This window comes from Litorisediminivivens sp. KMU-197, from assembly GCF_056858395.1.
In genome coordinates this window covers 1-56,351 of record NZ_JBXEQG010000012.1, presented here as the reverse complement: position 1 = coordinate 56,351, position 56,351 = coordinate 1, and the positions used below count along the sequence as shown (strand labels likewise).

The following is a 56,351-nucleotide window of genomic DNA, read 5'->3' as shown; positions in this document are numbered from 1 at the left end:
GACCATAGGGCGCCAGCCCTTCCGGCAGGTCCGACACCGGGTCCTGCAATTCGATCTCCAGCGTCTTCTGCCCCATCCGCGCCATCAGGTCCGTCTTGTCCTCGACCAACAGCAACTCGCCCTTGGCGATCACCCCGACGCGGTCGGCGATGGCCTCGGCTTCCTCGATGTAATGGGTGGTCAGGATAATGGTGACGCCCGAGGCCTTCAGCCCCTCGACCACCTTCCACATGTCCTTGCGCAGTTCGACATCGACCCCGGCGGTAGGCTCGTCGAGAAACAGCACCTTCGGCTCGTGGCTGAGCGCCTTCGCAATCAGCACCCGCCGTTTCATGCCGCCCGACAGCTCCATGGTCTTGGAATTGCGCTTGTCCCAGAGCGACAGCTGCCGCAGCACCTTCTCGATATGCGCATCGTCCCGCTTGCAGCCGAACAGCCCGCGCGAGAAGCGGACCACGCTCAGAACGGTCTCGAAAGGCTCGAGGTGGATTTCCTGCGGCACCAGCCCGATCATCGATCGCGCGGCGCGGAACTCGCTTGAGATGTCATGCCCGCCCACGGACACGCTGCCGCCCGAGGGCGACACGATCCCGCAGACCGCCGAAATCAGCGTCGTCTTGCCCGCGCCGTTGGGCCCCAGCAGTGCGAGGATCTCGCCCTCTTCGATCTGCAGGGAAACCCCTTTGAGCGCCTCGAACCCGCCGTCATAGACCTTTTTCAGGTCGCGTATATCGACAATCGCCGTCATCGGCCCCTCCCGCATCGTAAAGGGTCAAACTAAACCGGTCCGTTCGGATTGCAACGCCGAAGTTGGGTGTAGGATGGGTGCTCAGCACCCATCCTACCGTCACTCGCCGCGCACCGCGTCGATCATCCGTTGCACGTTGTCGGGATCGGCGTCCGGCGTGATGCCGTGACCGAGGTTGAAGATATGCGGACCGTTCCGGAATGCCTCGACGATAGCCCGGGTCTCATCCACCAGCGCCTGCCCGCCTGTTACCATATGCCTTGATGCCAGATTGCCCTGCACGCAGCCGTCCACCTGCACATGCTTTGCCGCCCAGGCTGCATCCACCGAATTGTCGAGCGCTACGCAGTCGGCGCCGGTGGCCTTGTGAAAGCCCACGTATTTCTCGCCCGCCTCGCGCGGGAAGGCGATGACCGGGATGCCGGGGTGCTTGTCCTTCAGCGCCGCGATGATCTGTTTGGCCGGTTCCAAAGCGTAACGGTCGAAGTCCTTGCCCTTCAGCGATCCGGCCCAGCTGTCGAACAGCTTCACCACCTCTGCCCCGGCATCGATCTGCGCCGAGAGATAGAGGATCGTGGCCTCGGTGATCCGGTCCAAGAGCGCCTCAAAGACCGCGCGGTCGCCGTCCTTCAATGCATGCGCAGGCCCCTGGTCGGGCGTGCCCTTGCCCGCGATCATGTAGGTCGCCACCGTCCAGGGTGCGCCGGCGAAGCCGATCAGCGTGGTCTCGGACGGCAGTTCCCGCGACAGGATGCGCACCGTCTCATAGATCGGCGACAGGGTTTCGTGCACCTCGGAGGCGGGCCGCAGCCTGTCGAAATCCGCCTGCGAGGTGATCGTCGACAACCGCGGGCCTTCGCCGGTGACGAACCACAGGTCGGCCCCAAGTGCCTGTGGCACCAGCAGGATATCGGCAAACAGGATGGCCGCGTCGAAGCCGTAGCGGCGGATCGGCTGCAGGGTCACTTCCGCCGCAAGTTCGGGGTTGTAGCACAGCGACAGGAAATCCCCGGCCTTGGCCCGCGTCGCGCGGTATTCCGGCAGGTAGCGGCCCGCCTGACGCATCATCCAGATCGGCGGGGTGTCCAGCACCTCGCCCGCCAATGCGCGCAGGATGGTCTTGGTGGGCTTGGTCATGTCGGGCTCCCTCGTGGCTCACGGTTGGTCTCCCGCACGGGCGGGGATGTCAAGGCGGGCGCTTGTCACCCCCTCGGACCACCGCTAGACAAACGCCCATGACACGCCCCCTTCCCTCCCCCGAGACGCCGCTCAAGATCGGCACCCGCGGCTCGCCGCTGGCGCTGGCGCAGGCGCACGAGACCCGCGACCGCATCGCTTCGGCATTCGACCTGCCCGAGGCGGCCTTTGCCATCGTGGTGATCAAGACCACCGGCGACGACCGCGCGCTGATCGCCACCGATACGCCGCTGAAGGAGTTGGGCGGCAAGGGGCTGTTCACCAAGGAAATCGAAGAGGCGCTGCTGTCGGGCACCATCGACATCGCGGTACATTCGATGAAGGACATGCCGGTGGCGCAGCCCGCCGGGCTCGTACTTGACTGCTACCTGCCGCGCGAGGACGTGCGCGATGCCTTCATCTCGCCCACCTTGGGCGGGATCATCGATCTGCCCGAGGGCGCGGTGGTGGGCACCTCGTCGCTGCGGCGGCGGGCGCAACTGCTCAATCGGCGGCCGGACCTCGAGGTGGTGCAGTTTCGCGGCAACGTGCAGACGCGGCTCAGGAAACTGTCAGACGGGGTGGCGCAGGCGACCTTCCTCGCGATGGCGGGGCTGACCCGGCTGGGGATGCTGCAAGAAGTGCCGGCACGGCCGATCGCTGCCGAAGACATGCTGCCTGCGGTGGCGCAGGGAGCCATCGGAATCGAGCGGCGGACCGAGGATTCCGACACCGCGGCGCTGCTGCAGCCGCTCCACCACATCGAGACGGCGCAGCGGCTGGCCGCTGAACGGGCCTTCCTTGCCGCGCTGGACGGATCCTGCGAGACGCCGATTGCCGGGCTGGCGGAGTTGAACGGCGGCACCCTGCGCCTGCGGGGCGAGATCCTGCGCCCGGACGGTTCGGAGGTGCTGCGCGCAGAAGAGAGCGCCCCGGTCGAGGACGGTGCCGCACTGGGCACCGAGATGGGCAGACGGCTGCTGGCGCAAGCGGGGCCGGGATTTTTCGACTGGCGCGGTTGAGACGATAGCGCTTTGGCCGAAAAACGCGGCGTTCTTTAGCGCTAGCGTGACGATTTTGACCTGTTGCCCCCGGATTTCAGCCTTTATCAACAGCCGCAAGACAATTCAGAGTCGCGCCCGAAAGGGGGCGAGAACCAAGGGAGAGATGCGCAGATGAAGGTCATTGTACCCGTCAAACGCGTGATCGACTACAACGTGAAAGTCCGCGTCAAGGCGGATGGCAGCGGTGTCGATCTGGCGAACGTCAAGATGTCGATGAACCCGTTCGACGAAATTGCGGTGGAAGAGGCGATCCGCCTCAAGGAAGCCGGCAAGGCGGACGAGATCGTCGCCGTCTCGGTCGGCGTCAAGCAGGCGCAGGAAACCCTGCGCACGGCGCTGGCCATGGGTGCGGACCGTGCGATCCTGGTGGTCGCGGCGGACGACGTGCACACCGACATCGAGCCTCTGGCCGTGGCCAAGATCCTCAAGGGGATCGTCGACGAAGAGCAGCCGGGGCTGGTGATCTGCGGCAAGCAGGCCATCGACAACGACATGAACGCCACCGGGCAGATGCTTTCGGCGCTGCTGGGCTGGTCGCAGGCGACCTTTGCCTCGGAACTCGATATCGAGGGCGACAGCGCCAAGGTCACGCGCGAGGTCGACGGCGGTCTTCAGACGATCAACGTCAAGATGCCCGCGGTCGTCACCGTGGACCTGCGCCTGAACGAGCCGCGCTATGCCTCGCTGCCCAACATCATGAAGGCCAAGAAGAAGCCGCTCGACGAGAAGACGCCGGGCGATTACGGCGTCGACGTCTCGCCGCGGCTCGAAGTGGTCAAGACCGAGGAACCGGCGGCCCGGGCGGCCGGTGAAATGGTCGGCTCGGTCGATGAGCTGGTCGAGAAACTCAAAGCTGCGGGGGCTGTGTGATGGCTGTACTTCTTCTTGCCGAAGTCAACGATGGCGAACTGTCGCTTGATGCCACCGCCAAATCCGTGAACGCCGTGACCTCGCTGGGTGACGTGACCGTGCTTTGCGCGGGCGGCTCTGCAGCGGCTGCGGGCGAACAGGCCGCGAAGATCGCCGGCGTGTCCAAGGTGCTGGTCGCCGAGGATGCCTCGCTGGGGCACCGGCTGGCGGAATCCACGGCGGCGTTGATCGTGTCGCTGGCTGGCGACTACGACCACATCGTCGCCCCCGCCACCACCGACGCCAAGAACGTGCTGCCGCGCGTGGCGGCGCTGCTTGACGTGATGGTGATCTCGGACGTTTCGGGCGTCGTGGATGCCGACACCTTCGAGCGCCCGATCTATGCCGGCAACGCGGTGCAGACGGTGAAATCCCGGGACGCCAAGAAGGTGGTCTCGATCCGGACCTCGACCTTCGACGCGGCGGGCGAACAGGGTGCGGCGCCGATCGAGACCGTGGGTGCGGCCGAGAACCCCGGTCTGTCGGAATGGGTCGAGGACAAGCTGGCCGAGAGCGACCGGCCGGAACTGACCTCGGCGAAGGTCGTCGTCTCCGGCGGCCGTGGTCTGGGCTCGGAAGAGAACTTCGCGCTGATCGAGAAGCTGGCGGACAAGCTGGGCGCGGCTGTGGGCGCCTCGCGCGCGGCCGTCGATTCGGGCTTTGCGCCGAACGATTGGCAGGTCGGTCAGACCGGCAAGGTGGTGGCCCCGGATCTCTACATTGCCGTTGGCATCTCGGGCGCGATTCAGCACCTCGCGGGGATGAAGGACTCCAAGGTCATCGTCGCCATCAACAAGGACGAGGAAGCGCCGATCTTCCAAGTGGCCGACTTTGGCCTCGTGGCGGACCTCTTCGAAGCGGTGCCGGACCTGGCCGAAAAGCTCTGAACCACGACGACGGGTGCAAAGCACCCATCCACTGAGACAAGGCCCGGGGACGCGATCCCGGGCCTTTTTCAATGGCGCAGGCGCAGCAGGCCGCTCAGCGCGCTGCCCAGCGTATCCGCCGCTTCCTCGTGCGCGGCGGGTCCCAGGAGTTCACGCGCCGCGGCCTCTTCCGTCGGACCGAAAAGCATACCCTCGGTGCCGCGCCGCCGCGCCTCTTCGCTTGCGGCGACCTCGACGATGTCAGCCACCTTGCCGCGCAACTGCTCAAGCATGTCACGGGTCACGAACAGCGGGTCCGCGAGGGTGCCGTCATCCTCGGGCGGCGCGTGGTCGGCCATCCAGAGCAGCACGACGGGGCTGTGCACCCGGCTCAGCAACATGACCATGCGCGCCAGCCACGCCGATTGCAGTTCCTGACGCACCATCCGAAAACGCTCTTGGCTGAGGCCCTCAAGCACGCGCAAGAGGTGCCGCGTGAAATGGAACTCGGTGAAATCGACCTCGCGGTAGATCGCCTTGAGCATGGCCGAGGCATTGAGGAACCTGTCGTTGCGACGGGGATGCACGGAATACAACCGGTTCGACATGTTGTGCGCGCCCATGACCTGAACGACGGTGGCAGCAGCCCCCCCGGCGGCCTCCAGCAGCGCGGTATCGTTGACGAAGGCGTCCACACCGGCGTTGACGCAGCCGAAGTTGACGCACGGCAGGCCCAGCGCCGCTTCGGTCATCGCCGGATAGGGCATCTCGATGAATTTTCCGAAGGTTTCGGTACTTCCGAACACCGCGATATAATCGCCATCGAGGCGGCGGCGCGGACCACGAAAAGTCAGCCGCGACGTGCCGTATCGACACGGATAATACTCGGGGGACGCACCCCCCGGCAATTCATAGGTCATCTCACCCACCTGAAATTTACTCACCCATGGTCAACTTGCGCCGATTCCGTTTCGAAAAGGCTAAACCGCCAATTTTAGGGAATGATGACCGGTTGGCACGCGGTCGCCTGCCCTTGCCCTTGTCGCGCCAAGCTGCCTATTGTCTGGCGAGCAGAACGAGAGGCTGGGCATGGAAATCAACTCGATCGGTGTGATCGGCGCGGGCCAGATGGGCAACGGAATTGCCCACGTGATGGCGTTGGCGGGATATGACGTGGTGATGACGGATATCTCGGCCGAGGCGCTCGAGGCGGCGGTCGCGCGGATCGACAAGAACATGGGCCGGCAGGCGGGGCGCGGGCTGATCACGGAGGAAGACAAGGCCGCGGCGATGGCGCGGATCTCGACCTCGATGGAGCAGGCCGAGATCGGCCAGACCGATCTGGTGATCGAAGCCGCGACCGAGCGCGAGGCGGTGAAGCAGAAGATTTTCGACGATCTGCTGCCGCACCTGAAGCCCGAGACGATCCTGACCTCGAACACCTCGTCGATCTCGATCACCCGGCTGGCCAGCCGCACCGACCGGCCGGAAAAGTTCATGGGCTTCCACTTCATGAATCCGGTGCCGCTGATGCAGCTGGTCGAGCTGATCCGCGGCATCGCGACCGACAAGGACACCTTCGACACCTGTCTCGCGGTGGTCGACCGGCTGGGCAAGACCGCCGCCAGCGCCGAGGATTTCCCCGCCTTCATCGTCAACCGCATCCTGATGCCGATGATCAACGAGGCGGTCTATACGCTTTATGAAGGCGTCGGCAACGTGACCTCGATCGACCGCGCGATGAAGCTGGGCACCAATCACCCGATGGGGCCGCTGGAGCTTGCGGATTTCATCGGGCTTGACACCTGTTTGGCCATCATGAACGTGCTGCATGACGGGCTGGCGGACACCAAGTACCGGCCCTGCCCGCTGCTCACGAAATACGTCGAGGCCGGCTGGCTGGGCCGCAAGACCAAGCGCGGTTTCTATGACTACCGGGGCGACACGCCGGTGCCGACGCGCTAGCCGGAGATTTCTTGAAAAGAAATCTCGAAATTCCTGTTTAAGGAATTTTTTCGTCCTGCCGAAGACTTAGCGTGTGCTCGCGCAACCAGGCCATCATCCGGCGCGGCTTGCCCTCCCATTCGCGCAGCCGCTCGGGCGGGATCGGCGCGCCGATGATCGGCGCCTGTGGCTGGTTGCAGGCCTGCACGACCTCGTGGATCAGAAGACCCTGCCGCAAGGTCGCCGATAGTTGGTTGGCGATCTGGTAGGCGCGCGAGTTCTGTCCCGGAAACCGGATCGGCACCACCGTCGCGCGCGAACGGATGATCATCTTGGCGGTGAACGGGTTCCAGACCGCCTCGACCGCGTCGCCGAACATAGTCTCGGACGAGGCCACCACGCCCGAGGGAAACAGCACGATTACGCCGCCCGCCTTGAGGTGATCCATCGCCTGCCGGCGCATCTCGAGGTTCTCGGTCCGAGCATTTTCCTCGTGCGGGAACGGCACCGGGATCATGAAATCCTCGATCTCCTCGACACCGCTCAGCAGGTTGCGGGTAAGGATCTTGTAATCGGTGCGCACCCGGCCGATCAGCTCGGCCAGCACCATCCCGTCGACCAGCCCGTGCGGGTGATTGGCCACGACGATGACCGGGCCCGAGGCCGGGATGCGGGCAATCTGCTCCGGTGGAGTCTCCAGTTCGATCCCCATCAGCGCCAGCGCCTGACCAAAGAAACCGTGGCCTTGGATCGGGCCCTGCCGCTCGAACCGGCGCACGAGGCGCAGCAGCGGCAGCTTGCCGGTCATCCACTCCATGGCGCGGATGGTGCCCGACTTCCACGGGTTGGTGAAGGTGTTGGCATAGGACAGCTTGCGCTTGTCATACGGCACATCCGGCCCCGCCGTCGGCGTCTTGCGCCCGGCTGCGGTTTGCGCAGTGTCCTCCATCTTGCCGATTTGCGTCCTTCCCCGGGGCCGTGCTCGGACCCTAGCAGTCCTCTCCGAACCGGTCGGCCACCAGCGCCGAAACCGCGTCGGCCAGCGCCTCGGCATCCGGGCCGGAGGTCTGAACCTCAATAGTGCTTCCCTTGGAAGCTGCCAACATCAAAAGGCCCATGATCGAATCGCCCGACGCGCTCATTCCGTCGCGCGACACCTCGGCGCTGGCGTCGAAGCCTTCGACCACCTCGACCAGCTTGGCCGATGCGCGGGCGTGAAGACCCTTTTCGTTGACGATCTCCAGATGGCGGGTGACGGCGTCTGTCATGTGATCTGATCCGATGAAATGTTCTGGCTGTCTATATACTTGCGTCCCGCCTCTGTCGCCTGCCGTACGGCATCGGCGACCCCGAGGTCGCGGCTTTTCGCCAGTTTGATCAGCATGGGAAGGTTGGCGCCGTAAAGTATCCGGCGGTTGTCGGGCTGGCAGGCGCGCAGCGACAGGTTCGACGGCGATCCGCCGAACATGTCGGTGACGATCACGACACCGCCGCCCTGGTCGACGGAATCGGCGGCGGCGCAGATCTCGTCCTGCTTGTCGTTGCGCGAATGGTTGGCTTCGATGGCGATGGCGCGGATGCCGGGTTGTTCACCCACGACATGTTCGATGGCCGAAAGGTATTCCCTGGCCAATCCGCCATGTGCCACGATCACGATACCGATCAAGTTAGCCGGTCTCCCGTTCATTGCCCCTGCCGTGCGTCGGGCGGGGCGGGCGCCACTGCGCGCCGCTCAAGTTCTCGGTGCCTAATTGACACCCGCCAGCCCTCATGTGCAAGCCCGCGGGCGATGCTTTCCGTCAAGGCAACCGAGCGGTGCTTTCCCCCGGTACAGCCAAAGGCGGCGGCAAAATGCGCCTTGCCCTCCTCGCGTGCGGCCGGCAGTTGAAACAGCAGCAGGTCGAGCACCTTTTCGCGGAACGGCGCGAAGCGCGGATCGCTGGCGATATGATCCGCGACGCGGGCGTCGGTGCCGGTCAGGGGCCGCAATTCGGGCTGCCAATGCGGGTTGGTCAGGAAGCGGCAGTCGAAGACCACATCGGCGGCACGCGGCAAACCCCGCTTGTAGGAAAACGACTGGATCGAGACCGCGAGGTCGTGCCCCCCCTTGATGCCATAGATACGGTGCATCTCGGCGCGCAACTCATGTGGCGAAAGGCTCGAGGTCTCGATCAGCACCGTCGCCTGATCGCGCACCGGGCCCAGAAGATCGAATTCTCGGGCGATGCCGGCCTCGGGCGTGCCGTCGGGTGCCATCGGGTGGCGGCGGCGGGTTTCGGAATAGCGCCTTGCCAGCACCTGTGCATCGGCGTCGAGGAACACCAGATCGGCCGCCTGCCCGGTCAGCGTCGCCACATCCGCCAGCAGTGCCATCAAGGCGGCGGGCGAAAAGTCGCGGGTGCGCACGTCGATGCCCAGCGCCATGTCGCGCGTCAGCCCGCCCTCAAGCAGGCGCGGCGCCAAGGTCAACGGCAGGTTGTCGATGGTCTCGAACCCCAGATCCTCCAACGCATTCAGCGCGGTTGACCGCCCGGCGCCCGAAGGCCCGGTAAGTAGCGCGATGCGCGGCAACAAGTCGGTCATGGGGTCCTGAGTTCCTTCAGTGGTGGCGGCCGTGCAATAGATACTGACGAATGGCAGCGGGAAAATGCCGCTGCGCGCAATTGTGAAGCAGCGGGAGGCGAACGCCAGCCACCTCGCGGCTTCGTGACGGCGGCAGACGCTGGTTTTCGTCGCGGTCGAGGTCGACGATCAGCGCCAGCGGGGCGGGGCCATGGGCCGGGGCGTTCAGAATGCCCACCCAGCGCGCTTCGATGCGGCCGCGGATGGTGTCGGGGCACGAGGCGATCAATCGACCGTCCCGCGGTGTCACGATGGTGCGGTCGTCGGCCACGAGACCAGCTCCCAGTGCCATCAGCTCCAGCGCCAGCGCTGATTTCCCGCTGCCGGAAGCGCCGCAAATGAGAACACCGTGTCCCGCAAGGGCCACGGTGCTGGCGTGCAAGGTGACGGCGTCGGATCCGTCTGCCATTGGGTCAGACCGGCAGACCCACGACGAAGCGGGCGCCCAGCGGCTCGGAGGTGATGTCGGCCTCGGTCGGGCGGATGTTCTCGGCCCAGATGACGCCGTCATGCGCCTCAACGATCTGTTTCGAAATCGCGAGGCCCAGCCCGGAGTTGTTGCCGAAATCATGCTCGGGCCGGTGCGAGTAGAACCGCTTGAAGATCTTGGTCAAGGCTTCCTCGGGGATGCCGGGGCCGGTGTCTTCGACCACGATCAGCACGCGGTTCTGACGCTGACGCGACCAGACGCGGATCGCGTCGCCCTCTTCGCAGAAGCTGATCGCGTTGGTGATGAGGTTGACGAAGACCTGTGCCAGGCGCGCCTCGAGCCCGTGCACCATGATCTGCTCTTTCGGCAGATCGGTGATGAACTCCACCCCCTTGGCCTGCGCGTCGCGGCCCAGGTGTTCGCCGAGATTGCCCAGCAGGTCCAGCAGGTTGAACTGCGCCTGCTCTTCCTTGACCAGCTCGCTGTCGAGCCGCGAAGCATCGGAAATGTCGCTGACCAGCCGGTCGAGCCGGCGCACATCGTGATCGATCACATCGAGCAGCTTGGCACGGTGATCCTCGCGCTTGACCATTCGCAGGCTGCCCACGGCAGACCGCAGCGAGGCAAGCGGGTTCTTGATTTCATGCGCCACGTCGGCGGCGAATTGTTCGTTGGCGTCGATCCGGTCATAGAGTGCGGTGACCATGCCGCGCAACGCGCCCGACAGGCGGCCGATCTCGTCCGGCCGGGCTGTCAGGTCGGGAATCCGGATGCGGCCCTTGGCGTCCTTGCGGCGGTCGCGGTCGCGGCCCAGTTCGGCAGCCTCGGCCAGATCGGAGATCGGATGCGAGATGGTCGAAGCCAGAACCAGCGACAGCCCGATCGACACGAAGGTGGCGACAAGGAACATCTGCAACACGCGTTCACGCTCGGTCCGGACCAGACGATCGATCTCGCCCGAGGCCGAGACCATGACGACCGCGCCGACGGGGCGGCCGTTCTGCACGATGGGCGTGCCCACGGTGAACACTGTCGCGCCATCGGCGGCGGAGGTTGTCCGCACCGTGGTCTCGCCCTCCAGCGCCGGGCCCGCCAGATCGACAAGCTGTTCCTCGAAAGCCGCGATCCGGTCCTGTTCGGTGCCGGTCACGACGCTTTCGACCGCGGTCCAGATCGTCGCCAGCAGATCGGTAATCAGGGTGCGCCCCTCGTCCTCGGCCTCGGCCCTGGCCGTCTCTTCCGAGGCCGAACGCGCGATCATTGCCTGCGCCGGATCGAACACGAAGATCTCGGCCCCGCGGTGCAGGTCGATCCCGTCCAGCGTGCCTTCGACGTCCAGCCCGTCGCCGGTGGCCAGATTGACCGGCGCGCTGCCCGGCAGTTGTGCTTCGAAGATGTCGGCAATCAGTTCGGCTTCGCTGACCAGCCCAGAGGCACGCTGCGCCGCCAGCCCGTCGCGCGAGGAATTGAGGTAGAGAATGCCCCCGACCAGCACATTTAACGCCACGAGGTTGAACATGATGATCTTGCGGGTCAGCGGCGAGGTGCGCAGCGAAAAGAACCCGCGACGGGCGCGACGATCCTGAAGCTCCTGTTCGACGGTGCCGTCGGGCGCGACCCAGTCGTCGCCCAGCACCACGTCACCGCGACGTTTCGACCCCACGTCGGGCACCCCCATTTCCCCGATCAGTGCCATTACTCTTCGTTGTACCGGTAGCCGATACCATAGAGCGTTTCGATTGCGGAGAAGTCGGAATCGACGCTGCGCATCTTCTTGCGAAGCCGCTTGATGTGGCTGTCGATGGTGCGATCGTCGACATAGACCTGATCGTCATAGGCCACGTCCATGAGCTGATCGCGTGATTTCACGAAGCCCGGGCGTTGCGCCAGGGCTTGCAGAAGCAGGAATTCGGTCACGGTCAGCGACACGTCCTGGCCTTTCCAGGCCACCGCGTGACGCAGCGGGTCCATCCGCAGATCGCCGCGTTCGATTACCTTGGTTTCCTCGGTATCGCCGACGGCGCCGGTTTCGACCGCATCCTGCCGGCGCAGGAGCGCGCGAATGCGCTCGACCAGCAGGCGCTGCGAGAAGGGCTTTTTGACGTAATCGTCAGCGCCCATGCGCAGGCCCAGGACCTCGTCGATCTCATCGTCCTTGGAGGTCAGGAAGATCACCGGCATGGTGGTCTTCTGGCGCAGCCGCTGCAACAGGTCCATGCCGTCCATGCGCGGCATCTTGATATCCAGCACCGCCATGTCGGGCATGCGCTTGTTGAAAGCGTCGAGCGCCGTCTGGCCATCGTTATAGGTTTCAACCTCGAAGCCTTCGGCCTCGAGCGTCATGGAGACGGATGTCAGAATGTTCCTGTCATCGTCCACAAGGGCGATCTTCGACATGGGTGTCTGTCCTTATACTGCTCGGCTGCCATTATTTTTCCGCCATTATGCCTTGATTTGCAGAGCGCAATCAATCCCAAACAGCGAATCATACCGCCGGACCCGATCATCAAAGCGCAAAAGTACGAAGGAATGGCTAAATTGTCTCACCCCCGGACCGTAGCACCGGGGGCGCGAAAGATGATTGCGCTAAACCCAAGGCTGGTGGCGCTAAACGTTCGTCTACCTCCTGTTCAGCGTCCGGAAGCGCATGTTACACCGGCCTGACCGGACCCTCGTTGACGCGGGGTCCGGGGGCGGCGTATCGGGTCGCCGGTGACAGGATCTCCGCAGGACTGACGCGGATACATGGAGAACGAAGATGACATTTGGACGGGTAAACCCGCAGTTCCGGCTTGAAGATCAAGGGATCGAAGGCTTGGGCAATGTCTATTACAACCTCATGGAACCGGCGCTGATCGAAGAGGCCCTGCGCCGCGAAGAGGGCACGCTCGGCCAAGGCGGCGCATTCCTCGTCTCTACCGGCAAGTTCACCGGGCGTTCGCCCAAGGACAAGCACGTGGTCAAGACCGACAGCGTGGCCGACACCATCTGGTGGGACAACAACAGGGCGATGTCCTCCGAGGGCTTCGACGCGCTCTATGACGACATGATCGCCCACATGAAGGGCCGCGACTACTTCGTGCAGGACCTTGTCGGTGGTGCTGACCCGGCCCATTCCATCGATGTGCGCATGGTGACCGAACTGGCATGGCACGGGCTTTTCATCCGCCACATGCTGCGCCGTCCCGAGTTGGACGAGGTCGACGAATTCACTGCCGATTTCACGGTCATCAACTGCCCCAGCTTCAAGGCCGACCCGGCCAAGCATGACTGCCGGTCCGATACCGTGATCGCGATGAACTTCGACCGCAAGCTGATCCTGATCGGCGGCACCGAATACGCGGGCGAGAACAAGAAGTCGGTGTTCACCCTGCTCAACTACCTGCTGCCCGAGAAAGGCATCATGCCGATGCACTGTTCGGCCAACCACGCAGTCGGCAACCCGGTGGACACGGCGATCTTCTTCGGTCTGTCCGGCACCGGCAAGACCACGCTTTCGGCCGATCCGGGCCGGGTGCTGATCGGCGACGACGAACACGGCTGGTCGGACCGCGGCACCTTCAACTTCGAGGGCGGGTGCTACGCCAAGACAATCAATCTGTCGCCCACCGCCGAGCCCGAGATCTTTGCCACAACCACCAAGTTCGGCACCGTGATCGAAAACATGGTCTTCGACACCGAGACCAAGGAGCTCGACTTCGAGGACGACAGCCTGACTGCAAACATGCGCTGCGCCTACCCGCTGGAGTACATTTCGAACGCATCGCCCACAGCGCTTGGCGGCCACCCCAAGAACGTGATCATGCTGACCTGCGATGCCTTCGGCGTGCTGCCGCCCATCGCGCGGCTGACCCCGGCGCAGGCGATGTACCACTTCCTCTCGGGCTTCACCTCGAAGGTGGCCGGGACCGAGCGCGGCGTGACCGAGCCGGAGCCGACCTTCTCGACCTGTTTCGGCGCGCCTTTCATGCCGCGGCGTCCCGAGGTCTACGGCAATCTGCTGCGTGACAAGATCGCCAAGCACGGCGCCACCTGCTGGCTGGTCAACACCGGCTGGACCGGCGGCGCCTATGGCACCGGCAGCCGGATGCCGATCAAGGCGACCCGGGCGCTGCTGACCGCGGCGCTGGACGGCTCACTGGCCGACGCGCAGTTCCGCAAGGATCCGAACTTCGGCTTTGACGTGCCGATCGACGTGCCGGGCGTGCCGGAGGTGCTGCTTGATCCGCGCCGGACATGGGGCGCGCGCGATGCCTATGACGAACAGGCCGCCAAGCTGGTGCAAATGTTCGCCGACAATTTCGAGCAATACGTGCCGTTCATCGACGAAGACGTGAAGGCCGCTGCGATCGGCTGATTGCCCGGCCTTCCATTGCAAATAGAAAACCCCCAGGAGCCGATGGGCACCGGGGGTTTTTTTCTGACCGGCCGTGCACAGACATTCCGTTGCGGGATCGTAATTGCGACCCGCCACAGATCGGTCAGGAGATCAGCATCTCCTCAGGCGAAACGCCACGCTCCAAGGCATCCACGAACCATCCCGGTTTCCGGCCACGACCGGTCCAGGTTTGGCTTGCATCGTCCGGATTGCGATACTTGGGAGCCGAAATCTTCCCGCCTTTTCCATTGGTAAGATCGGACAGGCTGAACCCCATTTCAGCCGCCTGGGCTTCCAGTTTCGCAAGCGCTTCTTTCTTCTTCCGATCCTCGAAAGTTCCGATCGCTTTCGTCACATCTTTCTGCAACTGTTTGAGTTCTTTTAAGGACAGACCGTCCAAGTCCATATTCGCCATGCAATCCCCGAGTTCCTGTTGTGAGTGTATATAGATTCGTTAGATCATCGGGTTTATTCCGTCAATTCTATAAATTGTGGAAAAGAGCTAATATTTACAACCATTTCCTAGGGTCAGCGAATAATTGCTCTCTTCATGGCTGCAAATTGAGACAATTGACGCCATTCAGTATCAGCAATCGGACTAATAACGATTTTTTGCCACACAACCCGATTTTCTGAATCGAAACCACGAATAGGGGCTCAACACACTTCTTATCTACTACTTGGTATATATCAATCGTCAATCCCCAGTTGATAGAGTGAAAGCCATTGCGGAGGTCGGTAAACTGGCACACTCTCGCGCCAAAGACCTTATTCACGAACACAGTATGGGAGTCGGACATGAATATCGCCATGTGGTCAGGGCCGCGCAATCTGTCGACGGCGATGATGTATGCATTCGGCGCCAGGTCCGATTGCGATGTCTGGGACGAACCCTTCTATGCGGCTTATCTGGATCGCACCGGGCTGGACCATCCGATGCGGGACGACATCATTGCCGACGGCGAAAGCGATCCCGGAAAGGTCGCCATGCACTGTGCGGGCCCGGCACCGAACGGTGCAGCGCATTTCTATCAGAAGCACATGAGCCAGCACATGGTTCCGGGTGTCCCGCGCGACTGGTTCAGCGCGGTCACGCATGTCTTCCTGATCCGCCATCCTGCCCGCGTGCTGGCCAGCTATGACCGCAAGCGCGAAAGCCCGACGCTGGACGACATCGGCTTTCGCCAGCAGGCCGAGATTTTCGACGAGGTGCGCGCACAAGGCGGTGCTGCTGTCGTGATCGACAGTCACGATATACGCGAGGCCCCCGCGGCAATGCTGCGCGAACTATGCGATGCGATCGGCCTCGCGTTCGACCCGGCGATGTTGCACTGGCCGGCGGGCGGTCACCCCCGCGATGGCGTCTGGGCCGCGCATTGGTATGACGCCGTCCACCGTTCGACGGGTTTCGCCGGGGCCGAGGGCCCGTTGCCGGAACTGTCGGGGGCGCTGCAGACGGTCTGCGACGCCGCCCTGCCGTACTACCGCCATCTGGCAGCACATGCGATCGCCAGCAAGAAAGAGACCACATGACCGAAGCGGAACGAACCACCCATGATGCCGAGGCCGATGCCCGCAACGACGACCTGCTGATCTATGTCGATGGCGATCTGGTGCCCAAGGACGAGGCCAAGGTCTCGGTCTACGACAGCGGCTTCATGCTGGGCGACGGCATGTGGGAGGGGCTGCGGCTTTACGACGGGCAATGGGCCTTCTTCGACGAACACATGGACCGGCTGTTCAATTCGCTGAAGGCGGTGTCGCTCGACCCCGGCCTGACGCCCGAGGACATCCGCGCCATCCTCGACCGCACGGCCAAGGCCAATGGCATGACCGGCGACGCGCACTGCCGGTTGATGATCACCCGGGGGCGCAAGGCCAAGCCGTTCCAGCACCCCTCGCTCAGCCGCTGGGGGCCGACGGTGGTGGCGATCTGCGAACATTCCAAGCCGCGCGCGGCGGTGCAGACCGGCGGCATCCGTCTGGCGAGTGTGCCGCAGGTGCGCGGGCTGCCGCACAGTCAGGATCCGAAATTCAACAGCCACTCCAAGTTGAACTGCGTCATCGCCTGCCTTCAGGCCGAACAGGCCGGCGCGGACGAGGCGCTGATGCTCGATCCCAATGGTTTCGTGAACACCACCAATGCCTGCAACTTCTTCATCGTGCGGCGGGGCGAGGTTTGGACCTCGACCGGCGATTACTGCATGAACGGTGTCACCCGTCAGAAGGTGATCGACCTGTGCCAAGCCAACGGCATCCCGATCTTCGAAAAGAACTTTTCGCTTTATGAGGTCTATGGCGCCGACGAGGCCTTCCTGACCGGCACCTTCGGGGCGCAGACCCCGGTGGCCGAGGTCGACGGCAAGCCGATCCGGGACGGCGCAGGCCCGGTGACCCTGCGGATACGCCAGCTTTACAAGGATCTGGTGTCCCGAAATGTCGCCGAACAGGCTGCGGCGCGTGGCGGGCAAATGGTCTGACGCCACTCATTTCGTAATCGCCATCACAACCTTTTGGCGCACAGGCTTGCGCGACTCGCCCGAACATGACAACCTTTGGGTGAGTTCTTTCGTGTACCTATCCTTTTTTCACCATGAACCGGAGGCCGGTGTCATGACGTCATTGCCCATCCTCAGGCTCGACCGTCGCGGCTTTATGCTCGCCCTGACATCGGCTGCCGCCGCTGCCCTGCTGTCGATGCCGGTGCGGGCCCACCAATCCGGCCTGCGGCTTGAAACCCATCCGGTTGCGGGCGGCACGCTTTTCCGCGTGAGGCCGGGCAATGTCCGTGACATCCGCAGCGTTCAGGTCTTCGCCCTTGGCGAGCGAAAGCCGCTGCTGGCCGAGTTCACACCGAGCGGCGGGCAATTTCAGGGCATGTCCGGCATGGTCACGCCGGGACGCGATCAACACCTTATGGCGCTCGCTCATCTGGCCGACGGCAGGATGGTCCACGCCCGCGCATTCGTTTCGGCCACCACCGGCTGAGACCGCACCACACCGACCGGAACAGACGGGGAGGTCCAGATGAGATTTCGGCCCGGCGGCTTGGCCGCCCTCCTGCTCGCAGGCGCTTTCGGCATGTCCGACGCGCAGGCGCAAGAAGCAGTCGATTGTACCGCGCTGGCGGAATGGTTTCCCCATTCCGAGACCCCGCCGCCGCCCGACACGATGGATTTCACCACGAACTGCGATTTCCACCAGTGGTCCTGGGCGGCTTTCCTCTGGCTGACGCAGGATGACGGCGGCACGCCGCGTTTCCTGAACATGATCCCCGCCGAAGCGGTGGTGTCCGGCAGCAAGGACGCCGCGCCGGATACGCTGGAACTGCGGCCGCGTTCCCGCAAGACCGACCTCGGCACCGCCTTCGACGAGGTCGCGCAGGCCGGGTCCTTCGGCCTGCTGGTCGATCAGAACGGCCGGGCGGTCTATTACTCGATGTACGTCAACGACACCTATTTCGACTTCGTCGTCACCGAGAACAAGTACAACATCCCCGCCAACCTGCTGGCCGCCCCCGCCGATCAGAATTATCCCGTGGGCGCGCTGACGCTCAAGGCCGCGTGGAAGATCGTCGGCGATGGCGAGGATACCTCGACCTACTTCACCACGCCCGCAACCATCCAGCTTCTCAAGATGGACGGCGGCAACGTGACCATAGATCGTGACAAGACCGAGGACGTGACGGTTGCGCTTGTCGGCCTGCATGTGGTGGGCATCGTCAAGGACCACCCGGAAGCGATCTGGGCCACCTTCGAACACCGCCAGAACGCGCCGCAGTTCTCCGAGCCGCAGTTGATCGACGACGTCGTTTCAAGCCAGGACTTCACCTTCTACAAGGGCGGCACCACCGCCGGCGACTGCAACCAGAACAACGCCGGATTTCTTACCCTCACCGACGCCGCCGCGCAAACGCTCGAACCGGTCACTCAGGTCTGCCGGCAATATGCCTTCGGCGGCGGCTCACGCCAGAATGCGGCCAATATCGGCAGCCTCAACACCACCGCGCAGGCCGGGCTGGCCGAAGGCTCGGTGTGGCGCAACTACATGGAGACCGGGGCGATCTGGTTCAACGCCAACAACGGGTTGAAACCCAACATGGCGATGCGCGGCGAGATCCTGACAGGATCGACCACCTTGTCGAACACTGTGATCGAGACTTTCACCCAGAAGGTCGAAACCGAGAACCAGTGCTTCGCCTGCCACCGCACCGACATGGTGTTCCCGCCCAATGCGACCGATCAGCCGTTGCCCGGCAAGAACCTGAACATCAGCCACATCCTGCTGAACGCCTACATCCAGAACCTGGGCGAATGACCGACCGGAGGAGAGATTTGCTATGAAATTCCGCATCCATCCGGCCATCGGCCTCGCCCGCGTCGGCAACAGCAAGGACTACTACATCGAACCGCAGACCATCGCCGGAATGCCGCAGGAAGGCAGCGACCTCAACGGCGGTCTGCCGATCAAGCCCGGCACCGACAATGAGACGATCACCAGCGCCGACATCCGCGATCAGCACGGCGCGCTCAAGCGGCAGGCAGCGCGCTTCACCGTGCACGTCTACGATGACGCCCCGATCGAGACTTGGCCCTCGGGTCAGGGCATTCCGGTGGCGATCGGCGACGCGCTGCCCGACGGGCGCACCGTCACCGACATCATCTGGACGGTGCATCTGGCCAACAAGAAGGCCAACTGCTGGCTGGAGGTCGACGAAGAGGGCATCGACTCCTACGAAAACGGCGCACTGCCGCCCTTGCGCAACCCGGGCTTCGGCAGCTCGGACGACCCTTCGGCCCCCGAGCGGCTGGGCAAGCTGATCATCGACGCCGGTCCTCGTGCCGTGCAGGGGACGGGCGCCAGCACCGAATTCGACACCGCGACCCCGGCCTCCTACTGGAAGGACGACGGTTACGGCGGTGGCGCGATCACCGAGATCCCCGACTATCCCAAGCAGTTCCCGAACACGACCGTTTTCCCTGACCTGCACCTGCCCTCGGGTGAGGCGATCTCCACGCTCGGCGGATTGCGCACCGACGACAAGGGGCGGCTCGAGGTGCTGGGCGGCCACGGTCTGGCCAACGGCTTCGGCCCCGACGCCGTGCCGCTCATGCATGACGTCAACAACGACGGCTGGCTCGACGATACCGCCGACGGCCCGGTGACGGCGGTGCTGGTGCTGGACGACGGTGCGCAGATCCCGCTTGAGGGCAGCGCCTGGGCGGTGGCCACCGATCCCGCCTATGCGCCGCAGACGCTGAACGTGGTCTCATTGTGGGACGACGTCTACAACACCTGGCTGGAGCAGTTGAACCTCAACCCCGCGATCTTCGGCGACGGCAGCTACAACCCCGATTATCAGCCGGATTTCTACACCGACGTCTTCCCGGTGTTCCGCGCCGCCTCGCTTCAGATGTGGAACACCAATCTGCCCGACAGCGCCATTGCCGCGCATGACAGCGTCGACAACATCACGCCCGAGGACGACCCTGCCTCGCGGCTCTATGTCAAGGCGCTGATCCGCGATCCGAACGAAGACCAGTTCGACATCGGTGCGCCGCTGATGCCGCTGTCACTGGGCGATGCGGGCAAGCCATTCCTGACCCTGTCGAAGACGCAGTACTTCTTCGTCACCCAGTGGTTCGATGGCAAGTTCACGGCCGCGCCAGCCGTCACCCCCGGCGCCGGTGAACAGCTTGACCGCACGGTTCTGGCCAACTGCCTGGGCGGGCGTTTCAGCCCCGGCATCGACCTGACCTTCATCGTGCGCGACACCGAGCTTTACAATCCCGACTGGCTCAATCCGGCGATCGGCCCGTTCCGCATCAAGCAGGCACCGTTGGATTACGGCACGGTGGAGGCGGGCCAACCCTTCCTTGGTATCGGCTACGTCCCCACCCGCCCCGGCCAGCCCGGCGTCGAGCCGGGCGACATCTGCAAGTTCATGGCGATCCCCTGGCACACCGACTACAACTCGTGCGCCACCCACCTGCCCGAGCCTAACCCCGGCGCCGATATCGAGACCCGCGACAATCCGCATGTGTTTCAGGCCGGGGTGAACACCTCGCTGTTCTGGTCATGGCCGGCGCAGCGGCCGGTGGCGGTCTATACCTTCGACGACTTTGCCGCCAATCCCGGCAAACTGCCGAAACAAAGATTCTCGGTCCGGGGCGAAGGCACCAAGGCCAAGCCTTCGCCGGAAGGCCCCGGCCCCTTCCCTGCGCAGAACGTCGGGCGTTTCCAGAAGCGCGAAAACATGCTGGATCACTGGCAGAAGATCGGCGTGATCATGCAGGGCCCGGCCATCGAGGGCTATGACGCGTCGTACCCCAAGGCCTATTACCTCGAGGTGATGAGCCAGTTCGAGGATGACGCGGATCCGGTGATCCCCTGGCCCAACACCATCGCCGACAATCCGTCGGGCTGACCCCCGTGGCGACATCGGTCCCCGACTGTGATGTTGCGGTGCTGGGCGGCGGTCCCGCCGGTGCCGCCTGTGCCATCGCGCTGGCGGGGCTGGGGGTCGGCCGCGTGACGATCTGCGAGGCCGAGAAGACGCGCCCGGAACGGCTGGGCGAGACCATCCCGCCCGACACCCGCGCGCTGCTGGACCGGCTCGGCGTATTGCAGGCATTTCTGGCCGAGGGTCACGCCCCCTGCCACGGCAGTTGCTCCAGCTGGGGCAGCGACCGGCTGGGCCACAACGATTTCCTGCTCAGCCCCTACGGCCACGGCTGGCACCTCGACCGCCAGCGCTTCGAGCAGTTTCTGCTGGATCAGGCCCTCGCGCGGGGCGTGTCCCTCCGCGCGGGCGATCGTCTGTGCGGCGCACGGCGGGGGGCCGTCGGTCATCGTCTGGACTTCGGCAGGGGCCGGGAGCTGCAGGCCCGGCTGGTGGTCGACGCCACCGGCAGCGCAGGCATCTTCGCCCGGCTACAGGGCGCACGTCGACAAAGCGCCGAGGCCCTGCATTGCGTTTCCGCACGCTACCCAGTGCGCAGGCCGGACCTGTCGCGCCTGACGTGGCTCGAGGCGGTGTCGGACGGCTGGTGGTATGCTGCGCGCCTGCCTGACGAGAGCCTTCTGGTGATGTTCGCCTCCGACGCAGACCTGATGCGCGGACGGGGGATGACGGATCCTGCCCGGTTCCGGTCGGCTATGCGGGAAACCCGTCACATCCACCGTCTGCCGGACGCCTCCGCGATGGAGGTCGCCCCCCGGGCCTGGGCCGCGCCGTCCTTCCTGCTGGACCGCTGCTCAGGCGCAAACTGGATCGCCTTGGGCGATGCCGCGTCCTGCTATGATCCGATCACATCACAGGGGCTGTACAAGGCGATGGCAAACGGGCTGAGCGCCGCGCCCGCCATCGCCAAGACCCTGCGCGGCGACGTCACGGCGCTGGACGGCTGGTCGGGCACCGTCCGCCGCGACTTCGACACCTATCTTGCGATGCGACGCCATCTCTATCGGCAAGAGCGCCGCTGGCCGGAGGCTCCGTTCTGGCGCCGGCGGCAAGCGCCCGCTCCGCGCGCTGCCGCCGGCTGAGGATCAGGCCCCGGGTGTGAGGATCGCGACCGCGAAGCGTTCCTGTGCATCACACAGCAACGCGTCCACGGCCCAACCCGCCGGCTGCACCAACCGCGCCAGCGAGGCCCGCGTATACTTGCGCGAGGCGCTGACGTGGATCGGCTCGCCTTGCGCAAAGTCGAAGGTCTGGCCGTCCAGCGTCACCCTCTGCGACCGGTTGGCCACAAGCTGCATGTCGATCCGCGCGGCCTCGGTGTTCCAGAGCGCCCGGTAGTCGAAACCGCCGAGGTCAAAGTCCGCACCCGCCTCGCGATTGAGCCGGACGAGGATATTGCCGATGAAATCCGCGGTGACACCGAGGGAATCGTCATAGGCCGCAACCAGTTCGCCCCGGTCCTTCACCAGATCGACCCCGAGGATGAAAGCCTCCACACCCGGCCAGCGGCGGGCATTCTTCAGCAGGGCAAGCGCCATCTCGGGCGGCAGGTTGCCGATGGTCGAACCGGGGAAGAACCCGACCTTCGCGGCGCCGGCCAGCGACTCGGGCAAACCGACCTGCGTTGTGAAATCCGCCACCACCGGTGCAATCTCGATCTCGGGGTAGCGGCGCCGCAGGTCCAGCGCGGTTTCGGCCAGATATTCCGCCGAGATGTCGATGGGCACATAGGCCCGGAAGTGACCGCCTTCGTCCAAAAGCGTCCGGGTCTTGACCGAGGCGCCCGATCCGAATTCCACCAAGGCGCCGCCGCGGGGCACCACGCCCGCCAGACGCGCCGCGTTGTCCCGCAGGATCCCGGCCTCTGTCCGGGTCAGGTAATATTCCGGCAGCGCGGTGATTTCCTCGAATAAGGCGCTGCCGCGCTGATCGTAAAGCCATTTCGGGCTCAGGGTCTTCTGCGGCTGGCGCAGCCCCTGCAGGGCGTCCCGAAGCAGCGCCGATGTGCCGGGCGCGAGGTCCTTGACTGATCCGTCCATCAGTTCACCCCCCGCGCCAGCCGCAGGCCCATCATCTGCCAGCGCTGGTGCGGGTAGAAGAACGTCCGGTAAGTCGGCCGCATCTGCTGGCGCGGCGTGACGCAAGAGCCTCCGCGCAGCACCCGCTGATTGACCATGAACTTGCCATTGTATTCGCCCAGCGCCCCTTCGGGCGCACGGAAGCCGGGATAGGGCGCAAAGTCCGAAGCGGTCCATTCCCAGACGTCGCCCCACACCCCGGCACCGGGCATCGGGCGCAACATGCCGATGTCGTCACCATCGCCCATCAGGTTGCCCGCGATCGCCACGTCGCGGAAGGCCACCTCGTGCTCGGCCTCGGTGGGCAGGCGTGCACCGGCCCAGCGGGCATAGGCATCGGCCTCGTAATAGCTGACGTGCACCACCGGCGCGTCCAGCGCCACCGGTTGCGGGCCGCGCAGGGTGAAGGTCCACCACTCGTCGTCCTGTTGCCACCAGTACAGCGGATGGCTCCAGTCCTCGCCCTGCGCCACCGCAAGACCTTCCATCAGCCAGTGGCGCGCGTCCGAATAGCCGCCGTCCTCCATGAAGGCGATCCAGTCGCGGTTGGTGACCGGGCGGACGGCGATCTCGTAAGGCTCCAGCCAGACCTTGTGGCGGGGTCCCTCGCAGTCATAGGCAAAGCCGTCGCCATCGTGGCCGATCTCCACCAGACCACCATCGTGGCGGGTCCAGCTCAGCGGGGTCTCCGACGTCACCTCAAGCGGTGTGGGCTCCTTGTAGACCGGCAGCAGCGGGTTGAAACTGAGCCCGTGCAGCAGATCCGTCACCAGAAGTTCCTGATGCTGCATCTCGTGGTGGCAGCCCAGTTCCACCAGCGCGGCAATATCATCGGCATCGTCACGGCGCTGCGCCAGAAGCGAGGCCAGGCTGTCTTCGACATGGGCGCGGTAGGCCCGCACCGCATCGCCGCCGGGGCGCGAAACCAGACCGCGCTTGTTGCGCGCGTGGCGCGGACCGGCCTGCGTGTAGTACGAATTGAACAGAAAGGCGAAGCGGTCGTCAGGCGACACATAGTCGGGCAGGCGCTTCTTCAGGATGAATTCCTCGAAGAACCACGTGGTATGCGCCAGATGCCATTTCGCGGGCGAGGCATCCTCCATGCTTTGCAGCATCGTGTCTTCGGGACTGAGCGGCGCCGCCAGCGCGTCGGTCCGCGCGCGGGTCCGGGTAAACAGGTCCATCGCTTCGTTCGGCGTCAAAGTCGCTAACGCTGCAGGCATGAAATCGTCCTTCACTCGGAATGATCACGGCAATCGTTCGCAAGGACATAGAGGCCGGAGCGTCAGTTCAACCCAAGGTCGCTTAATTTGCCAAGGTCGTGACGGTGTGTGGCTGCCCCCGGTGTCACCGCATTTTGCGCATTATGGGAACAACCACGCCGCCATTTTGTTCGACCCACAGGCCATGGGTGTTTTCGACACGGTCCATGGCCATTCGAGCAAACGCCCCCGGCTGGCCGTGGTCCGGGCGAACAGACACACAGGAACGCGCCCGTTGAAACATCAGACCCCTTCAGGACATGACGCCGATTTCCGCCTTCGCGTGGTGTCTGACACGTCGGCCGCACGGCTGTCGCCCAGCCTCCTCTGGGCGCTGTCCGAAAACGCGCTGTCCGAGGATCGCGGAGATCAGGATATCGGCGCTTCGGTCGAGGTCATGCGCGGCCATGGCCTGCTGAAGAGTGCCTTGCCTGTCACGCTGGGCGGTCGCGGTTTCGGCACGGGCGGCGAGGCGGCGGTCGGCTCGGTCCGCCTTCTGATGCAGATCGCACAGGTCAACCTGTCGGCGGCGCGGCTCTATGAGGGGCACGTGAACGCGGTCCAGCTTGTCGACCGGCTGGCACGGGACGATCTTCGGCACGCCATGGCAAAGGCCGTCTGTGACGGTGCCCTGCTGGGCGTCTGGGGGGCCGACGGTGCCGCGCCGGTAAAGCTGGTTTCCGACGATGGCAGCCTGCGGGGCGAGAAGCGCTATGCCTCGGGGCTGGGTGTCGTGTCGCGGGCTGTTGTAACGGTCGATTCCGGGCCTGACGTGATGCTGTGCCTTGCCGACACATCGGATCCCGCGCGTCAGGACGATGCCCGCTGGTCGATGCAGGGCATGCGCGCCAGCGCCTCGGGAACCTACGATTTCGACGACCTGCCGCGCGATGCCTTCACGTTGTTCGGCGCGCCCGGCGATTATCTTGCAGAACCCGGTTTCGTCACCGGCGTCTGGCGGATCGCCGCGCTTCAGCTTGGCGGCACCTTCGGGCTGCTCGAGGCGACCCGCAAGCGCCTGTCGGGATTACAGAGGCTGGAGGCAGAGCCGCAAATCGCGCGCCTGACGGGCATCCTGCAACGCGCCATTGCGGCCATCGGACTGGTCGAACGCGCGGCCGAGGTTGCCGAAGGCACAGAGGGCCGCGACGATCCCGACCGCTCCGTCGCACTGTCGATCTTCGCTCGGCTCGAAACCGAAGCGATCGGCCAGTCGGCCATCTCGGCGGCGGAACGCTGCGTCGGTCTGGAGCACTTCGACGACATGAGCGAAACCGGCCGCATTTCCCGCGACCTCGCCACCTACATGCGTCAAATCTCCCGCGATGCATTCCAGCAGCGCGCCGGGCGGATCGCCCTTCTCGGGTCCGCCCCCCTGCTGGACCTCTGGCATGGCTGAGGTGATGACGCGCACGGCCAGCGTACCTATCCGTTCCCTTGACCAACTCACCGGCGGCCGGCCAATCCTCGTCCTCGCGCCGCACCCCGACGACGAAAGCCTCGGTTGCGGCGGCCTTCTGGCCGCCTGTTTCGACACCGTCGGCGCGCATGTGGTCTGCGTCACCGATGGGCGGCGGTCTCATCCCGGTTCGCGGGCGTGGCCGGGCGACCGGCTTGCCGCCCTGCGCCAACGCGAATTGGAGCAGGCAGTGCAGACGCTGGGCGGATCGATCAAGGATCTCACCTGCCTCCATCATCGCGATTGTCAGGCCCCGGTTTCGGGTCTGGCACACGATCACGCTGCCGACGTGATCCTGTCGCTGTGCAGGACCCTCAGGATCGGCACCCTTTTCGCGCCGGCTGCCGAAGACCCGCACAAGGATCATCTCGCGGTGGCGCGCCTTGCGCGGACCGTGCGCGACACGCTGCCGGGCCTGCGGCTGTTCGACTATTCGGTCTGGGCCCGCTGGCACCGCCACTGGGACGATGTCGGCGGCCTGGTCCAGTTCGACACCTTGCCGTGGCAGAGCCGCAAGTCCGCCGCCATCGCCGCCCACCGCAGCCAATGCGGCGCGGTCATCACCGATGATCCCGACGGCTTCGCCATGCCACCCGGTTTCGCCCGGTTCTTCGCCACCAGCCCCGAGCTCTATCGCGAGGTCCGGCGATGAGCGCCGTGGACATGGCCCACCTTCGCGGCCTTTACGCAACCACCGACGATCCGTGGAACTTCCGAACCAGCCGGTACGAGCAGGACAGGTTCGCCGCGACGCTGGCCGCGCGGCGCCGCGACCGGTACGCCGGGATCCTCGAGATCGGCTGCGGCAACGGCGAACTTGCCCGCCGGCTGGGCGCCATCTGCGACCACTATGCCGGTCTGGACGCCGTCGACCGGGCCATCGAAGAGGCCCGCGAGGCCTTGCCCGGGGGCGCGTTCACCTGCGCGTACTTTCCCTGCGCGTTGCCGGACGGGGCGTTTGATTTGATCGTGGTGTCCGAGTTTCTCTATTACCTCGACCCCGCTGGCATCGCCGACCTCGCCGGTCAGATCGGGGCGCGATGGCCGCAGGCCGAGATCCTGTCTGTCAACTACCTCGGGCCCACGGGACACGCGCTGCAAGGCGACCCCGCTGCCAACCTCTTCGCGTCGGCCCTGGCCGCCACGCATACCCTGGACACGCCTGAGCGCAGACCGCGTTTCCGCATCGACCGGCTGGTTCCGACGCAGCAGAGCGACGGCCGGCGATGAGTGTTCGCAGCCTGCAACCGTTAAGCGACATCTGTGCCCGCCTGCCGATACCCTGCGACCTGGTACAGGTCAGAACCGCCGGGCGCCCGATCGCACATCAAGCCACCGCCGTGGTGATCCCGGCGATGAACGAGGCACGGCGCATTGCATCCTGCCTTGACTCGCTGGCCGACAGCGCCGGGCTGGCCTTCGCCGTGGTCGTCGCGAACGATTGCACCGACGGCACCGTCGATGTTGCGTGCCGCGCCGCCACGGCCGTGGGCCTGCCGCTCTGCGTGCTTCAGATCGATTTTGCCGGGCGGGGCAATGCCGGTCTGGCCCGTCGCATCGGAATGGCGGCAGCCTGCGTGCTGAACCCCGAGGTCGCGCATCTGCTGACCACCGACGCGGATTGCACCGTCTGCCGCCACTGGGCCAAGAACAGCATCGCGCATCTGGCCCGCGCCGATGCGGTCTGCGGCCATGTCATCGCGCACCCGCAGGAAGTGACTCGCCTGCCCGGCCCTTGCGTCGACCGGCGCGCCGCCGAACGCGCCTACGGCCTGCTGACGCGCGAGTTCGAAAGCATGCTCGGCCCGGACCCGCTCAACCCCTGGCCGCATCATGGGCAGGCCCCTGGCGCCAGCCTCGGCTTCACCCGCGCCGGGTACGACGCGATCGGCGGCTTCGCCAACATCGACTGCGGCGAGGACCGCGACATCATCCAGCGCCTGCGCATAGCCCGACGGCCCGTGATCTATGCGCGGGATGTGGCCGTGGTGGCCTCTTGCCGGCTGACCGGACGGGCGCGCGGCGGCATGGCGGACACGATCACCCGCTACATCGCCGATCCCGACAGCCTCGCCGATGAAAGCCTGATGCCGACCGCGGACCTTATCAAACGCGCCATCCGTGCCCTGCGCGCCGGTCGACCGTTCCGGCTGATCTCTCCGGTGCCGCGTAGGCTCCGGCTCAGGCCCGCGCAACTGCCCGCCGAGGCCGCGCGACTCGAACAGGTCAATGCCAGTCTGCGTGTCACGCCGGTCCACGCCCGCGCGGCGGCATTGTCGTATCTGGTGGACAGCCTCGGCCCGATCCGGGTGTCGCCGGACGAGTTGCACCCGGCGCAATACGCAGCGGAGTAAGAGGCTGCTAGAACGACAAAGGGTCCCGCATGGGGACCCTTGATCAATTGGTCGGAGTGAGAGGATTCGAACCTCCGGCCCCTGCCTCCCGAAGACAGTGCTCTACCAGGCTGAGCTACACTCCGACCGTGTCGGGCGGATTACATCGGCGTTTCCCGCTTGGCAAGGGGATTGTCACGAAATCAGTGCTCTTTCCAGCGCCGCAGGATCGCCGAGGTGCGCAGGCTGCCCGGGCTGAACCCGCGCGAGCGGTTGCGCAGCACCGGGGTGTTGGACGATTTGCCGCCGCGGCTTTCGCGATAGACGATGTAGAGCCCCGACAAGATGATCAGTCCGGCGCCGTAAAGCGTCGGCCGGTCGAGGCTTTCTCCGAACAGCAGGAAACCGAAGACGGTGGCCCAAAGGATTTGCGAATACTGCATGGGCGCCACGATGGCCGCCTCGCCAAAGCGGTACGCAGCGATGATGCACATGCTGGCGGTAAACCCGAGCAGAGCGATGATGCCGAGGGCTCCGAGGTCCATCACCGGCATCGCCACGTAGAAGGCGGGCAGCGCCGCGCCCATCAGCACGAAGGTCCCCACCAGCGGATAGAGCAGCAGCACCACCGGGCGCTCCTCCTGCCCGATCTTCCGCACCACGATCGACGACATCGCGTTGCAGGCGGCCGAACCCAGGGCCGCGAGGTGGCCGAGGCTCAGCTCTTCTCCGCCGGGGCGCAGCACGACGATCACGCCGGCGAGGCCCACGATCACCGCCCCCCAGCGGTGCGGGCCGACGCTTTCGCCCAGCATGGGGATGGCCAGCACGGTGATCAGCAGCGGTGCGGCGAAGAGCAAGGTATAGGTCTGCGCCAGCGGCAGCACCGAGAAGGCGTAGAACGCCATCAGCCCGGCACCAAGCGCCGTCAGCACCCGCACCAGCACCCACCATGGATGCACCGGGCGCAGGTTGTCACGCGTGGGATCGGTGATCAGCACGAAGGTCAGCAGCGGAAAGCTGAACAGCCCGGCGAAGAAGATGATCTGCACCGGCGAATAGCTGCCGCCGAGGTATTTCACCACGACGTCGTGTACCGAAAACATGGCAAAGCCCAGCAGGGCGTACAGAAGGCCTTTGATGTTCATGGAGTCTCGCAGGGATTGCCGCCCCTCGGGACGATTGCGTATGCCGACCCTTAGGTCGAGACCCCCGCGAAAATCAAGTCCTCCGCCGTTCTAGCGGCCATGCGTCCAGTGCAGACCTGTGAACAGCGGAGGCGGGGATGGGGGCCGAGCCCCCATCCCACTGATCACAGCGAGGCGTCGAGCTTGGCGAGGATCGCGTCACCGGCCTCGGAGGTCGACACTGGGGCCGCGCCCTCGGCCTGCAGCAGATCGGCGGTGCGCACGCCGTCCGCCAGCACGTCCTCGACGGCTTTCTCCAGCCGGTCGGCTTCGGTGCCTTGATCGAAGCTGTAACGCAGCGCCATCGCGAACGACAGGATGCAGGCGATCGGGTTGGCCTTGCCCTGCCCTGCGATGTCGGGGGCGGAGCCGTGCACCGGCTCGTAAAGCGCCTTCGGCCGGCCATTTGCCATCGGCGCACCCAGCGAGGCCGAGGGCAGCATGCCGAGCGAGCCGGTCAACATGGCAGCGAGGTCCGACAGCAGGTCGCCGAACAGGTTGTCGGTCACGATCACGTCGAACTGCTTGGGCCAGCGGGTTAGTTGCATTGCGCCAGCGTCCGCATACATGTGCGACAGCTCGACATCGGAGTACTCCGCCTGATGCACCTCGGTCACCACGTCGCGCCACAGCACGCCCGATTCCATCACGTTGGCCTTCTCCATCGAGCAGACCTTGTTGCCCCGCTTGCGGGCCAGCTCGAACGCCGAGCGGGCAACACGGGCAATCTCCGACTCGGTGTAGCGCTGGGTGTTGATGCCGACGCGCTCGTTGCCTTCCTTGTGGATGCCGCGCGGCTCGCCGAAGTAGACGCCCGAGGTCAGTTCGCGCACGATCATGATGTCGAGGCCCGAGACCACGTCGGTCTTCAGCGACGAGAAGTCCGCCAGCGCGTCGAAGCACTGCGCCGGGCGCAGGTTGGCATAAAGGTCCATCTCCTTGCGCAGGCGCAGAAGGCCCCGTTCGGGCTTCAGCGAAAAGTCGAGGTTGTCATACTGCGGTCCACCCACGGCGCCCAACAGGACGGCATCGACCTCCTGCGCCTTCGCCATGGTGTCGTCATGCAGCGGCACCCCGTGCTTGTCATAGGCGCAGCCGCCAACGAGGTCTTCGCTGACCTCGAATTTCAGCCCACGCTTGTCGCCGTACCAGTCGATGATCCGGCGCACCTGCTCCATCACTTCGGGGCCGATGCCGTCGCCGGGCAGGATCAGGAGGGAGGGCGTGCTCATTGGGGCGGTTCCTTTGTCAATCAGGGTTCCGGCAAGGCCCTAGCCAAAGGCTGCCTTGGGGTCAAGAATATGCGGTCGGGTGACCCCGCGCACGATCGGTTGCGCGCGTCATTACAGGGCAAAAACCTTGGGACATCGTCCGCCGGACGGCAGTTCTCACCGCGCGGGCGGCCAGTCTAGATCGACCCAGACGATAGCATGCCGCGAGGCTTCGGCGGCAACGCTTCCCGGCGCCGGCCAGAGCGTGCCGCTGTCCAGCACCGGCAACGTGGATGAAGGCAGCACGTAGTCCACCCGCAGGTTGCCGGGCACCGGATCGTCCCAGTCGGCGGTGTCCGTCGCCGGATCGCCGGTCTGTCCGGCGTTGGCCGCTTGGGCTGCGGCCGCATCCGTCGGGCGCGTGTCCTGCACCCTCGGGTCGTTCAGCAGGGCGCGGATCGCCTCGTGCCGCCCCTCGCCGTCCGCCGGGTCGAGGTTGGCATTCCCAAGCAGCACGAATTCCTCCGGCACCGGCCCATGCGCCCCGTCCAGCACTAACCGCCACAGCGCCACCTCGTCGTGATTGCGCCGCCCGTTGCGGTCCTCGGGACCGTCGAAGACCGGCGGCGTCGCCGAGAAAGCCATCAACGTCAAGCCGGCCTCGGGCAGCAGCACCGGCACGATCCAGTGCCCGGTGCTGGACAGGCGAAAGACGTCCCGTGCGGCGGCCGGCACCTCTGCTCCGTCGATCAGGCTGCCCGGCATGTCGCGCCACAGCAGGCCCGAGAGGTCGCGTGCCCCGCTTTCATCAAGGGGAAATCGCGACAGTAGCGCGTTGCCCCCCTGCCCGGTGAACCAGCCAAAGCCCAGCGCGTCCTCCGGCTCCATCAGGCGTCCGTCGCCATCGAGGTCGTGACCCGAGTCGCGTCCCGCGTTCTGCGGCGGCGCAAACAGGTGGGGATACTCCGGCCCCGTCTCGGCGATCCGGTCACGCAGCGCCGTCAGCGTGGACAGGCCGGCGTCATGATCCAGATCGGTCAGCAACAGGATATCGGGCCGTACTTCTGCCAGCACCGCGGCCACGGCGGCAATCTGCGGATCCTCGCCTCTGAGGATGTCGCGCAACAGCAGCCCCGGTCCCTTGCGGCTGAGTTCCACGTGCCACGTGGCCACCCGCAAAGGCTCGGCCGTGGCCGGCAGCGCAAACGTCAGACACAGAAGGATCAGCCAGCGTGCTGGGCGCGGGCATAAGCGCGGCGGCGCTTTTCCTCGATCAGATCGGCGACCCGGTTCATGGCGATACCGCGCATGATCATGCTGGCGGGAATGAAGGCCCATGCGACCATCGTCCATACAAAGCTCTGCGAGTCAAACAGGGTGAAACTGTCGAACAGCCCCGAGGCGATCCGGATGAACGCCGGGATCAGAAACGGCAGCACGACCCCGGCCGCGATGTTGAGATAGCCGTCCCGGCGCAGCCGCGGCAGCACGTCGCCGCCGGTGGTCGGATCGAACAGCGGCAGGTTGGTCCAGACGTTGAAGGCGCCGTTGCGCGACGGCCAGTCATAGATGTGGATCAGCAGGCAGAAGGTGCCCAGCGCCGTCAGCGACAGCGCATAGACCAGCGCCGCGGCGTCACGTGCGCGTTCGATCATCGCAAGACTGGAGTCCGGCGGCAGGCCCAGCACGAAGATGCGGACCGGCGAATACGGCAGGTCCAGAAGTTCGCCCATGGCCGAGGCGCCGCGCGCCACGATGCCGCCCAGCAATCCCGACTGGCCTCCGGGCGCAGCCAGGAACGTGAGGCAGACGACCATCAGCACCAGCATGACAAAGCGCATGCGGTTGAACGGCGGTGCCTGCCGGAACTCGACGAAGCTGGGATAGGAGGATGCGTATTCCACGAACACGAACAGCGCGGCCAACAGCGCGATCAGCACCGAGATCTGTGCCCCGTCAACGCCGGTTGTCCCGAGCATCAGCGCAGGCAGAACCACGACGCAAAACGCCAGTAAAGCTCTGATTGCCGCACCGATCATGCGTGAAAACACCGCCCGTCCCCCTTAGTCCGGCCGGGCGCGGTACGATGCCGTGCCCTTGTATCTGTCTGGTCCCGCGTGAGTGCCGCGGCCTGCCTCATTGTTGCCCAAATGTTGCCCCTTTTTGGCCAATGCCTCAACCTGCCTTTAAGGTTAACGCAACGTTTGCGGCAATTTCGTGGGAGGGGTGGTGCCGGATTGCATCATTGACAAGACGAGAAAATGTCAATGAAAACAGAACCCCCAAGATGTTGGGGATGCGGGCTCGGCCACTACTAGAGACCGTAACATACTGCAGATGCGGCGCTTAGCGCCGGATCGCCTCACGGTGGCGTCGCAGGGGGCCAGGCGGGGCGGAACGCCACGGCGCGGGGTCACCGCGCCGTAATCATGCCCGGAATCAGACCCAGGGGCGGGCCTGTGCGGCCTCGGCCTCGTACGCGTCGATCGCCGCCGCCTTGTCCAGCGTCAAGCCGATGTCATCCAGCCCGTTCAGCAGGCAGTGCTTCTTGAAGGCATCGACCTCGAAGGTGATCTCGCCGCCGTCGGGGCCCTGGATGGTCTGGCTTTCCAAATCGACGGTGATGACTGCGTTCGATCCGCGCTCGGCATCGTCCATCAGCTTGTCGACCTCTTCCTGCGGCAGCACGATCGGCAGGATGCCGTTCTTGAAGCAGTTGTTGTAGAAGATGTCGGCGAAGCTGGTGGAGATCACGCAGCGGATGCCGAAGTCGAGCAGCGCCCAGGGCGCATGTTCGCGCGACGAGCCGCAGCCAAAGTTGTCGCCAGCCACGAGGATCTGCGCATCGCGGTACTGCGGCTTGTTCAGCACGAAGTCGGGGTTCTCGTTGCCCTGCCGGTCATAGCGCATCTCGTCGAAGAGGTTCACGCCCAGGCCAGAGCGCTTGATGGTCTTCAGAAAGACCTTCGGGATGATCATGTCGGTGTCGATGTTGACCAGCGGCATGGGGGCCGCGGTGCCGGTCAGCTTGGTGAATTTTTCCATATCGGGGTCCTTTCGGAGGATCGCGGAACTGTGGCGCAGGGGCCGGCGTTGACCGCGGGTAATCAGGAGATCAGAGCATGTCGTACCAGACGGGCACGAAGGTTGAATGGGACTGGGGCAATGGCACCGGGACCGGCAAGGTCGTCAAGAAATACACGCAGAAGATCACGTTGACGCTGCAAGGCAACGAAGTGACCCGTGACGCCTCCGACGACGAACCGGCCTACCGGATCGAGCAGGACGACGGCGACGAGGTGCTGAAGTCCGAAAGCGAACTTCGCAAGGCCTGATCGCCGTATCCCGGTCACGCCCCTGACCCTCACATCATCTCGCGCACATCGGTCAGGTGACCGGTGATCGCGGCGGCGGCGGCCATGCCGGGCGACACCAGGTGGGTGCGGCCCTTGTACCCCTGACGGCCCTCGAAGTTGCGGTTCGAGGTCGAGGCGCAACGCTCGCCTTCGCTAAGCTGGTCGGGGTTCATCGCCAGGCACATCGAACAGCCCGCCATGCGCCATTCGAAACCGGCCTCCTTGAAGATATCCGCCAGCCCCTCTTCCTCGGCCTGGGCCCGCACGAGGCCGGACCCGGGAACGACCATGGCGCGCATGCCTTCCTTGATCTTCTTGCCCTTCAGGATCTCGGCCGCGGCGCGCAAATCCTCGATCCGCCCGTTGGTGCAGGAGCCGATGAAGACCGTGTCGATCTCGATCTCGGTCAGCGGCTGGCCGGGCTTGAGGCCCATGTAGTCCAGCGCCCGCTTCGCCGCCTCGACCTTGCCGCCCTTGAAGTCTTCCGGGGAGGGCACCTTGCCGGTGATCGGCAGCACGTCCTCGGGCGAGGTGCCCCAGGTCACGACCGGGGCGATATCCTCGCCGCGGATCGTCACGACCTTGTCCCAGTGGGCGTCGTCGTCGGAATAGAGCGTCTTCCACCAGTTCAGCGCGGCTTCCCATTGCGCGCCCTTCGGCGCATGCGGCCGGCCCTTGATATAGGCGAAGGTGGTTTCGTCGGGCGCGATCAGACCGGCACGGGCCCCGCCTTCGATCGCCATGTTGCAGACCGTCATGCGGCCTTCCATCGAAAGGTCGCGGATCGCCTCTCCGCAGTACTCGATGACATAACCGGTGCCGCCGGCGGTGCCGGTCTCGCCGATCACGCTGAGGGTGATGTCCTTGGCGGTGACACCGGGGCGCAGCTTGCCGGTGATCTCGACCTTCATGTTCTTGCCCTTGCGCTGGATCAGCGTCTGGGTGGCCAGAACATGCTCGACCTCCGAGGTGCCGATGCCATGCGCCAGTGCGCCAAAGGCGCCGTGGGTGGCGGTGTGGCTGTCGCCGCAGACCACGGTCATGCCCGGCAGGGTCCAGCCCTGTTCCGGTCCTACGATGTGGACGATGCCCTGACGGACGTCGCTGACAGGGTAGTAGTGGACGCCGAAATCCTTGGCGTTCTTGTCAAGCGCCTCGACCTGGATGCGGCTTTCCTCGTTGTCGATACCGTTCACCCGGTCGGGCGTCGTGGGCACGTTGTGATCGGGCACCGCGATGGTCTTTTCGGGCGCGCGCACCTTGCGCCCGGCCATGCGCAGGCCCTCGAAGGCCTGCGGGCTGGTCACTTCGTGGACGAGGTGGCGGTCGATATAAAGCAGGCAGGTGCCGTCGTCGGCTTCATGCGCGACATGCGCATCCCAGATCTTGTCATAGAGCGTTTTGGGGGACATGGCTGGTCCTCTCCCGTTTGATTGTCAGAATGTCAGTGTGCGTCGCGGGGCGGATTGGCGTCAGGGCCGCTCATAGGCGGGCGAGCACCGTGTGGGTCGCGCCGAAGAACCGCTCGCGCAGGCGGGCACGGTCCTGGATATCCGTCAGCATATGCATGGGCTGCGACTTACAGGCTTGGTGAGAGTCGCGCAAGGGTTCCGGTATGCGGCTCGGACAATCGTGATGGGATGGAAAAGAGCCGCGCCGCCATGCCACGCGACGCTTGTCTGCTCCGCGAGAACCGTGCAAGCCTGTGCCGACACCGGTCAGGAGCGTGAATGGAGCCACAAGACGACGTCGCCGAAGGTCTCGACCTCGTTCAGCAGTTGCTGGTCAACCTCTGGACCATGGCGGAATTCTATATAGGCAGCCTGATGCGGCCCTGGAACGCCTACCAGATAGGTATCGCGCTGGCGCTTTTCGGGCTCGCCTGGGGCCTCGCGGTTCTGGCCCGCCCGCGGCTGCGCGCCTGGCTGCAAACCCGCGACGGCTGGCCGATGTGGCGCATCCGGTTCGTCCTGACCATCCAGAAACGGCTGCGGATGCTGTTCTACGTCGTGCTGCTGTGGATCACCGTCCTGATCATGCGCGAGGTGACATGGCCATCGCGCTCCTACCTGCTGTCGATAATCGCCAACCTCGCCACGGCCTGGGTGTTCGTGATCTTCGCGACCCGGCTGATAGACAACGCCTTGCTGCGCACCATCGTCCGTTGGGGCGCCTGGACCTGGGTCACGCTGTCGATCCTCAATCTTACCAGCCACACCCAGCGCGTGCTGGAAGGCGCGGCGGTGACGATCGGCGAGGCGCGCTTCTCGGCCTGGCTGCTGGTGCAGGCGCTGGTGATGCTGACCGTGACCATCGCGCTGGCGCGGTTCATCGCCAAGACCACCACGGACCGCATCCGCAAGAACGAGGATATCTCGCCCTCGATGCAGGTGCTGGCGGTCAAGTTCCTGCAGGTGGTGCTTTATGGCGCCGCCCTGTTCATCGGCCTCAACGCGGTGGGCGTCGACCTGACCGGTCTGGCCTTCCTGTCGGGCGCGATCGGCGTGGGGCTGGGCTTTGGTTTGCAAAAAGTGGTGTCGAACCTCGTCTCCGGCATCATCATTCTGCTCGACAAGTCGATCAAGCCGGGCGACGTGATCTCGCTGGGCGAAACCTTCGGCTGGATCAACGCGCTGGGCGCCCGCTATGTCAGCGTCGTCACCCGCGACGGCAAGGAATACCTGGTGCCGAACGAGGATCTGATCACCGGGCAGTTGGTGAACTGGTCGCATTCCTCGGATTTCGTGCGGCTCGATATCTTCTTCGGCACCTCCTACGACGACGACCCCCACAAGGTGCGCGCCCTGGCCATCGAAGCCGCCGCCGGCGTCACCCGCGTGCTGACCCACCCCAACAAGCCCGTGTGCCACATCGTCGGCTTCGGAGACAGCTCGGTCGACTATATCCTGCGCTTCTGGATCAAGGATCCCACCGCCGGGCTGACCAACATCCGCGGCAATGTCTACCTCGCGCTCTGGGACGCCTTTCAGGCCAACGACATCTCGATTCCGTTCCCGCAACGCGAGGTCCGCATGCTGGGGGATGCGGCAGATGGACCCCAAACCGGCGATATCCCGCAGCCGTGATCGGGTTTCATTGAAAAATCTCGAACAGATTGCTACCTTGGGTATAACCCGGCGCCGGGGTTCAGCGGCGTGAAACCAAGGAGGACATTGTCCTGACACCTACCATTGCAGCGGCAGACCCTGCCGTTCAAGCCGCGTCCCGCGCGGGCGCACATGCGGAAGTCTCCAGCGAAGAGCTGCTTTCGCTTATCCTCACTTCCCTTTCCGACAGCAAAGCCGAGGAAATCGTGCAGGTCGACCTGCGCGGCAAGACCGCCATGGGCGATTACATGGTGATCTGCCAGGGCCGGTCGTCGCGCCAGGTGGCGGCGATTTCGGAAAAGCTGGTGGATGTGCTCAAGGCGGATCTGGGCCGCTCGGCCAAGGTCGAAGGCAAGGATGCCGGCGACTGGGTGCTGATCGACACCGGCGACGTGATCGTGCATGTGTTCCGCCCCGAAGTGCGGGACTTCTATCAACTGGAGAAGATGTGGTTGCCTGCCGACGAAGCGGCCAAAAGGGCCACGCCCAGCAACTGATCCGGATAGATGCGCGTGCATATCTGCGCCGTGGGCCGCCTTCGGGCCGGCCCCGAGAAGGCGCTCATCGACGACTATACGACACGTTTCGACAGAACGGGCCGGGCCTTGGGGCTTGGCCCATTGTCGTTTGCCGAGGTCGAGGCGAAGAAGGCTGGCGGCATGGGCCCCGAGGCCGCCCTGCTGCGCAGGGCGGTGCCCGAGGGTGCCCTGCGCATCGCGCTCGATGAACGCGGCAAGGTGATGTCCTCGCCGGATTTCGCAAGCCTGCTGGCGCGCCACCGTGACGACGGCCGCCAGGACCTTGCCCTGATCATCGGCGGCGCCGATGGAATCGATCCGGCGCTGCGGGCCGAATGCGACGCGGCCCTGTCCTTCGGCAAGATGGTCTGGCCGCATATGCTTGTGCGGGTGATGCTGACCGAGCAGTTGTATCGCGCCGCCTCGATCTTGGCGGGCAGTCCCTATCACCGGGTGTGACGGCGATCCGCCGACGGCGGACCTTGGCGATTGTCACCGGACGTAATGACAGTGCCGCAGCCGAATCGATGCCCGGCTGAGGCCATCGCACCGCCGTTGCCCGTCACACGCCTGCGACACTCCACATCACCACCCCTTCCCCCTGCCCCCCCTTTCCGCTATCCCCGCAGCCGCAGACAATTCGGCACGGCGGAAGCACATCATGAAATTCACCCTGTCCTGGCTCAAGGATCACCTCGACACCACCGCGACGGTCGACGAGATCGCCTATGCGCTCACCGACCTCGGGCTCGAGGTCGAGGAAATCTCGAACCCCGCCGAACGTCTGAAGGACTTCACCATCGGCAAGGTCGTCAGCGCCGAGAAGCACCCCGACGCCGACAAGCTGCGGGTCTGCCAGGTGGCCACCGCCGATGGCGAGACCCAGATCATCTGCGGCGCCCCCAACGCCCGCGAAGGCATCACCGTCGTCATCGCCAGCCCCGGCACCTATGTGCCCGGCATCGACACCACCATCGGCGTCGGCAAGATCCGCGGCATCGAAAGCTACGGCATGATGTGCTCGGAACGCGAAATGGAGCTCTCCGAAGAGCACGACGGCATCATCGAGCTGCCCTCGGGCGAGGTTGGCCAAAGCTACACCGACTGGCTGGCCGAACATGACCCCGCCAAGGTCGACCCTGTTATCGAAATCGCCATCACCCCCAACCGCCCCGACGCGCTGGGCGTGCACGGCATCGCCCGCGACCTTGCCGCGCGCGGGCTGGGCAAGCTGAAACCGCTCGACCGCCACCATGTCGAAAGCCAGTTCCCCTGCCCCATCGCCGTCAGCATCGACGAGGACACCCGCGGCAGCGGCTGCCATGTCTTCGCCGGCCGGGTGATCCGCAATGTCGAGAACGGCCCTTCGCCGCAGTGGCTGCAGGACCGGCTGCGCGCCATCGGCCTGCGCCCGATCTCGCGGCTGGTGGACATCACCAACTTCTTCACCTTCGACCGTAACCGCCCGCTGCACGTCTTCGACGCCGACAAGGTGCAGGGCGGCCTTCGCATCCACCGCGCCCGAGCGGGCGAGACGCTGACCGGGCTGGACGAGAAGGATTACACCTTCGATGACGGCCACGTGGTGATCTCCGACGATACCGGTATCGAATCCATCGGCGGCATCATGGGCGGGCTGGCCACCGGCGTGACCGCCGAGACCACCAACGTCTTTCTCGAGGCCGCGGTCTGGGATCATATCCAGATCGCCATGACCGGCCGCGCGCTCAAGATCAACTCGGACGCACGCTACCGCAACGAACGCGGCATCGACCCGGCCTACAACATGCAGGCCATGGAGGACGCGGCACAGATGATCCTTGATCTCTGCGGCGGCGAGGCTTCGTCCATCGTGACCGCCGGCGAGGTGCCGAACGTGGCCCGCGCCTACGAACTGGACCCCCGGCGCCTGCAATCGCTGGTCGGCATGGAGATCCCCGAAAGCGACCAGCGCCAGATCCTGACCTCGCTGGGCTTCCGTCTGGAAGGCAACCTCGCACAGGTGCCCTCGTGGCGGCCCGACGTGATGGGCACCGCCGATCTGGTCGAGGAGGTCGCCCGCGTCGCCTCGCTCACCAAGCTGCCCGCGAAACCGCTCAATCGCCCGTCCGAAGGCGTCCCGCGCCCGATCCTGTCGCCGATGCAGAAGCGCGAGGCCGCGGCACGGCGCACCACGGCGGCGCTCGGCTACAACGAATGTGTGACCTACAGCTTCATCGACGAAGCCTCGGCGCAGCTGTTCGGCGGCGGCGAGGACACCACCCGGCTGGCCAACCCGATCTCGTCTGAAATGAGCCACATGCGTCCCGACCTGCTGCCGGGCCTCTTGCAAGCCGCCGCCCGCAACCAGGCGCGCGGCTTCATGGACCTTGCGTTGTTCGAGCTGGGTCACGTCTTTTCGGGCGGGGAACCGGGCGAGCAGCGCAACGAAGTGGCGGGCCTTCTGGTCGGCCGCACCGGGCCAAAGGACGTGCACGGCGCGTCGCGCCCGGTCGATGTCTTCGACGCCAAGGCCGATGCCGAGGCGGTGCTGGCCGCAATGGGCGCGCCGGCAAAGATGCAGCTGCGCCGCGACGGCGCCGGCTGGTGGCATCCGGGTCGGCACGGCGTGCTCTGCCTCGGGCCGAAAAAGGTGCTGGGCGTGTTTGGCGAAGTGCACCCCAAGGTGCTGCAAGCGATGGACGTGAAGGGCCCGGCGATGGCCTTCACCCTCTGGCCCGAGGAAATCCCGCTGCCCCGCAAGTCCGGCGCCACACGCTCGGCGCTGGAACTCAACGACCTTCAGGCTGTGGAGCGCGATTTCGCCTTCGTGGTGGATGCCGACGTGGCCGCGCTCGACGTGACCAACGCCGCGGGCGGCGCCGACAAGGCGCTGATCTCCGATGTGCGGGTGTTCGACGAATTCATCGGCGGCGCGCTGGGCGAGGGTAAGAAATCGCTCGCCATTACCGTGCGCCTGCAACCCTCGGACAAGACCCTCACCGAGAAGGACATCGAGGCGGTGTCGCAAAAGGTGGTCGAAAAGGTCGGCAAGGCGACGGGCGGCGTCCTGCGGGGCTGAGGCCCACGCAAGAAAACTTGCCTCTGTCACGAACCGCAGCCCCGGACCTGATCCGGGGCCTCCTGCCCAGCTTGCCCAAGAGGTCCCGGATCAGGTCCGGGACCACGTGGCGTTACCGGGCGACGGCCGCGATTGACCGTCGCCGCCCGAACGGCTCAAGCCGCCTTCACCAGCTCCCCGGCCGAGGTCACGTCAAGGCCCAGCGCCTCGCCCACGGCATCGTAGGTCAGCTTGCCCGCGTGCACGTTCAGACCGGCCAGCAGGTTCGGGTCATCCGCGCAGGCCTGTTTCCAGCCCTTGTCGGCCAGAGCCAGCATGAACGGCATGGTGGCGTTGCCCAGCGCGATGGTCGAGGTGCGCGCCACCGCGCCCGGCATGTTGGCCACGCAGTAGTGCATGATGCCGTCGACCTCGTAGACCGGATCGGCGTGGGTGGTGGCCTTCGAAGTCTCGAAACAGCCGCCCTGGTCGATCGCCACGTCCACCAGAGCCGCGCCGGGCTTCATCTCGGACAATTGCGCGCGGGAAATCAGCTTCGGCGCCGCCGCGCCGGGGATCAGCACCGCGCCGATCACCATGTCGGCCTCGCGTGCCAGTTCCGCGGTGTTGCCGGCGCTGGCGAACATCGTCTTGAAGGTGCCGCCGAAGACGTCATCCAGATAGCGCATCCGCGGCAGTGAACGGTCGAGCACGGTGACATCCGCGCCCATTCCAGCCGCCACCCGCGCGGCATGGGTGCCCACCACCCCGCCGCCGATCACCATCACCTTGGCCGGGCCGACGCCGGGCACGCCGCCCATCAGAACGCCGCGTCCTCCGTTGGCCTTCTGCAAGGTCCACGCGCCCATCTGCGGCGCAAGCTTGCCTGCCACCTCGGACATCGGCGCCAGAAGCGGCAGGCCGCCCTTGCCGTCGGTCACGGTCTCATAGGCGATCGCGGTGCAGCCGCTGTCCAGCAAGTCGCGGGTCTGCTCCAGGTCCGGCGCCAGGTGCAGGTAGGTGAACAGCAACTGGCCCTCGCGCAGCAACTTGCGTTCGCCCGCCTGCGGCTCCTTGACCTTCACGATCATGTCGGCCTCGGCAAAGACCTCCTCGGCGGCGCCGGCGATCTGGGCGCCCACCGCCTCGTAATCGGTATCCTCGAAGCCCGCGCCGGTGCCGGCGCCGCTCTGCACCACGACCGCGTGGCCATGGGCGATCGCCTCCTGCGCGGCGTTGGGCGTCAACCCGACGCGAAACTCCTGCGGCTTGATCTCGGTGGGGCATCCGATCTTCATGTCTGGTATCCTTCCTGTCAGCGTTTTGCCCAACATGAAGCGAAACGCGGCGCAGGTGTTTGACATTATTCCTTGGCCTCGTGGCCATCTTCGACGATTATTCGATAAAACCGGACCGTGAACGAAGAATCCACGCCATATATGCAACTTGACCCGACAGACCGCCGTATCCTGACCGTCCTGCAGAAGCATGGCCGGATGTCCAACGCCGACTTGTCCGAGCGTATCAACCTGTCGGCCTCGGCCTGCCACCGCCGCGTGCAGCGGCTCGAGGACGAAGGCTTCATCCGCAATTATGTCGCCATGCTCGATCCGCGCAAGCTGGGGCTGCCCTCGACCGTCTTCGTCGAGATCACCCTCTCGGGCCAGTCCGACGAACTGCTCGAGGCCTTCGAGACCGCGGTGCAGCGCATTCCCAATGTGCTGGAATGTCACCTGATGGCCGGCACCGCCGATTACATCATGAAGCTGGTGGTCGAGGACACCGACGATTTCGCCCGCATCCACCGGCAATACCTGACCCGCCTGCCCGGCGTCACCCGGATGCAATCAAGCTTTGCGCTGCGCACGGTGTTCAAGACAACCGCGCTTCCGGTCTGACCGTCAGCCGGACACCGCCGGGGTAGGGACATTGCCGCCGCGACAAGCGCCGATATAGCATGGGATGGCGGTCGTGCGGGCTGGGATGAAAGCGACGGTTGCACCGGACAGGCCGCACCATTGACGACGAAGGAGCACGGTATGAGCCAAGACGAAGACCACGGGCTGGACTGGCTGGAGGCCGAGCTTCAGGACAGTTTCGACGAGGACATCGAGATCGAGTTCTCCGAGCCGATGCTGACCCAGGAAATCCGCCGAATCTACGAACGCGAGCATCCCGACATGCTCGACCGGCGCACCTATTTCCGCAACCTGCTGCGGCTCCAGGCCGAGTTGATTAAGGTGCAGGACTGGGTGCAGCACACCGGCGCCAAGGTCTGCATCCTGATGGAAGGCCGCGACAGCGCCGGCAAGGGCGGCGTCATCAAGCGCATCGCCCAGCGCCTCGATCCCCGTGTCGCGCGGGTGGTGGCCCTGCCCGCGCCCAACCGGCGCGAACAATCGCAATGGTATTTCCAGCGCTACGTGCCGCACCTGCCGGCAGGGGGCGAGATCGTGCTGTTCGACCGGTCGTGGTACAACCGCGCCGGCGTCGAACGCGTGATGGGCTTTGCCACCGACGACCAGGTCGAACAGTTCTTCCAGGACGTGCCCGAGTTCGAGCGGATGCTGGTCCGCTCCGGCATCATCCTGCTGAAATACTGGTTCTCGATCACCGACCAGGAGCAGCAACTGCGCTTCCTGATGCGCATCCACGACCCGATGAAGCAGTGGAAGCTGTCGCCCATGGATCTGGAAAGCCGTATCCGCTGGGAGCAATACACCAAGGCCAAGGAAGAGATGTTCGCCCGCACCAACATTCCCGAGGCCAACTGGTACATCGTCGAGGGCAACGACAAGAAACGCGAGCGGCTGAACTGCATCGAGCATATCCTGACCAAGATCCCCTACGAGGACGTGCCGCACGAAAAGGTCACCCTGCCCGACCGCGTATACAACCCGAACTACGAACGGCAGGTGCTGCCGGATGAATTGTATGTGCCGAAGATCTATTAAGACCGGATAATATGGGGAAACTTTGCGTCAGAGTGCGAGCCGCGCATCGCCGGGCCGAGGTGCGGCGATGCGCGGCGGCCTGCGGCCGCTGTTAACGCGCTTGAAGCAATTGCGAACCGAGGCTTCCGACCGTCTGGACTTGCCTTCCGACCGCAGACCCTAAACCGCCCGCCTTCGCGCCACCGCCAATGACACCGCCGCAACCACATAGGCCACCGCCACCAGCACCGCCGCCCCCGCAAGGTAAAGCGCCAAGGCGGCCCCCATACCGGCTTCGTCCGGAAGCATCGGCACCATCGCCGCCACCGCCGCTGGCAACGCCCCCGTCACGGCCACCGCGCCCACCGTCACCGCCAGCCACGCGACCACCGCCAACGTCGCCACCACCAACAGACCGCGCACCCGGCCCGCGCGGAAGCGCCAGCCGCGCCGCAGGGTCTCGGTCATCCGGCCCATGTCCTTCTGGATCGCGATCAGCGCCGGCACCACCAGCAGCACCAGGAACATGCCGAAGCCTAGGCCATAGACCAGCGTGATCACCGTCGGCTTGAGGAACTGCGCCTGCGACGAACGCTCGAAAAGCAGCGGCGCAAGGCCCAGCACCGTCGTCGCCGTGGTCAGGAACACCGGCCTCAGCCGGTCCGCAGCGCCGTCGATGATCGACGGCACCAGACCGCGATCCTTCGCGTATTCGTCGATCGTCGACACCAGCACGATGGAATCATTGATGATTATCCCGGTCATGCCCAGCATTCCTACGACCGTGAACATGCTCAGCGGCACCTCCCAGTAGTGGTGGCCATAGATCGTGCCCACCAGCCCGAAGGGTATGATCGACATTACCACGAACGGCCGCGTCCAGCTGGCAAACACCCAGGACAGCACAAGGTAGATGCCCAAAAGCACGAGGATCAGCCCGGTGCGGGCATCGTCGAGGAATTCGTTCTCCTGCTCACTGAGCCCCGAAATCCGGTAGTCCACCTGCCGCTCCGCCGCGATCCGTGGCAGGATCTCGGCCTCCAGCACCGCCTGAATTTCCTCTGCTCGCGCCGGATCGTCCTCGGAAACATCCCCGGTGACCGAAATCAGCCGGATGCCGTTCTCGCGCCGCACGGTGGAAAAGCCGGTCCGCCGCGACACGCTGACGATATCCGCCAGCGGCACATAGGACCCCGAGGCCGCGCGCAACTGCGTCCGTTCAAGGAAATCCGCCGTCAGCTCGCCCTCCGGCAGCTCCACCCGGATCGCGGCGCTGCGCGGCCCGTCGGGATAGGTGGCGGCTTCGATACCGCCCAACCGGTGGCGCAGCACTCTGCCTAGGCCGTCTATGGTGAAGCCCAGCGCCTGCCCCTGCGGCGTCAGTTCAAGGATCAGCTCTTCCTTGTCATAGGCGAGGTTGTCCTCGACCGCCGAGACCTCGGGAAAGCGCTCCAGCGCGGCCTTCAGATCTTCCGACGCGCTCTTCAGCACATCGGAGGACGCGCCATAGAATTGCACGTCCAGCGCATCGCCGCCCGGCCCCGACCGCCAGCCCCGGAACGAGACCGTCTCCAGCATCGGGTGCCGCCCCACGGCCTCCTGCAGATCGGCCACGAACTGGAACGAGGAATAGGGCCGCAGGTCGGGCTCGATCAACTCGATCGAGATCGCGCCCAACTGGAAGCTTTCCTTGGTGTCGGTGCCGGCCAGCCCGCGCCCGGCATTGCCGCCGATCTCGGCGATCACGTAGTCCAGCGGGTTCAGCCCGTGCTCGGCCTCGTACTCGGCCCCCAGCGCCTCGGTGGCGCGCTGCATCTCGCGCATCATCTCCAGCGTGTCGGCCCGGGTGGCACCGGGCACCATGGCGAAATTGCCGGTCACCGATGCCCGTTCGGGCGCGTTGAAGAACCGCCACTGCACCTCGCCGCCGATGAACAGCGCCACCTGCGAGGCCAGCAGCACCACGGCCCCCGCCACCACCGCATAGCGCGCCCGGACCACCAGCATCATCACCCGGCGGAAGATCACCTCGCGCACCCAGCGGAAGCCCCGGTTCACCACCCGCGACGGCATGTCGTACCAATGCTCGCGGCTCTGATGGGTCAGCGCATGGGCCATGTGGTTGGGCAGGATCAGAAAGCATTCCACCAGCGAGGCCAGCAGAACCACGATCACCGTGAACGGAATGTCCGAAATCAGGTCGCCGAACCGCCCCGAGATCACCACCAGCCCGAAAAAGGCGATCACCGTGGTCAGCGTCGAGGCAAAGACCGGCATCGCCATCCGCCGTGCCGCGTTCTCGGCGGCATGGACCGGCGCCTCGCCCAGCCGGCGATAGCGGAAATCGGCGTGTTCGCCCACCACGATGGCATCGTCCACCACGATCCCCAGCGTGATGATCAGCGCAAACAGCGAAATCATGTTGAGCGTCAGCCCGGCAAGGAACATCAGCGCGATGGTCGCCGCCATCGCCACCGGAATGCCCGCCGCCACCCAAAAGGCGGTGCGCGCATTGAGAAAGAGAAACAGCAGCAGCAGGACCAGCCCAAGCCCCATCGAGCCGTTGTCGAGCAGGATGTTCAGCCGCCCGGTGATCGCCTCGGCGCGGGTGCGGATCAGGTCGACCCTTGTGCCCTCCGGCAGCGTCGCCTGCAACGCCTCTGCCACCTGCTCGACGCTTTCCTGGATACCGATGGCGTCGCCCTGGTTGGACCGGTCCACTCTGACCGAGATCGCCGGGTTCTCGCCCACGAAATAGCTGCGGTCGCGGTCGATGCCCTCGACCCGGACGGTCGCCACGTCGCCCACCGTCAGCTTCGAGCCATCGTCGTTCGAACGCAGCACGATGGCCTCGATCTGGTCCGCCGAGCGTTTCTCGACCCCGGTCCTGACCCGCGTGTTCGCGCCCGTGACGTCACCCGCCGGATCGGCATCGACCTCCGAGCCGATGGCAGAGGCGATCTGTTGCATGGTCACGTCGTGCCGGATCAGCGCAACCGAGGGCACCTCGACGATGGTCTGCGGCGCCGCGACGCCCCGGACCGTGGTGCGCGTCACGCCTTCGGCGAACAGCCGCACCACCAGTTCGTCGGCAAAGCGCGCCAGTTGATCGACGCCCACCGGGCCGGTAATCACCACGTCGGTCACCCGGTCGCGCCAGCCGCCGCGCCGCACCTGAGGATCGTCGGCCTCCTCCGGCAGGTTCGAAATCGCGTCCACCGCTGCCTGCACGTCGTCGGCGGCGCGCGCCATGTCCCATCCCGGTTCGAACTCAAGCCCGATGTTGGCGCGGCCCTCGCGGCTGGTCGAGCTTGCGCTCTCCACGCCCTCCACCGCCAGAAGCGCCGGTTCGAGGATCTGCACGATGGCGGCATCCACGTCCTCGGCCCCGGCCCCGTCCCACGCGACCGAGACGTCGACCTCGTCGATGATGACATCGGGAAAGAACTGCGCCCGCATGTTGGGCGCCGCCAGAAGACCTGCGGCGACGAGGATCACCAGGAGCAGGTTGGCCAGCGTGCGGTGACGGGTGAAGTACGACAGGATGCCGCCCGGCCCAGGCGCGATGTCGCGGGTCATGTCCACCCCTCCAACGCCTGCAGGGCCACACTGCATCCCCCGACTGGACCGCACAGCGCGCATGCGCGCTCGGAGGCTGATGTCGCGTGCAGCATCACCCTACCCCCCCATCCGCGCTTCGATCCTTGCGACCACCTCCGCCGGCACCTTGTCCTCTTCCAACTGCGCCAGTATCCGCGCCTTGGCCTCCTCCGGCATCCGCTGACTGGCCTCCACGAAGGCCCGGATCTTCGCCTTCCGCTCTGCCGACAACTCCAGCATCTCCGGCTCTGCCGGACCTTCCGCCGCATCCGGCCGCAAGGGGCGCACCTTGATCCCGGCGCCCAGCAAGGGCGTCCGCTCCGCCACCACGTCGCGCCCGGCCAGCCCCGGTGCGCGCACCAGCACATCGTCGCCCTGCCGCCGCAGAAGCTCGACGGCGACCTCCTCCAGCCGGTCGTCCTCGCCCAGCACCAGCACCTCATCCGCCGCATCCAGCGCCGAGGATGGCAGCCGCACGATCCGCTCCAGCTCAGGCTCGTCGATCTCGACGGTGACAAAGTCGCCGGGCTTCAGCCCCTTGGCATCATCCAGACGCGCGAACAGCAGCCGGCCGGTCTGGCCCTCGCCCACGGCAGCGGAATCGCGGACCAGAACGCCCTGGCTCTCCAGCCCGGTGCCGAAAACATCCAGCGTCACCGTCACCGGCGCCTGCGTCAGCCCGCCGTCGTCACGCAACAGCCGCGCGTATTGCGCCGTCGACACCCGGAACGACACCTCCAGAGCCTCGGGATCGACAAGCCGCGCCAGTTGCTCGTTGTTCGACACCAGCCGCCCCAAGGTCGCGTTCACATCGGACAGCATGCCCGGGAACCGCGCCGTGATCCGTGTGTCGTCCAGCCGTCGCTGCGCCTCGGCCAGAGCGATCCGCGCGCGTTCCAGCGCCGTCGCCGCCTGGCTCACCCGGCTTTCCGCCTGCGCCAGCGCCTGCCGGCGCGTCAGCACCGCCGCCCGCGCCGAGGATGCCGCCAGTTCCGCCGTCTCGACGCTGGCCGCCGTGCCGACCCCGCGCCGCTGCAGATCCTCGGCCCGCACGAAGGCACTTTCGCGCAGGTCCGCCTGCTCCTGCGCCGCCGCCAGTTCGTCCTGCGCCAGCACCACGGCGGCCTCGGCCTCGGTCTGCTCGGCCTCGGCGTCCAGAATATCGGATTGCACCCGGCTCAACGCCAGCTCGGCATCGCCGGGGTCGATCTGCACCAGCAGCTGGCCTTCCTCGACCCGGCCGCCTTCCTCGAAACCCTCGGCCAGTTCGACGATCTGCCCGGCGGTGGCGGCGCGCACCTCAAGCTCACGGCGGCTTTGCACCTCGCCAAAGGCGGTCAGCACCGGCACCACGGTCGCGGCCTCGGCCCGAACCACGTTGACCGCGAACACCCGCTCGCGCGCCTGCGGCACCCGGCGTTCCTGCGTCATCCGCGTCTCGACCGCATCGCGCACCAGCGATCCGGCATAGACCAGAAGGCCCAGCGTCACCGCAAGCAGGAACAACCCCATGAGACTTTGGCGAAGGAACCGCATCAAGGACAGCCTTTTGACGTTCAGAAACAACAGCTTGACCGCGCGCAGACAAGACCCTGCCGCGACCCGACCTTCATGATACGCAAGTATCGGTTATTTCCGGCGCTGATGCTCGTCCAAACGGGGCATTATCTCAACAAAGTTACAGGGCCGGTGGCGATAGTCGAGTTGCTTGCACAGGATTTCGTCCCAGGCGTCGCGGCAGGCGCCGGGACTGCCGGGCAGCGCGAAAAGGTACGTCCCCTGCGCCACGCCCCCGGTGGCGCGGGACTGGACGGCGGAGGTGCCGATCTTGGCCATCGAGACATGGGTGAAGACCGTGCCGAAGGCGTCGATCTCCTTTTCATAGACGTCGCGATGCGCCTCGACCGTCACGTCGCGCCCGGTCAAACCGGTGCCGCCGGTCGAGATCACCACGTCGATGCCCGGATCGGCGCACCAGTCGCGCAACTGCGCCGCGATCCGGTCGCGCTCGTCCGGCAGGATGGCACGGGCGGCCAGCAGGTGACCCGCTTCCTCGAGCCGCGCCACCAGCGTATCGCCCGAGCGGTCGTCGGCAGCCTGCCGCGTGTCGCTGACCGTCAGCACGGCGATGCGCACCGGGATGAAGTCGCGGCTGTCGTCGATCCGGCTCATGCGCCCCACCCCACGTCGAACCAGTTCGGGGTCGGCCCAAGGTTGACCACCTCGGTCTCTCCGATACGCCCGCGCTGGCCCCAGCTGTCATGAATATGCCCGCAAAGCGCCAATCCCGGCTGGATCCGCTTGATCGCCTCGCGGATCGCGATCGAGCCGACGGAGTCGCCCCGGCTGGTCACATCCGCCACACCCTTGGGCGGCGCGTGTGTCACCAGCACGTTCACCCCGTTACACTCGGCAAGCATGGCCTCGGCCTCTTCTTCGCTCAGGTCGCAGGACCACGCGCCGAAGGGTGTCACCGGCACCCCATAGCCCAGCCCGAACAGCCGCAGACCGGCGATGTCGCAGCCCTCGCCATGCAGCACCGTGACATGCTCGGGCACCACGGCGCGCAATTCGTCGGCGCTCTCGGCATTGCCGGGCACCACGACGAAGGGCACTTCGATACCCTCGAGCAGCTTCCACGCCTCGGCCAGCCCGCGCCGCATGTTGCAGAAATCGCCCGCGCCCACCACAAGGTCCGCGTCCTTGCTGGCGGCGACGATATCGCCGGCGGCCTCGGCATCGGCATGCAGGTCAGAAAATGCCAACAGTCTCATGCAAGGCCCTCCAGCCGTGCTTTCAGGCTGAGCAGATCGGCCCATGCCTCGCGTTTCAGGTGCGGCTGCCGCAGCAGGTAGGCCGGGTGGAACATCGGCAGCGCCGGCTTGCCGTAGGCCTCGGTCCAATGGCCGCGCAGCCGGGTGATGCCGCGTTTGCCCAGTCCCGCGTCGCATGAAATATTGCCCACCAGCACCAGCACCTCCGGTTTCGCCAGCGCCACGTGCCGCGCCACGAAGGGCCGCATCATGGCGATTTCCTCGGCGGTGGGGTCGCGGTTCTGCGGCGGCCGCCAGGGCAGCACATTGGTGATATAGACGTTCTCGTCACGCGTCAGACCGATGGCCGAAAGCATCCGGTCGAGCAGTTGTCCGGCCCGCCCAACGAAGGGTCGCCCGGCGCGGTCCTCTTCGCGTCCCGGCGCTTCGCCCACGATCATCACCCGCGCCCCCGGCACCCCGTCCGAAAACACCGGATTGCGCGCCCCGCGTTTCAGATCGCAATGCGCAAAGCCTGCCAGTGCCGCCTTCAGCGCCGCCAGGTCCGGCGCGCCGCCCGCAAGCCGCGTGGCGTCTTCCACCGGGTCCACGGCAGCCTGCACCACCGGCCCCGCCTGCGCAGGCGCCTTCACCTTCACCGGCTCCGGCGCGGCATAGCGGTCCACCGGCGCCTCGCCGATACAGTCGAGCACCCCGGCCTCGATCTGCCATTCCAGTGCCGCGCGCAGGGCGATATGTTCGTGATACTCCATCGCAGCGGACCATAGCCGCGCCCGGCGCAAAGGGAAATGTCCCCCGGTCCTTCTCCTCCGAAAATACGCATATCCCGACGCTTGCCCCACGCGCGCCCATTGAACGCCCCCGCGCCCCCGCCTATAACCGCCCCGACCCGGACAGGAGCAGGCATGACCTTCACCCAAGCCCACCTTCTCGGCATCGAGCCGCTGCACCCGTCCGAGATCACAACCTTGCTGGATCTGGCCGACGATTACGTCCGCATGAACCGCGCCAAGCAGCACGGCGACGCGCTGGCCGGGCGCACCCAGATCAACATGTTCTTCGAAAACTCGACCCGCACGCAGGCCAGCTTCGAACTGGCCGGGCAACGCCTCGGTGCCGACGTGATGAACATGTCGATGCAGGCCAGCTCGATCAAGAAGGGCGAGACTCTGATCGACACCGCCCTGACGCTGAACGCCATGCATCCCGATCTGCTGGTGGTGCGCCATCCGCACTCCGGCGCGGTGGATCTGCTGGCGCAGAAGGTCAATTGCGCGGTGTTGAACGCCGGCGACGGGCGGCACGAACACCCCACGCAGGCGCTGCTGGATGCGCTGACCATTCGCCGCGCCAAGGGCCGGTTGCACCGGCTCAACATCGCGATCTGCGGCGACATCGCGCATTCCCGCGTGGCCCGGTCGAACATCCTGCTGCTCGGCAAGATGGAAAACCGGGTGCGGCTGGTGGGGCCGCCGACGCTCTTGCCCGCCGGCATCGGCGACTTCGGGGTCGAGGTCTATGACGACATGCGCGAGGGGCTGCGCGACGTCGACGTCGTGATGATGCTGCGCCTGCAACGCGAACGCATGGACGGCGGGTTCATCCCGTCCGAGCGCGAATACTATCACCGCTTCGGGCTGGACGCCGAAAAGCTTTCCCATGCCAAGCCGGACGCTATTGTCATGCACCCCGGCCCGATGAACCGCGGCGTCGAGATCGACGGCGAGATCGCCGACGACATCAATCGCTCGGTGATCCAGGAACAGGTCGAAATGGGCGTGGCCGTGCGCATGGCGGCAATGGACCTGCTGGTCCGCAACAGGGCGAGCGACCCCAAGGAGAGGATGGCATGAGCGACAGACTGGAGATCCCCGCAGGCGAGCACGGGCTGGTGCGCGTCTTCACCATCGACCTCGAACTTCACGAGGCCGAGGCGCTGATGGAGCATGACGCCGCCGGGCTGAAACAGATGACTGGCGCCACCGCGCTGGATGCCGACCACATCGACCTGTTCGACCTGAACGATCTGGGCGGCATGCCGCTGGCCGATTACCTGTCCGATGGCCACGGCATCCCGCAGGAAGAGATGGCCCCGCATCGCGCTCAGCTGGACCGGGTGAAGGGCCGGGTGATCGTGATGCGCTCGTCCGCCTTCGAGGGGCTGGGACAATCGCTCAAGGTGACGCGTCCGCTGCGCTGGCTGGCGACCTTCGGCGAAGCCAAGGACGAAGTGCCGCTGGAAAAACCCCGCAGCGAGGCAGCCACCCCTGCGGCCGCATCCCCGTCGGCTGCCGTCGTGCCGCCGTCCGGGTCGGGTCCGAAACCGGGGCTGATCATCGGTCTGGTGGTGCTGGGGCTCGCGCTGGCGCTGCTGCTGGTGCTGCTCTGATGCAGGAACCGAAAGACCCCCGGATGTCCGGTCGCGTGGCCACGGTGGCCTTGCTGGTGCTGTTTGCGCTGGTGGGCGTGATGGTCTGGGTGGCGGGATGACCAATTCCACCTGCTCGCTCCTGATCGCTCCGGGCGCCTCGCATGCAATCCGGCGCGCAGGCGCTCTGCCCGACCTCCCCCCCGGGAGGGCAGACTCCAACAGAGGTCACGCGCGCAACCTTCGGGGTTTCTTCAAATCAGATGCCCGACCAGGCCGAAAGGCCCTCCCGAGGTCGGGCAGACCGCATGCGCGCCTCACGTCAGCGATACAGGCGACCCAGCCATGACCCTCCTGCTCACCAACGCCCGCCTGATCGACCCCGAGGCCGGGACCGACACCCATGGCCACCTCCTCATCGAGGGCGGAAAAGTTACCGAAGTCTTAACACAAGATACTGATATCGTTGACAGGTTTCGCACGCGAAACCCCGAGACCCTCGACTGCCAGGGCAAATGCCTCGCCCCCGGCATCGTCGATATCGGCGTCAAGGTCTGCGAGCCGGGCGAGCGCCACAAGGAAAGCTATGCCTCCGCCGGCCGTGCCGCGGCTGCCGGCGGCGTGACCACCATCGTCACCCGTCCCGACACCACGCCCGCCATCGACAGCCCCGAAACGCTGGAGTTCGTCGCCCGCCGCGCGCAGTCCGACGCCGCCGTCAACGTCCTCCACATGGCCGCCCTCACCAAGGGCCGGCAGGGCCGCGAGATGACCGAGATCGGCTTCCTGCTCGACGCCGGCGCCGTGGCCTTTTCCGACTGCGACAGCGTGATCACTAACACCAAGGTGCTGTCGCGCGCGCTGACCTATGCGCGGTCGCTGGGCGCGCTGGTCATGCTGCATCCGCAGGAACCGGTGCTATCGGACGGTGCCGTTGCGACCTCGGGCAAGTTCGCATCGCTGCGCGGCCTGCCCGCCGTGTCGCCCATGGCCGAGCGCATGGGACTGGACCGCGATATCGCGCTGGTCGAGATGACCGGCGCGCGGGTCCACTTCGACCAGATCACCACCGCCCGCGCCCTGCCCGCGCTTTCGCGTGCGAAACGCAACGGGCTGGACGTGTCCGCCGGGATCGGCGTCCACCACCTGACACTGAACGAGATGGACCTCGCCGATTACCGCACCTTCTTCAAGCTGAAGCCGCCGCTCCGCTCCGAGGACGACCGGCAGGCGGTGATCGAAGCCCTCCGCGACGGACTGATCGACGTGATCTCGTCCATGCACACGCCGCAGGACGAGGAAAGCAAGCGCCTGCCCTTCGAAGAGGCCGCCTCGGGCGCGGTGGCGCTGGAGACGCTACTCCCGGCGGCGTTAAGACTTTATCACTCGGGCGAGCTGACCCTGCCGCAACTCTTCCGCGCGCTCAGCCTAAACCCGGCGAAACGCCTCGGCCTAGACGCAGGCAGGTTGGCGCCCGGTGCCCCGGCCGACCTCGTGTTGTTCGATCCCAACACGCCCTTCGTGCTGGACCGCGCGAAGCTGCAATCGAAATCGAAGAACACCCCTTACGACGGCGCGAGGATGCAGGGACGCGTGCTGGCCACGTTCCGCGCCGGGCAACGCATTTTCGGAGACGCCTGATGCCACTCTCGGAAACCGCCGTTCCGATCCTGCTGCTCTGGGGGCTGTTCGGCTACCTGCTGGGGTCGATCCCCTTCGGCATCGTCATCACCCGGATGCTGGGGTTGGGCGACCTCCGCCAGATCGGCTCGGGCAATATAGGCGCGACCAACGTGCTGCGCACTGGCCACAAGACGGCGGCGCTGGCGACGCTGGTGCTGGACAGCTTCAAGGGCGCCATCGCAGTCATCATCGTCCGCGCCATGACAGCCGAAGACGCCGCGCAGATCGCGGGGCTCTGTGCCTTCCTCGGCCATTGCTACCCGGTCTGGCTGCGCTTCAAGGGCGGCAAGGGGGTGGCCACCTTCCTCGGGCTGCTGCTGGGGCTGGCCTTCCCCATGGGCCTTGCCGCCTGCGCCACATGGGTGGTGTTCGCGGCGATCACCCGCATCTCATCGGCCGCCGCGCTGATGACCGCGGCGCTGACGCCCTTGCTATCGTGGCTGCTGGGCTATCCGTCGCTGATGCTGCTCTGCTTCGTGCTGGCAGTGATCCTCTGGGCGCGCCACCATCAGAACATCGCGCGGATCGTGAAGGGGCAAGAGCCGCGGATTGGCAAGAAGGGCTAGCGGAAGAATGCCGTCGGACGCCGCCACGCCGTAGGCCGGGCTTCAGCCCGGCATGTGCGACGCCGAGCTGAAGCCCGGCCTACGGGTCAACCTCCCCGCTCACACAGGCTCCGCCTCCAGCCACACCCCGCCGTCGGGCCGCAGCGTGATGATCATCACCGGCTCCGGATCGCGCCCCTTGACCTGAGAGAACCGGAACCGCGACAGCAGCGTGGCGAGTATGATCACCGCTTCCTGAATGGCAAAGCTGGCGCCGATGCAAATGCGTGGCCCGTCGCCGAACGGCAGATAGGCATAGCGCGGCACCGCCTTGCGGTCGGCGAAGCGTTCGGGACGGAAAGCATCGGGATCGTCCCAGAGCAGCGCATTGCGGTGCAGCGCGTAGATCGGCACCATCACCGTGTCACCCGGGCGGATCTCGCGGTCGCAGAGCGTGTCGGCCTTCTGCGCGGTGCGCGAGATGATCCCGGCGGGCGGATAGAGCCGCATCGTCTCGTCGATGATCTGGCGTATGAAGGGCAGCTGCGCCACGTCCTCGCCACCGGCCGCCTCGCCCTGCAACACGCCCTGCGCCTCGGCTCGCGCGCGGTCCTGCACGTCCTGATCGAAGGCACAGAGGTAGAGCGCCCAGGACAGCGCCAGCGCCGTGGTCTCGTGGCCCGCGACGATGAAGGTCAGCAGGTTGTCGCGCAGCTCCGCCACCGACATCTTGCGCCCGGTCTCCGGGTCCTCGCCCGCCAGAAGCAGGTCGAGCAGGTCCGGCACGCCCTCATGGGCCCGTTCTGCCCGCGCGTCGATGGCCCGGTCGGCCACCTGCTTCATCTGCCTGACCGCCCGGCCCGAGAACATCCGCCCCGGACGCGGCACCCAGTCGGGCATCCCCAGCATGTCGAAGAGCGAGACCTTGCCGGCCTCGGAGATGTAATCGTCAATCGCGCGGTGAACCCCCTGCCGGTCGAACACGCTGTCGCCGGAAAAGGTCACGTCCGAGATCACGTCGAAGGTGGTGGTCACCATCTCGTCGTAAAGGTTGACCGCCCGGCCCGGCTGGCCTGCGATCCGGTCGCATGCGCGCAACGCCGCCTCCGACATGATCGGCGCGAGGTTCATCACGTTGCGGTGCGAAAACACCGGCGCGGCGGTGCGCCGCTGCCAGCGCCAATGCGCACCTTCGGCGATGAACAGCGATTCGCCGATGGCGGGGCGCAGCAGGTTCTTGGTGACCAGCGACTTGGGGTAATCGTCCAGCCGCTCCAGCAGCATGGCGCGGATTGCATCGGGGTCCATCACCATGTGCCAGCGCACCCCGGTCTTGCCCGAGACCATGGGCTGCGTCGTCGCGATCTTCGGGATGATGGTCAGCAGGTTGCGCCGCGCCGCCGAAAGCGAGGCCAGAAGACCCAGCGGCCGCGTCCCCAGGGGCACGTGGACCGGCAGCCGCGGAGGCAGTGTGGTGTCTGGCATGGGTGCGCTCCTTCTGCCACAGGATATAGGGTGCGCCCGGCGCAGCGCAATTGCGCCACCCGGAGCGGTAGGATAGGTAGGACCAGCCTCATCGCCCAGACCGAAGGAATTGTGCCCCATGCGCGCCTTGCTTGCCCTCCTCGCCCTTGTCACGCTGGTTTCCTGCGGCACCGGGCGCGATCTGAACGAGCCGCCGGCGGACCTTGGCGATTTCAAGCTGGGCCATTCTATCGTGATCGCGCCGAACCTGGTCAAGGCGCCGCTGTCGCGCGAAGCCACGGCCGAGCAATGGACCGAGGCGATGGACAAGGCGGTCGAGGCCCGCTTCCGCCGCTATGAGGGTGAGGGCAAGAAGCTCTATCACTTCGGCATCTCTGTCGAAGGATACCTGCTGGCGCCTCCCGGCGTGCCGCTGGTGGTGAACCCGAAGTCGATCCTGATCTTCCGCATCACCGTCTGGGACGACGAAAAAGGCATCAAGCTGAACGAGGAACCGCACGAGATCACGGTGATCGAGCCGGTCACGCCCGAGACCTTCGCCGGCTCCGGACTGACCCAGAACGCGGACCAGCAGCTCGACAACCTTGTGACCAAGGCGTCGAAGCGGATCGAGATCTGGCTGGATGTGCAGATGCAGCGCCACGACTGGTTCGGGCCGAATGCGCGGGTCGAAAAGGCCGCCGAAGGCAAGAAGGCGAACGCGGCGGCCAAACCGGTCAACTGACGCTTGATTTTCCTGCCCAAAGTCAATATCTCGCCCGCGATGTGAAACGGGCCAATTCCGGCCCCCCAAAGCACGAGGCGCCAGAAGA

Annotated in this window: 53 protein-coding genes and 1 tRNA gene (1 of these 54 running past the window's edge); 27 read left to right on the top strand and 27 right to left on the bottom strand. The window is 65.7% G+C overall.

Annotated elements, in window-relative coordinates; all coding sequences use genetic code 11:
• Together AC04PT_RS18040 and hemE are read right to left on the bottom strand one after the other, a co-directional pair.
• Positions 1–748, bottom strand: partial view of an ABC transporter ATP-binding protein gene (locus tag AC04PT_RS18040; RefSeq protein WP_482875174.1) — the 5' portion only. The gene continues 188 nt to the left of window position 1, outside the view; 748 of the gene's 936 nt are visible here — the first part of the coding sequence; the start codon lies at positions 746–748; its stop codon lies off the left edge, out of view.
• 99 nt (positions 749–847) lie between these two features.
• The gene (hemE, locus tag AC04PT_RS18035; protein ID WP_482875173.1) at positions 848–1,885 is read right to left on the bottom strand and encodes a uroporphyrinogen decarboxylase; all 1,038 of its coding nucleotides are present in this window, start codon (positions 1,883–1,885) and stop codon (positions 848–850) included.
• 98 nt (positions 1,886–1,983) lie between these two features.
• Here hemE and hemC point away from each other — a divergent pair, with 98 nt between their 5' ends.
• The 3 genes from hemC (at position 1,984) to AC04PT_RS18020 (ending at position 4,784) form a co-directional block, all read left to right on the top strand.
• Positions 1,984–2,946 carry a hydroxymethylbilane synthase gene (gene hemC / locus AC04PT_RS18030; protein WP_482875172.1) on the top strand — a complete coding sequence of 321 codons (963 nt, stop codon included), beginning with the start codon at positions 1,984–1,986 and terminating at the stop codon, positions 2,944–2,946.
• Positions 2,947–3,099: 153 nt separating this feature from the next.
• A complete protein-coding gene (locus tag AC04PT_RS18025; protein ID WP_482875171.1) occupies positions 3,100–3,858 on the top strand; it encodes an electron transfer flavoprotein subunit beta/FixA family protein in 759 nt (252 codons plus the stop codon).
• Positions 3,858–4,784, top strand: coding sequence for an electron transfer flavoprotein subunit alpha/FixB family protein (locus tag AC04PT_RS18020; protein WP_482875170.1), 927 nt, complete (start codon positions 3,858–3,860; stop codon positions 4,782–4,784). The genes AC04PT_RS18025 and AC04PT_RS18020 overlap by 1 nt, the downstream gene beginning before the upstream one ends.
• A 68-nt stretch (positions 4,785–4,852) precedes the next feature.
• On the opposite strand, the gene AC04PT_RS18015 is transcribed toward AC04PT_RS18020, so the two are convergent.
• Positions 4,853–5,683 carry a DUF6473 family protein gene (locus tag AC04PT_RS18015; RefSeq protein WP_482875169.1) on the bottom strand — a complete coding sequence of 277 codons (831 nt, stop codon included), beginning with the start codon at positions 5,681–5,683 and terminating at the stop codon, positions 4,853–4,855.
• 169 nt (positions 5,684–5,852) lie between these two features.
• Between AC04PT_RS18015 and AC04PT_RS18010 the strand changes: the two genes are divergently transcribed.
• Positions 5,853–6,728, top strand: a complete 876-nt coding sequence (locus tag AC04PT_RS18010; protein WP_482875168.1) for a 3-hydroxybutyryl-CoA dehydrogenase — start codon at positions 5,853–5,855, stop codon at positions 6,726–6,728.
• Between the two features lie 37 nt (positions 6,729–6,765).
• Here AC04PT_RS18010 and AC04PT_RS18005 read toward each other — a convergent pair whose 3' ends face one another.
• From AC04PT_RS18005 to AC04PT_RS17975, 7 genes are read right to left on the bottom strand one after another with little or no spacing between them, the layout of a single operon-like run.
• Positions 6,766–7,656 (bottom strand): lysophospholipid acyltransferase family protein, encoded by an 891-nt coding sequence (locus tag AC04PT_RS18005; RefSeq protein ID WP_482875167.1) that lies wholly within the window; start codon positions 7,654–7,656, stop codon positions 6,766–6,768.
• A gap of 40 nt (positions 7,657–7,696) precedes the next feature.
• Complete coding sequence (locus AC04PT_RS18000; RefSeq protein ID WP_482875166.1) at positions 7,697–7,975, bottom strand: HPr family phosphocarrier protein; 279 nt, start codon at positions 7,973–7,975, stop codon at positions 7,697–7,699.
• Complete coding sequence (locus AC04PT_RS17995; protein WP_482875165.1) at positions 7,972–8,373, bottom strand: PTS sugar transporter subunit IIA; 402 nt, start codon at positions 8,371–8,373, stop codon at positions 7,972–7,974. Before AC04PT_RS17995 ends, AC04PT_RS18000 begins: the two co-directional genes overlap by 4 nt.
• Positions 8,374–8,390: 17 nt before the next feature.
• The gene (rapZ, locus tag AC04PT_RS17990; protein ID WP_482875164.1) at positions 8,391–9,290 is read right to left on the bottom strand and encodes an RNase adapter RapZ; all 900 of its coding nucleotides are present in this window, start codon (positions 9,288–9,290) and stop codon (positions 8,391–8,393) included.
• Between the two features lie 16 nt (positions 9,291–9,306).
• The gene (locus AC04PT_RS17985) at positions 9,307–9,738 is read right to left on the bottom strand and encodes an HPr kinase/phosphorylase (protein WP_482875163.1); all 432 of its coding nucleotides are present in this window, start codon (positions 9,736–9,738) and stop codon (positions 9,307–9,309) included.
• A 4-nt stretch (positions 9,739–9,742) separates the two neighbouring features.
• Positions 9,743–11,455 carry a sensor histidine kinase gene (locus AC04PT_RS17980; protein ID WP_482875162.1) on the bottom strand — a complete coding sequence of 571 codons (1,713 nt, stop codon included), beginning with the start codon at positions 11,453–11,455 and terminating at the stop codon, positions 9,743–9,745.
• A complete protein-coding gene (locus tag AC04PT_RS17975; protein ID WP_482875161.1) occupies positions 11,455–12,156 on the bottom strand; it encodes a response regulator transcription factor in 702 nt (233 codons plus the stop codon). The genes AC04PT_RS17980 and AC04PT_RS17975 overlap by 1 nt, the downstream gene beginning before the upstream one ends.
• 361 nt (positions 12,157–12,517) lie before the next feature.
• Between AC04PT_RS17975 and AC04PT_RS17970 the strand changes: the two genes are divergently transcribed.
• Positions 12,518–14,116, top strand: a complete 1,599-nt coding sequence (locus tag AC04PT_RS17970; RefSeq protein WP_482875160.1) for a phosphoenolpyruvate carboxykinase — start codon at positions 12,518–12,520, stop codon at positions 14,114–14,116.
• Between the two features lie 124 nt (positions 14,117–14,240).
• Here AC04PT_RS17970 and AC04PT_RS17965 read toward each other — a convergent pair whose 3' ends face one another.
• A complete protein-coding gene (locus AC04PT_RS17965) occupies positions 14,241–14,552 on the bottom strand; it encodes an H-NS histone family protein (protein ID WP_482875159.1) in 312 nt (103 codons plus the stop codon).
• A 383-nt stretch (positions 14,553–14,935) separates the two neighbouring features.
• Between AC04PT_RS17965 and AC04PT_RS17960 the strand changes: the two genes are divergently transcribed.
• The 6 genes from AC04PT_RS17960 to AC04PT_RS17935 all read left to right on the top strand — a co-directional run bounded on the left by AC04PT_RS17960 (position 14,936) and on the right by AC04PT_RS17935 (position 21,682).
• A complete protein-coding gene (locus AC04PT_RS17960; RefSeq protein WP_482875158.1) occupies positions 14,936–15,670 on the top strand; it encodes a sulfotransferase-like domain-containing protein in 735 nt (244 codons plus the stop codon).
• Complete coding sequence (locus AC04PT_RS17955; RefSeq protein ID WP_482875157.1) at positions 15,667–16,617, top strand: aminotransferase class IV; 951 nt, start codon at positions 15,667–15,669, stop codon at positions 16,615–16,617. Before AC04PT_RS17960 ends, AC04PT_RS17955 begins: the two co-directional genes overlap by 4 nt.
• A gap of 133 nt (positions 16,618–16,750) precedes the next feature.
• Complete coding sequence (locus AC04PT_RS17950) at positions 16,751–17,125, top strand: hypothetical protein (protein WP_482875156.1); 375 nt, start codon at positions 16,751–16,753, stop codon at positions 17,123–17,125.
• Between the two features lie 39 nt (positions 17,126–17,164).
• Positions 17,165–18,454, top strand: a complete 1,290-nt coding sequence (locus AC04PT_RS17945; protein ID WP_482875155.1) for a hypothetical protein — start codon at positions 17,165–17,167, stop codon at positions 18,452–18,454.
• 22 nt (positions 18,455–18,476) lie between these two features.
• A complete protein-coding gene (locus AC04PT_RS17940; protein WP_482875154.1) occupies positions 18,477–20,564 on the top strand; it encodes a LodA/GoxA family CTQ-dependent oxidase in 2,088 nt (695 codons plus the stop codon).
• Between the two features lie 5 nt (positions 20,565–20,569).
• On the top strand, positions 20,570–21,682 hold the full coding sequence (locus AC04PT_RS17935) for a tryptophan 7-halogenase (RefSeq protein WP_482875153.1): 1,113 nt from the start codon (positions 20,570–20,572) through the stop codon (positions 21,680–21,682).
• A gap of 3 nt (positions 21,683–21,685) precedes the next feature.
• On the opposite strand, the gene egtD is transcribed toward AC04PT_RS17935, so the two are convergent.
• Together egtD and egtB are read right to left on the bottom strand one after the other, a co-directional pair.
• The gene (egtD, locus tag AC04PT_RS17930; RefSeq protein ID WP_482875152.1) at positions 21,686–22,639 is read right to left on the bottom strand and encodes an L-histidine N(alpha)-methyltransferase; all 954 of its coding nucleotides are present in this window, start codon (positions 22,637–22,639) and stop codon (positions 21,686–21,688) included.
• Complete coding sequence (gene egtB, locus AC04PT_RS17925) at positions 22,639–23,901, bottom strand: ergothioneine biosynthesis protein EgtB (RefSeq protein ID WP_482875151.1); 1,263 nt, start codon at positions 23,899–23,901, stop codon at positions 22,639–22,641. The genes egtD and egtB overlap by 1 nt, the downstream gene beginning before the upstream one ends.
• A gap of 274 nt (positions 23,902–24,175) precedes the next feature.
• Between egtB and AC04PT_RS17920 the strand changes: the two genes are divergently transcribed.
• Genes AC04PT_RS17920 through AC04PT_RS17905 form a run of 4 tightly spaced genes read left to right on the top strand, consistent with a single transcriptional unit; the run spans position 24,176 to position 27,753 of the window.
• On the top strand, positions 24,176–25,339 hold the full coding sequence (locus AC04PT_RS17920) for an acyl-CoA dehydrogenase family protein (protein ID WP_482875150.1): 1,164 nt from the start codon (positions 24,176–24,178) through the stop codon (positions 25,337–25,339).
• Entirely contained in the window at positions 25,332–26,051 is a 720-nt protein-coding gene (locus tag AC04PT_RS17915; RefSeq protein ID WP_482875149.1) for a PIG-L deacetylase family protein, read from the top strand. The genes AC04PT_RS17920 and AC04PT_RS17915 overlap by 8 nt, the downstream gene beginning before the upstream one ends.
• Positions 26,048–26,629, top strand: coding sequence for an SAM-dependent methyltransferase (locus AC04PT_RS17910; protein WP_482875148.1), 582 nt, complete (start codon positions 26,048–26,050; stop codon positions 26,627–26,629). The genes AC04PT_RS17915 and AC04PT_RS17910 overlap by 4 nt, the downstream gene beginning before the upstream one ends.
• On the top strand, positions 26,626–27,753 hold the full coding sequence (locus tag AC04PT_RS17905) for a glycosyltransferase family 2 protein (protein WP_482875147.1): 1,128 nt from the start codon (positions 26,626–26,628) through the stop codon (positions 27,751–27,753). The genes AC04PT_RS17910 and AC04PT_RS17905 overlap by 4 nt, the downstream gene beginning before the upstream one ends.
• A gap of 48 nt (positions 27,754–27,801) precedes the next feature.
• On the opposite strand, the gene AC04PT_RS17900 is transcribed toward AC04PT_RS17905, so the two are convergent.
• From AC04PT_RS17900 to leuD, 6 genes are all read right to left on the bottom strand, one after another.
• A tRNA-Pro gene (locus tag AC04PT_RS17900) sits at positions 27,802–27,878 on the bottom strand.
• 57 nt (positions 27,879–27,935) lie between these two features.
• Positions 27,936–28,880 carry a DMT family transporter gene (locus AC04PT_RS17895; protein ID WP_482875146.1) on the bottom strand — a complete coding sequence of 315 codons (945 nt, stop codon included), beginning with the start codon at positions 28,878–28,880 and terminating at the stop codon, positions 27,936–27,938.
• A 164-nt stretch (positions 28,881–29,044) separates the two neighbouring features.
• Complete coding sequence (gene leuB / locus AC04PT_RS17890; RefSeq protein WP_482875145.1) at positions 29,045–30,151, bottom strand: 3-isopropylmalate dehydrogenase; 1,107 nt, start codon at positions 30,149–30,151, stop codon at positions 29,045–29,047.
• Between the two features lie 156 nt (positions 30,152–30,307).
• Positions 30,308–31,303: an endonuclease/exonuclease/phosphatase family protein gene (locus AC04PT_RS17885; protein ID WP_482875144.1), complete on the bottom strand. Its 996-nt coding sequence runs from the start codon at positions 31,301–31,303 to the stop codon at positions 30,308–30,310.
• Positions 31,304–31,353: 50 nt separating this feature from the next.
• Positions 31,354–32,181 (bottom strand): hypothetical protein, encoded by an 828-nt coding sequence (locus tag AC04PT_RS17880; RefSeq protein WP_482875143.1) that lies wholly within the window; start codon positions 32,179–32,181, stop codon positions 31,354–31,356.
• A 388-nt stretch (positions 32,182–32,569) separates the two neighbouring features.
• Positions 32,570–33,175 (bottom strand): 3-isopropylmalate dehydratase small subunit, encoded by a 606-nt coding sequence (gene leuD / locus AC04PT_RS17875; protein ID WP_482875142.1) that lies wholly within the window; start codon positions 33,173–33,175, stop codon positions 32,570–32,572.
• A gap of 77 nt (positions 33,176–33,252) precedes the next feature.
• On the opposite strand from leuD, the gene AC04PT_RS17870 reads away from it, so the two are divergent.
• Complete coding sequence (locus AC04PT_RS17870) at positions 33,253–33,465, top strand: hypervirulence associated TUDOR domain-containing protein (RefSeq protein WP_482875141.1); 213 nt, start codon at positions 33,253–33,255, stop codon at positions 33,463–33,465.
• Between the two features lie 29 nt (positions 33,466–33,494).
• Here AC04PT_RS17870 and leuC read toward each other — a convergent pair whose 3' ends face one another.
• On the bottom strand, positions 33,495–34,898 hold the full coding sequence (leuC, locus tag AC04PT_RS17865) for a 3-isopropylmalate dehydratase large subunit (RefSeq protein ID WP_482875140.1): 1,404 nt from the start codon (positions 34,896–34,898) through the stop codon (positions 33,495–33,497).
• Between the two features lie 318 nt (positions 34,899–35,216).
• Here leuC and AC04PT_RS17860 point away from each other — a divergent pair, with 318 nt between their 5' ends.
• The 4 genes from AC04PT_RS17860 to pheT all read left to right on the top strand — a co-directional run bounded on the left by AC04PT_RS17860 (position 35,217) and on the right by pheT (position 40,172).
• Positions 35,217–36,572 carry a mechanosensitive ion channel family protein gene (locus tag AC04PT_RS17860; RefSeq protein ID WP_482875139.1) on the top strand — a complete coding sequence of 452 codons (1,356 nt, stop codon included), beginning with the start codon at positions 35,217–35,219 and terminating at the stop codon, positions 36,570–36,572.
• Positions 36,573–36,748: 176 nt separating this feature from the next.
• Positions 36,749–37,090, top strand: a complete 342-nt coding sequence (gene rsfS, locus AC04PT_RS17855) for a ribosome silencing factor (RefSeq protein WP_482875213.1) — start codon at positions 36,749–36,751, stop codon at positions 37,088–37,090.
• Positions 37,091–37,099: 9 nt separating this feature from the next.
• Entirely contained in the window at positions 37,100–37,570 is a 471-nt protein-coding gene (rlmH, locus tag AC04PT_RS17850; protein ID WP_482875138.1) for a 23S rRNA (pseudouridine(1915)-N(3))-methyltransferase RlmH, read from the top strand.
• Between the two features lie 202 nt (positions 37,571–37,772).
• A complete protein-coding gene (pheT, locus tag AC04PT_RS17845; RefSeq protein ID WP_482875137.1) occupies positions 37,773–40,172 on the top strand; it encodes a phenylalanine--tRNA ligase subunit beta in 2,400 nt (799 codons plus the stop codon).
• A gap of 155 nt (positions 40,173–40,327) precedes the next feature.
• Here the strand turns inward: pheT and ald are convergent, their stop codons facing one another.
• Positions 40,328–41,449 carry an alanine dehydrogenase gene (gene ald / locus AC04PT_RS17840; RefSeq protein ID WP_482875136.1) on the bottom strand — a complete coding sequence of 374 codons (1,122 nt, stop codon included), beginning with the start codon at positions 41,447–41,449 and terminating at the stop codon, positions 40,328–40,330.
• A 141-nt stretch (positions 41,450–41,590) separates the two neighbouring features.
• Between ald and AC04PT_RS17835 the strand changes: the two genes are divergently transcribed.
• Together AC04PT_RS17835 and ppk2 are read left to right on the top strand one after the other, a co-directional pair.
• Complete coding sequence (locus AC04PT_RS17835) at positions 41,591–42,049, top strand: Lrp/AsnC family transcriptional regulator (protein ID WP_482875135.1); 459 nt, start codon at positions 41,591–41,593, stop codon at positions 42,047–42,049.
• Between the two features lie 141 nt (positions 42,050–42,190).
• The gene (gene ppk2 / locus AC04PT_RS17830; RefSeq protein WP_482875134.1) at positions 42,191–43,105 is read left to right on the top strand and encodes a polyphosphate kinase 2; all 915 of its coding nucleotides are present in this window, start codon (positions 42,191–42,193) and stop codon (positions 43,103–43,105) included.
• Between the two features lie 159 nt (positions 43,106–43,264).
• Here ppk2 and AC04PT_RS17825 read toward each other — a convergent pair whose 3' ends face one another.
• The 5 genes from AC04PT_RS17825 to AC04PT_RS17805 all read right to left on the bottom strand — a co-directional run bounded on the left by AC04PT_RS17825 (position 43,265) and on the right by AC04PT_RS17805 (position 50,210).
• The gene (locus AC04PT_RS17825) at positions 43,265–46,663 is read right to left on the bottom strand and encodes an efflux RND transporter permease subunit (protein ID WP_482875133.1); all 3,399 of its coding nucleotides are present in this window, start codon (positions 46,661–46,663) and stop codon (positions 43,265–43,267) included.
• 99 nt (positions 46,664–46,762) lie between these two features.
• Entirely contained in the window at positions 46,763–48,220 is a 1,458-nt protein-coding gene (locus AC04PT_RS17820) for an efflux RND transporter periplasmic adaptor subunit (RefSeq protein ID WP_482875132.1), read from the bottom strand.
• A 93-nt stretch (positions 48,221–48,313) separates the two neighbouring features.
• On the bottom strand, positions 48,314–48,856 hold the full coding sequence (moaB, locus tag AC04PT_RS17815; protein ID WP_482875131.1) for a molybdenum cofactor biosynthesis protein B: 543 nt from the start codon (positions 48,854–48,856) through the stop codon (positions 48,314–48,316).
• Positions 48,853–49,458, bottom strand: coding sequence for a metallophosphoesterase family protein (locus AC04PT_RS17810; RefSeq protein ID WP_482875130.1), 606 nt, complete (start codon positions 49,456–49,458; stop codon positions 48,853–48,855). Before AC04PT_RS17810 ends, moaB begins: the two co-directional genes overlap by 4 nt.
• Positions 49,455–50,210: a uracil-DNA glycosylase gene (locus tag AC04PT_RS17805; protein ID WP_482875129.1), complete on the bottom strand. Its 756-nt coding sequence runs from the start codon at positions 50,208–50,210 to the stop codon at positions 49,455–49,457. Before AC04PT_RS17805 ends, AC04PT_RS17810 begins: the two co-directional genes overlap by 4 nt.
• Positions 50,211–50,363: 153 nt before the next feature.
• Here AC04PT_RS17805 and AC04PT_RS17800 point away from each other — a divergent pair, with 153 nt between their 5' ends.
• The 4 genes from AC04PT_RS17800 (at position 50,364) to plsY (ending at position 54,075) form a co-directional block, all read left to right on the top strand.
• Positions 50,364–51,311, top strand: a complete 948-nt coding sequence (locus tag AC04PT_RS17800) for an aspartate carbamoyltransferase catalytic subunit (protein WP_482875128.1) — start codon at positions 50,364–50,366, stop codon at positions 51,309–51,311.
• Positions 51,308–51,847: a hypothetical protein gene (locus AC04PT_RS17795; RefSeq protein WP_482875127.1), complete on the top strand. Its 540-nt coding sequence runs from the start codon at positions 51,308–51,310 to the stop codon at positions 51,845–51,847. Before AC04PT_RS17800 ends, AC04PT_RS17795 begins: the two co-directional genes overlap by 4 nt.
• Before the next feature lie 324 nt (positions 51,848–52,171).
• Complete coding sequence (gene pyrC, locus AC04PT_RS17790) at positions 52,172–53,467, top strand: dihydroorotase (protein ID WP_482875126.1); 1,296 nt, start codon at positions 52,172–52,174, stop codon at positions 53,465–53,467.
• Positions 53,467–54,075 (top strand): glycerol-3-phosphate 1-O-acyltransferase PlsY, encoded by a 609-nt coding sequence (gene plsY, locus AC04PT_RS17785; RefSeq protein WP_482875125.1) that lies wholly within the window; start codon positions 53,467–53,469, stop codon positions 54,073–54,075. The genes pyrC and plsY overlap by 1 nt, the downstream gene beginning before the upstream one ends.
• 99 nt (positions 54,076–54,174) lie before the next feature.
• Here the strand turns inward: plsY and AC04PT_RS17780 are convergent, their stop codons facing one another.
• Positions 54,175–55,539, bottom strand: coding sequence for a cytochrome P450 (locus AC04PT_RS17780; RefSeq protein WP_482875124.1), 1,365 nt, complete (start codon positions 55,537–55,539; stop codon positions 54,175–54,177).
• Between the two features lie 118 nt (positions 55,540–55,657).
• Between AC04PT_RS17780 and AC04PT_RS17775 the strand changes: the two genes are divergently transcribed.
• Positions 55,658–56,263: a hypothetical protein gene (locus tag AC04PT_RS17775; RefSeq protein ID WP_482875123.1), complete on the top strand. Its 606-nt coding sequence runs from the start codon at positions 55,658–55,660 to the stop codon at positions 56,261–56,263.
• The last annotated feature ends 88 nt before the right edge of the window (positions 56,264–56,351 follow it).

Bases quoted from the DNA above. Each gene is read 5' to 3' on its own strand.
- hemE (WP_482875173.1), bottom strand. From the start codon at position 1,885: ATGACCAAGCCCACCAAGACCATCCTGCGCGCATTGGCGGGCGAGGTG.
- AC04PT_RS17805 (WP_482875129.1), bottom strand. From the start codon at position 50,210: ATGGAGTATCACGAACATATCGCCCTGCGCGCGGCACTGGAATGGCAG.
- AC04PT_RS17775 (WP_482875123.1), top strand. From the start codon at position 55,658: ATGCGCGCCTTGCTTGCCCTCCTCGCCCTTGTCACGCTGGTTTCCTGC.
- leuD (WP_482875142.1), bottom strand. From the start codon at position 33,175: ATGGAAAAATTCACCAAGCTGACCGGCACCGCGGCCCCCATGCCGCTG.
- AC04PT_RS17870 (WP_482875141.1), top strand. From the start codon at position 33,253: ATGTCGTACCAGACGGGCACGAAGGTTGAATGGGACTGGGGCAATGGC.
- AC04PT_RS17915 (WP_482875149.1), top strand. From the start codon at position 25,332: ATGGCTGAGGTGATGACGCGCACGGCCAGCGTACCTATCCGTTCCCTT.
- rlmH (WP_482875138.1), top strand. From the start codon at position 37,100: ATGCGCGTGCATATCTGCGCCGTGGGCCGCCTTCGGGCCGGCCCCGAG.
- plsY (WP_482875125.1), top strand. From the start codon at position 53,467: ATGCCACTCTCGGAAACCGCCGTTCCGATCCTGCTGCTCTGGGGGCTG.
- AC04PT_RS17950 (WP_482875156.1), top strand. From the start codon at position 16,751: ATGACGTCATTGCCCATCCTCAGGCTCGACCGTCGCGGCTTTATGCTC.
- AC04PT_RS18015 (WP_482875169.1), bottom strand. From the start codon at position 5,683: ATGACCTATGAATTGCCGGGGGGTGCGTCCCCCGAGTATTATCCGTGT.
- AC04PT_RS18020 (WP_482875170.1), top strand. From the start codon at position 3,858: ATGGCTGTACTTCTTCTTGCCGAAGTCAACGATGGCGAACTGTCGCTT.
- AC04PT_RS17800 (WP_482875128.1), top strand. From the start codon at position 50,364: ATGACCTTCACCCAAGCCCACCTTCTCGGCATCGAGCCGCTGCACCCG.
- AC04PT_RS17780 (WP_482875124.1), bottom strand. From the start codon at position 55,539: ATGCCAGACACCACACTGCCTCCGCGGCTGCCGGTCCACGTGCCCCTG.
- AC04PT_RS18025 (WP_482875171.1), top strand. From the start codon at position 3,100: ATGAAGGTCATTGTACCCGTCAAACGCGTGATCGACTACAACGTGAAA.
- AC04PT_RS18010 (WP_482875168.1), top strand. From the start codon at position 5,853: ATGGAAATCAACTCGATCGGTGTGATCGGCGCGGGCCAGATGGGCAAC.
- egtD (WP_482875152.1), bottom strand. From the start codon at position 22,639: ATGGACGGATCAGTCAAGGACCTCGCGCCCGGCACATCGGCGCTGCTT.
- AC04PT_RS18000 (WP_482875166.1), bottom strand. From the start codon at position 7,975: ATGACAGACGCCGTCACCCGCCATCTGGAGATCGTCAACGAAAAGGGT.
- ppk2 (WP_482875134.1), top strand. From the start codon at position 42,191: ATGAGCCAAGACGAAGACCACGGGCTGGACTGGCTGGAGGCCGAGCTT.
- AC04PT_RS17940 (WP_482875154.1), top strand. From the start codon at position 18,477: ATGAAATTCCGCATCCATCCGGCCATCGGCCTCGCCCGCGTCGGCAAC.
- AC04PT_RS18005 (WP_482875167.1), bottom strand. From the start codon at position 7,656: ATGGAGGACACTGCGCAAACCGCAGCCGGGCGCAAGACGCCGACGGCG.
- AC04PT_RS17905 (WP_482875147.1), top strand. From the start codon at position 26,626: ATGAGTGTTCGCAGCCTGCAACCGTTAAGCGACATCTGTGCCCGCCTG.
- egtB (WP_482875151.1), bottom strand. From the start codon at position 23,901: ATGCCTGCAGCGTTAGCGACTTTGACGCCGAACGAAGCGATGGACCTG.
- AC04PT_RS17965 (WP_482875159.1), bottom strand. From the start codon at position 14,552: ATGGCGAATATGGACTTGGACGGTCTGTCCTTAAAAGAACTCAAACAG.
- moaB (WP_482875131.1), bottom strand. From the start codon at position 48,856: ATGAGCCGGATCGACGACAGCCGCGACTTCATCCCGGTGCGCATCGCC.
- AC04PT_RS17975 (WP_482875161.1), bottom strand. From the start codon at position 12,156: ATGTCGAAGATCGCCCTTGTGGACGATGACAGGAACATTCTGACATCC.
- AC04PT_RS17985 (WP_482875163.1), bottom strand. From the start codon at position 9,738: ATGGCAGACGGATCCGACGCCGTCACCTTGCACGCCAGCACCGTGGCC.
- AC04PT_RS17795 (WP_482875127.1), top strand. From the start codon at position 51,308: ATGAGCGACAGACTGGAGATCCCCGCAGGCGAGCACGGGCTGGTGCGC.
- AC04PT_RS17955 (WP_482875157.1), top strand. From the start codon at position 15,667: ATGACCGAAGCGGAACGAACCACCCATGATGCCGAGGCCGATGCCCGC.
- AC04PT_RS17960 (WP_482875158.1), top strand. From the start codon at position 14,936: ATGAATATCGCCATGTGGTCAGGGCCGCGCAATCTGTCGACGGCGATG.
- AC04PT_RS17825 (WP_482875133.1), bottom strand. From the start codon at position 46,663: ATGACCCGCGACATCGCGCCTGGGCCGGGCGGCATCCTGTCGTACTTC.
- AC04PT_RS17910 (WP_482875148.1), top strand. From the start codon at position 26,048: ATGAGCGCCGTGGACATGGCCCACCTTCGCGGCCTTTACGCAACCACC.
- AC04PT_RS17980 (WP_482875162.1), bottom strand. From the start codon at position 11,455: ATGGCACTGATCGGGGAAATGGGGGTGCCCGACGTGGGGTCGAAACGT.
- ald (WP_482875136.1), bottom strand. From the start codon at position 41,449: ATGAAGATCGGATGCCCCACCGAGATCAAGCCGCAGGAGTTTCGCGTC.
- AC04PT_RS17810 (WP_482875130.1), bottom strand. From the start codon at position 49,458: ATGAGACTGTTGGCATTTTCTGACCTGCATGCCGATGCCGAGGCCGCC.
- hemC (WP_482875172.1), top strand. From the start codon at position 1,984: ATGACACGCCCCCTTCCCTCCCCCGAGACGCCGCTCAAGATCGGCACC.
- AC04PT_RS17970 (WP_482875160.1), top strand. From the start codon at position 12,518: ATGACATTTGGACGGGTAAACCCGCAGTTCCGGCTTGAAGATCAAGGG.
- AC04PT_RS17820 (WP_482875132.1), bottom strand. From the start codon at position 48,220: ATGCGGTTCCTTCGCCAAAGTCTCATGGGGTTGTTCCTGCTTGCGGTG.
- leuC (WP_482875140.1), bottom strand. From the start codon at position 34,898: ATGTCCCCCAAAACGCTCTATGACAAGATCTGGGATGCGCATGTCGCG.
- AC04PT_RS17860 (WP_482875139.1), top strand. From the start codon at position 35,217: ATGGAGCCACAAGACGACGTCGCCGAAGGTCTCGACCTCGTTCAGCAG.
- leuB (WP_482875145.1), bottom strand. From the start codon at position 30,151: ATGAGCACGCCCTCCCTCCTGATCCTGCCCGGCGACGGCATCGGCCCC.
- AC04PT_RS17835 (WP_482875135.1), top strand. From the start codon at position 41,591: ATGCAACTTGACCCGACAGACCGCCGTATCCTGACCGTCCTGCAGAAG.
- AC04PT_RS17895 (WP_482875146.1), bottom strand. From the start codon at position 28,880: ATGAACATCAAAGGCCTTCTGTACGCCCTGCTGGGCTTTGCCATGTTT.
- pyrC (WP_482875126.1), top strand. From the start codon at position 52,172: ATGACCCTCCTGCTCACCAACGCCCGCCTGATCGACCCCGAGGCCGGG.
- rapZ (WP_482875164.1), bottom strand. From the start codon at position 9,290: ATGACCGACTTGTTGCCGCGCATCGCGCTACTTACCGGGCCTTCGGGC.
- AC04PT_RS17945 (WP_482875155.1), top strand. From the start codon at position 17,165: ATGAGATTTCGGCCCGGCGGCTTGGCCGCCCTCCTGCTCGCAGGCGCT.
- pheT (WP_482875137.1), top strand. From the start codon at position 37,773: ATGAAATTCACCCTGTCCTGGCTCAAGGATCACCTCGACACCACCGCG.